This is a genomic window from Negadavirga shengliensis, from assembly GCF_042652345.1.
GTDB classification, from domain to species: domain Bacteria; phylum Bacteroidota; class Bacteroidia; order Cytophagales; family Cyclobacteriaceae; genus Negadavirga; species Negadavirga shengliensis.
In genome coordinates this window covers 1-57,671 of record NZ_JBHSJJ010000001.1, presented here as the reverse complement: position 1 = coordinate 57,671, position 57,671 = coordinate 1, and the positions used below count along the sequence as shown (strand labels likewise).

Annotated in this window: 48 protein-coding genes (1 of these 48 running past the window's edge); 32 read left to right on the top strand and 16 right to left on the bottom strand. The window is 45.4% G+C overall.

The window, feature by feature from the left end; genetic code table 11:
* Positions 1-1,225, top strand: partial view of a dipeptidase gene (locus tag ACFPFU_RS00240; protein ID WP_377060342.1) — the 3' portion only. It extends 32 nt beyond the left edge of the window; the window shows 1,225 of its 1,257 coding nt (coding positions 33-1,257); the start codon falls outside the window, past its left edge; its stop codon occupies positions 1,223-1,225.
* On the opposite strand, the gene ACFPFU_RS00235 is transcribed toward ACFPFU_RS00240, so the two are convergent.
* Entirely contained in the window at positions 1,226-1,729 is a 504-nt protein-coding gene (locus ACFPFU_RS00235) for a GNAT family N-acetyltransferase (protein WP_377060340.1), read from the bottom strand.
* Between the two features lie 285 nt (positions 1,730-2,014).
* On the opposite strand from ACFPFU_RS00235, the gene ACFPFU_RS00230 reads away from it, so the two are divergent.
* The 3 genes from ACFPFU_RS00230 to ACFPFU_RS00220 all read left to right on the top strand — a co-directional run bounded on the left by ACFPFU_RS00230 (position 2,015) and on the right by ACFPFU_RS00220 (position 6,139).
* Positions 2,015-3,463 (top strand): aldehyde dehydrogenase (NADP(+)), encoded by a 1,449-nt coding sequence (locus ACFPFU_RS00230; protein WP_377060338.1) that lies wholly within the window; start codon positions 2,015-2,017, stop codon positions 3,461-3,463.
* A gap of 264 nt (positions 3,464-3,727) precedes the next feature.
* Positions 3,728-5,518: a glycoside hydrolase family 9 protein gene (locus tag ACFPFU_RS00225; protein WP_377060336.1), complete on the top strand. Its 1,791-nt coding sequence runs from the start codon at positions 3,728-3,730 to the stop codon at positions 5,516-5,518.
* 9 nt (positions 5,519-5,527) lie between these two features.
* Positions 5,528-6,139 carry a hypothetical protein gene (locus ACFPFU_RS00220; RefSeq protein WP_377060334.1) on the top strand — a complete coding sequence of 204 codons (612 nt, stop codon included), beginning with the start codon at positions 5,528-5,530 and terminating at the stop codon, positions 6,137-6,139.
* Positions 6,140-6,260: 121 nt separating this feature from the next.
* Here ACFPFU_RS00220 and ACFPFU_RS00215 read toward each other — a convergent pair whose 3' ends face one another.
* Entirely contained in the window at positions 6,261-6,941 is a 681-nt protein-coding gene (locus tag ACFPFU_RS00215) for a hypothetical protein (protein ID WP_377060332.1), read from the bottom strand.
* A 285-nt stretch (positions 6,942-7,226) separates the two neighbouring features.
* Between ACFPFU_RS00215 and ACFPFU_RS00210 the strand changes: the two genes are divergently transcribed.
* The 7 genes from ACFPFU_RS00210 to ACFPFU_RS00180 all read left to right on the top strand — a co-directional run bounded on the left by ACFPFU_RS00210 (position 7,227) and on the right by ACFPFU_RS00180 (position 14,474).
* Positions 7,227-7,904 (top strand): YdcF family protein, encoded by a 678-nt coding sequence (locus ACFPFU_RS00210; protein ID WP_377060330.1) that lies wholly within the window; start codon positions 7,227-7,229, stop codon positions 7,902-7,904.
* A gap of 185 nt (positions 7,905-8,089) precedes the next feature.
* The gene (gene rhaM / locus ACFPFU_RS00205; RefSeq protein WP_377060328.1) at positions 8,090-8,380 is read left to right on the top strand and encodes an L-rhamnose mutarotase; all 291 of its coding nucleotides are present in this window, start codon (positions 8,090-8,092) and stop codon (positions 8,378-8,380) included.
* A 91-nt stretch (positions 8,381-8,471) separates the two neighbouring features.
* Positions 8,472-11,255: a glycosyl hydrolase gene (locus ACFPFU_RS00200; protein ID WP_377060326.1), complete on the top strand. Its 2,784-nt coding sequence runs from the start codon at positions 8,472-8,474 to the stop codon at positions 11,253-11,255.
* Between the two features lie 142 nt (positions 11,256-11,397).
* Entirely contained in the window at positions 11,398-12,447 is a 1,050-nt protein-coding gene (locus ACFPFU_RS00195; protein WP_377060324.1) for a GntR family transcriptional regulator, read from the top strand.
* 142 nt (positions 12,448-12,589) lie between these two features.
* Positions 12,590-13,978 carry a purine-cytosine permease family protein gene (locus ACFPFU_RS00190; RefSeq protein WP_377060322.1) on the top strand — a complete coding sequence of 463 codons (1,389 nt, stop codon included), beginning with the start codon at positions 12,590-12,592 and terminating at the stop codon, positions 13,976-13,978.
* Positions 13,975-14,157 carry a hypothetical protein gene (locus ACFPFU_RS00185; RefSeq protein ID WP_377060320.1) on the top strand — a complete coding sequence of 61 codons (183 nt, stop codon included), beginning with the start codon at positions 13,975-13,977 and terminating at the stop codon, positions 14,155-14,157. Before ACFPFU_RS00190 ends, ACFPFU_RS00185 begins: the two co-directional genes overlap by 4 nt.
* Positions 14,154-14,474 carry a Rieske (2Fe-2S) protein gene (locus tag ACFPFU_RS00180; RefSeq protein ID WP_377060318.1) on the top strand — a complete coding sequence of 107 codons (321 nt, stop codon included), beginning with the start codon at positions 14,154-14,156 and terminating at the stop codon, positions 14,472-14,474. Before ACFPFU_RS00185 ends, ACFPFU_RS00180 begins: the two co-directional genes overlap by 4 nt.
* Positions 14,475-14,564: 90 nt before the next feature.
* On the opposite strand, the gene ACFPFU_RS00175 is transcribed toward ACFPFU_RS00180, so the two are convergent.
* Positions 14,565-14,705: a hypothetical protein gene (locus ACFPFU_RS00175; RefSeq protein ID WP_377060316.1), complete on the bottom strand. Its 141-nt coding sequence runs from the start codon at positions 14,703-14,705 to the stop codon at positions 14,565-14,567.
* Positions 14,706-14,738: 33 nt separating this feature from the next.
* On the opposite strand from ACFPFU_RS00175, the gene ACFPFU_RS00170 reads away from it, so the two are divergent.
* From ACFPFU_RS00170 to ACFPFU_RS00145, 6 genes are all read left to right on the top strand, one after another.
* The gene (locus tag ACFPFU_RS00170) at positions 14,739-18,671 is read left to right on the top strand and encodes a hypothetical protein (RefSeq protein WP_377060314.1); all 3,933 of its coding nucleotides are present in this window, start codon (positions 14,739-14,741) and stop codon (positions 18,669-18,671) included.
* Between the two features lie 252 nt (positions 18,672-18,923).
* Positions 18,924-19,526: an RNA polymerase sigma factor gene (locus ACFPFU_RS00165; RefSeq protein ID WP_377060312.1), complete on the top strand. Its 603-nt coding sequence runs from the start codon at positions 18,924-18,926 to the stop codon at positions 19,524-19,526.
* Positions 19,501-19,734: a hypothetical protein gene (locus ACFPFU_RS00160; RefSeq protein WP_377060310.1), complete on the top strand. Its 234-nt coding sequence runs from the start codon at positions 19,501-19,503 to the stop codon at positions 19,732-19,734. Before ACFPFU_RS00165 ends, ACFPFU_RS00160 begins: the two co-directional genes overlap by 26 nt.
* A gap of 338 nt (positions 19,735-20,072) precedes the next feature.
* The gene (gene nth, locus ACFPFU_RS00155; RefSeq protein ID WP_377060308.1) at positions 20,073-20,756 is read left to right on the top strand and encodes an endonuclease III; all 684 of its coding nucleotides are present in this window, start codon (positions 20,073-20,075) and stop codon (positions 20,754-20,756) included.
* A 3-nt stretch (positions 20,757-20,759) separates the two neighbouring features.
* A complete protein-coding gene (asnB, locus tag ACFPFU_RS00150) occupies positions 20,760-22,553 on the top strand; it encodes an asparagine synthase (glutamine-hydrolyzing) (protein WP_377060306.1) in 1,794 nt (597 codons plus the stop codon).
* Positions 22,550-23,719 (top strand): glycosyltransferase family 4 protein, encoded by a 1,170-nt coding sequence (locus tag ACFPFU_RS00145; RefSeq protein ID WP_377060304.1) that lies wholly within the window; start codon positions 22,550-22,552, stop codon positions 23,717-23,719. Before asnB ends, ACFPFU_RS00145 begins: the two co-directional genes overlap by 4 nt.
* A gap of 19 nt (positions 23,720-23,738) precedes the next feature.
* On the opposite strand, the gene gldB is transcribed toward ACFPFU_RS00145, so the two are convergent.
* Positions 23,739-24,737, bottom strand: a complete 999-nt coding sequence (gene gldB / locus ACFPFU_RS00140) for a gliding motility lipoprotein GldB (protein ID WP_377060302.1) — start codon at positions 24,735-24,737, stop codon at positions 23,739-23,741.
* A 314-nt stretch (positions 24,738-25,051) separates the two neighbouring features.
* Between gldB and ACFPFU_RS00135 the strand changes: the two genes are divergently transcribed.
* A complete protein-coding gene (locus ACFPFU_RS00135) occupies positions 25,052-25,930 on the top strand; it encodes an SRPBCC family protein (protein WP_377060300.1) in 879 nt (292 codons plus the stop codon).
* A gap of 58 nt (positions 25,931-25,988) precedes the next feature.
* Here ACFPFU_RS00135 and ACFPFU_RS00130 read toward each other — a convergent pair whose 3' ends face one another.
* From ACFPFU_RS00130 to ACFPFU_RS00095, 8 genes are all read right to left on the bottom strand, one after another.
* A complete protein-coding gene (locus ACFPFU_RS00130; RefSeq protein WP_377060298.1) occupies positions 25,989-26,444 on the bottom strand; it encodes a YgaP-like transmembrane domain in 456 nt (151 codons plus the stop codon).
* Between the two features lie 167 nt (positions 26,445-26,611).
* Positions 26,612-28,261, bottom strand: coding sequence for a bifunctional metallophosphatase/5'-nucleotidase (locus tag ACFPFU_RS00125; RefSeq protein ID WP_377060296.1), 1,650 nt, complete (start codon positions 28,259-28,261; stop codon positions 26,612-26,614).
* An 11-nt stretch (positions 28,262-28,272) separates the two neighbouring features.
* The gene (locus tag ACFPFU_RS00120) at positions 28,273-28,695 is read right to left on the bottom strand and encodes a DsrE family protein (RefSeq protein ID WP_377060294.1); all 423 of its coding nucleotides are present in this window, start codon (positions 28,693-28,695) and stop codon (positions 28,273-28,275) included.
* A gap of 196 nt (positions 28,696-28,891) precedes the next feature.
* Entirely contained in the window at positions 28,892-29,095 is a 204-nt protein-coding gene (locus ACFPFU_RS00115) for a hypothetical protein (RefSeq protein WP_377060293.1), read from the bottom strand.
* 658 nt (positions 29,096-29,753) lie between these two features.
* Entirely contained in the window at positions 29,754-30,068 is a 315-nt protein-coding gene (locus ACFPFU_RS00110) for a hypothetical protein (protein WP_377060292.1), read from the bottom strand.
* Positions 30,069-30,111: 43 nt separating this feature from the next.
* Positions 30,112-32,886 (bottom strand): leucine--tRNA ligase, encoded by a 2,775-nt coding sequence (gene leuS / locus ACFPFU_RS00105; RefSeq protein WP_377060290.1) that lies wholly within the window; start codon positions 32,884-32,886, stop codon positions 30,112-30,114.
* A 123-nt stretch (positions 32,887-33,009) separates the two neighbouring features.
* Positions 33,010-33,954 (bottom strand): hypothetical protein, encoded by a 945-nt coding sequence (locus ACFPFU_RS00100; protein ID WP_377060289.1) that lies wholly within the window; start codon positions 33,952-33,954, stop codon positions 33,010-33,012.
* A gap of 86 nt (positions 33,955-34,040) precedes the next feature.
* Positions 34,041-34,946 (bottom strand): mechanosensitive ion channel family protein, encoded by a 906-nt coding sequence (locus ACFPFU_RS00095; RefSeq protein ID WP_377060287.1) that lies wholly within the window; start codon positions 34,944-34,946, stop codon positions 34,041-34,043.
* A gap of 215 nt (positions 34,947-35,161) precedes the next feature.
* On the opposite strand from ACFPFU_RS00095, the gene ACFPFU_RS00090 reads away from it, so the two are divergent.
* From ACFPFU_RS00090 to ACFPFU_RS00075, 4 genes are all read left to right on the top strand, one after another.
* Positions 35,162-36,703 (top strand): GNAT family N-acetyltransferase, encoded by a 1,542-nt coding sequence (locus ACFPFU_RS00090; RefSeq protein ID WP_377060286.1) that lies wholly within the window; start codon positions 35,162-35,164, stop codon positions 36,701-36,703.
* Positions 36,700-37,248 carry a KdsC family phosphatase gene (locus ACFPFU_RS00085; protein ID WP_377060284.1) on the top strand — a complete coding sequence of 183 codons (549 nt, stop codon included), beginning with the start codon at positions 36,700-36,702 and terminating at the stop codon, positions 37,246-37,248. Before ACFPFU_RS00090 ends, ACFPFU_RS00085 begins: the two co-directional genes overlap by 4 nt.
* A gap of 24 nt (positions 37,249-37,272) precedes the next feature.
* Positions 37,273-38,118, top strand: coding sequence for a 3-deoxy-8-phosphooctulonate synthase (kdsA, locus tag ACFPFU_RS00080; RefSeq protein ID WP_377060282.1), 846 nt, complete (start codon positions 37,273-37,275; stop codon positions 38,116-38,118).
* A 76-nt stretch (positions 38,119-38,194) separates the two neighbouring features.
* Complete coding sequence (locus tag ACFPFU_RS00075) at positions 38,195-39,880, top strand: L,D-transpeptidase family protein (protein WP_417574761.1); 1,686 nt, start codon at positions 38,195-38,197, stop codon at positions 39,878-39,880.
* Here the strand turns inward: ACFPFU_RS00075 and ACFPFU_RS00070 are convergent.
* On the bottom strand, positions 39,854-40,582 hold the full coding sequence (locus ACFPFU_RS00070; RefSeq protein WP_377060278.1) for a murein L,D-transpeptidase catalytic domain family protein: 729 nt from the start codon (positions 40,580-40,582) through the stop codon (positions 39,854-39,856). The genes ACFPFU_RS00075 and ACFPFU_RS00070 overlap by 27 nt on opposite strands.
* Before the next feature lie 243 nt (positions 40,583-40,825).
* Between ACFPFU_RS00070 and ACFPFU_RS00065 the strand changes: the two genes are divergently transcribed.
* On the top strand, positions 40,826-41,236 hold the full coding sequence (locus ACFPFU_RS00065) for a 6-pyruvoyl trahydropterin synthase family protein (RefSeq protein WP_377060276.1): 411 nt from the start codon (positions 40,826-40,828) through the stop codon (positions 41,234-41,236).
* Entirely contained in the window at positions 41,196-41,897 is a 702-nt protein-coding gene (gene folE, locus ACFPFU_RS00060) for a GTP cyclohydrolase I FolE (protein ID WP_377060274.1), read from the top strand. Before ACFPFU_RS00065 ends, folE begins: the two co-directional genes overlap by 41 nt.
* Before the next feature lie 131 nt (positions 41,898-42,028).
* On the opposite strand, the gene ACFPFU_RS00055 is transcribed toward folE, so the two are convergent.
* On the bottom strand, positions 42,029-43,501 hold the full coding sequence (locus tag ACFPFU_RS00055; protein WP_377060272.1) for a trypsin-like peptidase domain-containing protein: 1,473 nt from the start codon (positions 43,499-43,501) through the stop codon (positions 42,029-42,031).
* A 281-nt stretch (positions 43,502-43,782) separates the two neighbouring features.
* Here ACFPFU_RS00055 and ACFPFU_RS00050 point away from each other — a divergent pair, with 281 nt between their 5' ends.
* The 4 genes from ACFPFU_RS00050 (at position 43,783) to hslU (ending at position 50,708) form a co-directional block, all read left to right on the top strand.
* The gene (locus ACFPFU_RS00050) at positions 43,783-44,946 is read left to right on the top strand and encodes a 1-deoxy-D-xylulose-5-phosphate reductoisomerase (protein ID WP_377060270.1); all 1,164 of its coding nucleotides are present in this window, start codon (positions 43,783-43,785) and stop codon (positions 44,944-44,946) included.
* Between the two features lie 3 nt (positions 44,947-44,949).
* Positions 44,950-46,269, top strand: coding sequence for an RIP metalloprotease RseP (gene rseP, locus ACFPFU_RS00045; RefSeq protein WP_377060268.1), 1,320 nt, complete (start codon positions 44,950-44,952; stop codon positions 46,267-46,269).
* A gap of 223 nt (positions 46,270-46,492) precedes the next feature.
* Positions 46,493-48,979, top strand: coding sequence for an endopeptidase La (gene lon / locus ACFPFU_RS00040; protein ID WP_377060266.1), 2,487 nt, complete (start codon positions 46,493-46,495; stop codon positions 48,977-48,979).
* 328 nt (positions 48,980-49,307) lie between these two features.
* The gene (gene hslU, locus ACFPFU_RS00035) at positions 49,308-50,708 is read left to right on the top strand and encodes an ATP-dependent protease ATPase subunit HslU (RefSeq protein ID WP_377060264.1); all 1,401 of its coding nucleotides are present in this window, start codon (positions 49,308-49,310) and stop codon (positions 50,706-50,708) included.
* Positions 50,709-50,776: 68 nt separating this feature from the next.
* Here hslU and ACFPFU_RS00030 read toward each other — a convergent pair whose 3' ends face one another.
* Positions 50,777-52,924, bottom strand: a complete 2,148-nt coding sequence (locus tag ACFPFU_RS00030; RefSeq protein WP_377060262.1) for a xanthine dehydrogenase family protein molybdopterin-binding subunit — start codon at positions 52,922-52,924, stop codon at positions 50,777-50,779.
* A gap of 9 nt (positions 52,925-52,933) precedes the next feature.
* A complete protein-coding gene (locus tag ACFPFU_RS00025) occupies positions 52,934-53,383 on the bottom strand; it encodes a (2Fe-2S)-binding protein (RefSeq protein WP_377060260.1) in 450 nt (149 codons plus the stop codon).
* A gap of 296 nt (positions 53,384-53,679) precedes the next feature.
* Here ACFPFU_RS00025 and ACFPFU_RS00020 point away from each other — a divergent pair, with 296 nt between their 5' ends.
* The 4 genes from ACFPFU_RS00020 to accC all read left to right on the top strand — a co-directional run bounded on the left by ACFPFU_RS00020 (position 53,680) and on the right by accC (position 57,255).
* Positions 53,680-54,678: a beta-ketoacyl-ACP synthase III gene (locus ACFPFU_RS00020; RefSeq protein WP_377060258.1), complete on the top strand. Its 999-nt coding sequence runs from the start codon at positions 53,680-53,682 to the stop codon at positions 54,676-54,678.
* Positions 54,679-54,703: 25 nt separating this feature from the next.
* Positions 54,704-55,267, top strand: a complete 564-nt coding sequence (efp, locus tag ACFPFU_RS00015) for an elongation factor P (protein ID WP_377060256.1) — start codon at positions 54,704-54,706, stop codon at positions 55,265-55,267.
* A 119-nt stretch (positions 55,268-55,386) separates the two neighbouring features.
* Positions 55,387-55,872 carry an acetyl-CoA carboxylase biotin carboxyl carrier protein gene (gene accB, locus ACFPFU_RS00010; protein WP_377060254.1) on the top strand — a complete coding sequence of 162 codons (486 nt, stop codon included), beginning with the start codon at positions 55,387-55,389 and terminating at the stop codon, positions 55,870-55,872.
* 30 nt (positions 55,873-55,902) lie between these two features.
* Positions 55,903-57,255, top strand: coding sequence for an acetyl-CoA carboxylase biotin carboxylase subunit (accC, locus tag ACFPFU_RS00005; protein WP_377060252.1), 1,353 nt, complete (start codon positions 55,903-55,905; stop codon positions 57,253-57,255).
* Positions 57,256-57,671 lie beyond the last annotated feature (416 nt).

Here is a 57,671-nt window from a genome sequence, read left to right as displayed (position 1 = left end):
TATCTTAATGATCGCGTTTTCTTGTACATCAAATATCAATCATCCTGTTGATCCTACAAAGCTTTCTGAGGCGGAACGCCTGGAATTAGCGAAAGAACTGGCACAAAACACGGTAATGGTGGATGGTCATGTGGATTTACCTTATCGGATGAAAGTAGGAGGATTTACCTTACAAAGGGAAATCCTCGATGTTTCTGAGAGGACCGAAGGGGGCAACTTTGATTATCCACGTTCAAAAGAAGGCGGGTTGGATGCACCATTTATGTCCATTTATATCCCCTCCAGCTATCAGGAAACAGGCGGGGCCAAAGTGCTGGCGGATTCTCTTATAAAAATGACAGAAAGGTTAGCCGTTTCATGGCCGGATAAGTTTGCCATGGCATATAGTCCGGATGATATAGAAAAGAACTTTGAGGAGGGAAAAATTTCGCTTCCCATGGGCATGGAAAACGGCGCGGCCATCGAAGACGACTTGGACAACCTGCATTATTTTTATAAAAGAGGTATCCGCTACATTACCCTTACCCATGGCAGGGACAATCTGATAGGGGATTCTTCCTATGATACCACCCGTACGCATGGAGGGCTGAGTGACTTCGGTAAAAAAGTAGTGAAAGAAATGAACAGGCTGGGCATTATGGTAGATGTCAGTCATATTTCCGATGATACTTTCTATGATGTCATGGATATCACAGAAGTACCTGTAATCGCCTCACATTCTTCATCGAGACATTTTACGCCAGGATTTGAGCGGAACATGGATGACGAAATGATACGTAGGCTGGCTGAAAACCAAGGCGTCATCATGATCAATTTTGGAGGGAGTTTTATCGACCAGGAATACCGGGAAAGAAATGAAGAAGTAAGAGAGCATATCGTCAACTGGCTGGCTGAGCGGGGTCACAGCCGGAATGATCCTGAAGCCCGGGAATACATTGAAAAATATGTGGCCGATAATAATCCATTTCCAACGGTAAAGAGGGTGGCGGATCATTTTGACCATGTTGTCACCTTGGTGGGTATTAATCATGTTGGCCTGGGGTCGGATTTTGACGGTGTGGGGGACACACTGCCCACCGGCTTAAAGGACGTTTCCATGTATCCCAACCTGATTGCTGAGCTGCTGGCAAGGGGATACAGTAAGGAGGATATTGAGAAAATCTGCTACAAGAATGTTTTCAGGGTATGGAGAGCTGTTGAGGCATTCGCCGCTGGAAAATCCTGATTACAGGATGAGTTCGTATTTTTGTTCCATCAGGCTTTTTCCGAAAGCGGTTGATGGCTTTTCATCAATCAACCGGAATCCGGCTTTTCTGTACAAAGAAGCTGCGATGGGGAGGTTGTTGGTCGTTTGAAGATACACAGTGGTGTAGCCAAAATGTTTTGCGGCTTCCATGAACCTGGCCATCAGTTCCTTACCGAGTCCTATGCCCTGAAATGAAGGTTCGATCAAAAAATACCGGAGTTGCGCCTGTTCTGGAGACCGATGCACAAGGGCAATACATCCCACAATCTTTTTTTTGTGTTCGGCAATCCATATTTTGTCTAAACCATCTTTAAAATTCCTGGCGAAATCGGAAAAGGTTTCTGCTACATAAATTTCAAAGGACAGTCCAAACCCATAGCCCTGATGGTAAATTCTGCCGTGCATTTCTGTGATGGCACCAATGTCACCAGGAACCAATTCTTGTCGAAAAAAAATATCATTCAAATGGGGAAAGCTGTTCATGTGTTTATAGAAAATCCATCATTGAAATTCCGGTACCATAATGGTTTAGGGTCAAAACCCCTGTCATATCACGTCTACCTTAGGGTAGTGGCCGTTCGACATATGACAAAGGCGCTGGTAAAGTTCAAAAGCTGAAGGATTTTATACAAGGAAGAGTTGATGTTTTTTTGCTTGAACAGAGAATAAGAATTAAATTGAGCTATCATTTGAATAAATTGTGTTTTGGCAGGACAATGTTTTTGTCGCCAATTAATTGAATCTAACCCCAATACTCCGAAATAAATTATGTCACAAATCGATTTGTATTTCCAGCAGGCCCAGGAGGCCTTTTTAGTTTTCAAGACTTTAGAGAATGACAAAAAATCAGCGTTTCTTGAAGAGATGGCTTCCCAAATAGATGCGGTCAGGAATCAATTGGTGCCCACCGCTGCAAGAGAATCCCATTTGCCTGAGGGACGGATTACCGGAGAGTTGGGAAGAACATTGGGGCAGATAAAGCTTTTTGCGAAATTGATAGCAGAAGGCAGTTGGGTGGAGGCAGTGATTGACCATGCCGATCCGGAAAGAAGCCCGCTGCCCAAACCGGATATTCGCAGAATGCTGAGACCTCTCGGACCGGTAGTGGTCTTTGGGGCGAGCAATTTTCCTCTTGCCTTTTCCACCGCGGGAGGAGATACGGTTTCGGCATTGGCGGCAGGATGCCCGGTAATATATAAAGCCCATCCCGCCCATCCTGAGACATCCAGGATGGTAGCGGAAGCCATCAGAACCGCTGTGAGATTGAGCAAGCTCCCGAAGGGAGTTTTTCAGCATGTGGAAGGAGGAGCGGAGACCGGACAGGAACTGGCAGCTCATCCACTGGCGAAGGCAGTGGCCTTTACCGGCTCATTCCGGGGAGGAAAGGCCCTTTTTGATACGGCCAATAGAAGGGAAGTCCCCATTCCTGTCTATGCCGAAATGGGCAGTGTGAACCCTATTTTCGCTTTTGAGAAGAGGCTGGACAACCAAATGGAAGCCTTGGCCGGGGCATATGTTTCTTCGCTTTCCCTTGGTGTGGGTCAGTTTTGTACAAACCCGGGATTGATATTTATTCCGCAATCGGCAGAGGCAAACTTTTCCGCCGCCGTGGCGTCACTTCTTGAAGAAGTGGTATCTGCACCCATGCTGCATGAGGGGATAGCGAAAAGCTATTATACGTCACTGGAAAACCTGAAAAGCAGCAACAAGCTGGAGTGGTTAAAAACCGCCACAGCTTCTGAATTATTGACAGGCAATGCTGCCTTTGCAAAGGTACAGGCAGCAGACTGGTTAGACGATGATGATTTTCAGGAAGAGGTTTTTGGCCCGTTCGGGATCATGGTGGTATATAAAGATGGCGGTGAGTTGGAACAAATTGCTTTGCAGCTAAAAGGCCAGCTTACCTGTACGGTTTGGGCAGAGGAAGCTGAACTTGAAGACAACCAGGGTTTTTTAAATTTATTGGAAGAAAAATGTGGGCGTCTGCTATTCAAAGGTGTACCCACCGGAGTGGAGGTGGGTTATGCCATGCAGCATGGAGGTCCATATCCCTCCACTACAGACAGCCGAAGTACTTCAGTCGGGACCCATGCCATCAAACGCTTTGTCCGTCCGGTGGCCTATCAGGACATGCCCGGGAAGTTTTTACCGGATGCATTGAAAGAAGCCAACCCCTTGGGCATTTGGAGAACGGTGGACGGCAGCTGGATGAAGTAAGCAGGATAAACAACAATGGCCCCTTCCTTTGGTTTTAGGGGAGGGGGCTTTGTACAAAGCCGGGAGAAAACCGTCGGTTGCCATGGTTTTCATTACCGGACTCTTAAACTTTATGCTGGTTGTTTGGGTAAAAATACCTGGATTTGATTTTTCATTTTTGGATGAGTATTCTCAAAATTTTTTAGTAACGCTGGATTTTACATTTTCCGAATTGATTACATTGCTTATAAAAATGATAACTTATAACGTCAAACCTATTTGAGAATGATTAGAACATTTGTTTCGTTGATGCTCCTCCTTTGGGTTACAGCGGCTTTTTGCCAGGAGGAAATGTATTTACGGGTAAACCTCCTGGGTTATCTTCCCGAAGATGTCAAGGTAGCTTTGGCCTTCGGCAAGTCGCCGGTGAGGGAGAGGGTGCAGCTTTTCCGGGTAGCGGAAGATGAGCCGGTGGTGGAACTTCGCCCCGGAAAAGTGAAAACAGCTACCTGGGGTACCTTTGATCATTATTATGAACTGGATTTTTCCGAAATCAACACACCGGGTGAATATTACCTCAAAACAAAAAAAACCGGACAGCAGTCTGCGATTTTCAAGATTGGACGGGATGCATACGGAAACCATCAGGAAACCTTATTGGAATTTATGCGCCAACAGCGGTGTGGGTATAATCCTACTTTGGACATGGTCTGTCATTCCAAGGATGGAAGAAGCCATTATGGCCCGCTGTCCGACAGTACCTACGTGGACCTGACCGGGGGCTGGCATGATGCAGGCGATCAACTTAAATATTTGATTACGGGCAGTTATGCTACCGCACATATGCTGAAAACTTTTGAACTGTACCCTGAAAAGTTTGCCGACAATTACAACGCTTTGGGACAGCCAGGGAGTAACGGTATACCCGATGTACTGGATGAAGCCAAATGGGGCTTGGACTGGATCCATAAATTGCATCCCGCACCTGAGCTGCTGTTTCACCAAATTGCGGATGACAGGGACCACCGGGGATTCAAAATACCCAACCGGGATATCTCGGATTACGGCTGGGGAGAAAACAGCTACAGGGCGGGATATGTGGCTACCGGGGAACCTCAGGGTTTGGGAAAGTATAAAAGTGAGGCCACCGGAGTGGCCAACCTCGCAGGAAGAAGTGCAGCAGCGATGGCCATTGCCGCCAGGATATGGGAGGAGCATCTGAATGACCCCGCTTATGCCATAAAATGCAAGCGGGCTGCCATCTCCCTTTATAAGTTAGGCCGGGAAAACGAAGGCTACCAGCAGGGCAACTCCTATGGGGCGCCCTACCGCTACAATGAAGAAACCTGGACCGATGATATGGAATGGGGCGCGGCCGAATTATACAAGCTGACCGGGGAAACAGAATACCTCGAACAAGCCAAAGCCTACGCCTTGGAAAGCGCCAATGAGGATGCATGGACAGTGAGAGATTCCGCGGCCCATTATCAGCTCTATCCTTTTATCAATATGGGCCACTTCGCCCTGCACGAGCATGTGGATGATGATTTCAAAAAAAACCTGGAAGGTTATTACCGTGAGGGGATAGAATACACACTTCAAAGGGCCAAAAGAAATCCATTTCATATCGGTATTCCATTCATTTGGTGCTCGAATAATTTACTGACAAGCCTTGTCGCCCAGGTGATTCTCTTTGAAAAGATGACGGGAGACAAAAGTTATGCCCCCTTTTTGGCGGCACAGCGGGATTGGCTGTTTGGGCGGAATCCCTGGGGCACATCCATGTTTACCCGGCTGCCTGAGCATGCGGAACACCCCGTTGAAGTGCATACCAGCGTATATGTCATGTTGGGCCTTGAGGTTCCGGGGGGTCTGATTGACGGGCCGATATACAGGACCATCCATGATAACCTTCTTGGATTAACCCTGCATAAACCCGATAAATTTGCCCATTTGCAAAACAATCATGTGGTCTACCATGACGATGTGGGGGACTATAGCACCAATGAACCCACAATGGACGGTACCGCGGGGGCCATATTAATGATGGCACACTTTGGAATGGATGCTGAGTAAATGAATGCATTGGGTAGCTTACAAACCAAGCTGACAAAACTTTCGGAAGGTGAGTTGAAAACAAGGGATCTGGAGACAGGTTTTAAGCAGATAGCCGCCTTATTGATGACCGAAGTGATGATCAGTGGCCCTTCCGGGTCGTTCTGGATAGATGAATTGGAGTTTTATCTTTATGACGGTGGCTATTGCAGGGATAGGTATACCCATTGTCATGAACGTCAGCTGGGATTCGGTACTTGGTATTTTCACCGGTACCGCACTTTTGACAGTTTCATGCGGTTCAGCAGGAATGGCCTGGACCTGACTTTTGGGAGCAAGGAAAACCGGAGATATGGAGGGATCCTGTTGCGGGCTGTCAGGGACGCTGCCAGTTGGAAGCAAATAAAAGGGATCAACAGGACCGTAAAGGCTTTGATTGACGGGTTGGATGCCCGGGCAGTGGAGCGCCTGGCATTTGGACAGGACGGTTTTGTCTTTGATCCGGGCCAGCCGCTACATTTGACCGGTACCTCTTTGAAACGGCCGGGGAAGGTGGTGGAAAGTCCGCGTAAAGGTCTAAATCCTGGCAGGGACCCGGATTTTTTCAATAAAAAATGGAATTATACCTATCAGATTGGTTGAATGGGAAATGGTTGTTGTTTCTGATGTTGTCGCAGGGACAGGAGGTGTAATGAAAGTTTTCCCCTTTTTTGGGAATATAGGGGAAAAACGGAATAATTTCAGAATCCGGGTGTGGAAGGCTTTAATGAGTTTGATTCTTACTTTCGCTTATTTTCCTTATAAAAACCAGTAGGTCATGGATTTCGGACCAGGAAAATGGGAGGATTTGTTGGGAATGCGCCACAGCATCTCTTAGTTTTCCTATTTTTCCGAAACAGGAGTTGTATCGGTCCCTGGTAAGGCAAGGGTCAAATTTTTTGTATCGCCGTTTTTTGGAAAAAATGCTGCCCAAATCAGCCAATTGCAGACACTGCAGCAAATCGATTTCTTCATTTCTTGCGGTTTTAAGAAGCAACAGCTTATGGGCCGCTGTCAACCTTTCTTGCGAAAGATACTGTTGCCAGTCTGGTACTTCTTCCTTTACCAATTGTCTGAGGTTGGTTTCCAGTGCGCTGATCAGGCCGAAAAGCGCGAGCCTCATGGGGATTTTGTCCAGATCACTTTGTGTCACAATATGGTCTACCTGATTTCCGTTTCGGATGAAAAATCTGCGTTTGTTCATCAGAGCCTCAAAGGCTTTCAGCAGTGGGGTATTATTGCTTAGCAGGTCAGCATAAGTAAGCGGGGAGGGACTTATATCGCCCTCATCGTACTTCAACAGCCCCTTGTCCGAAGTAATAACCGCCGATTGAAAATTCCTTTTTCGCATCTCCTCATGGTAATTGTCTTCACGGAAAATCAGGAGTTTTTCCGCGATGCTCATGACAGAGATATGATTTTCAAAGAGTCGGAGAAGATGGTTTTGCACAGACATAAAGAACCAATTTACATTTTACGGGCCATACGATAACTAAATATAAGAAGCTTGGCTGAATAAAAAGGATAACATCCCGGGCATTGATGAAAAGTACCGTCGGTAAAGGTTAATAGCAGTTTTGTTTTTTTGCATGTATATTTGCCCGGCTACCGTGCCGCCAAAAACAGGCAGGGTAGACTGAGCATTTTTGGATGCCTTAAAGAACGCCAATCTGTTAATACAATTTAATATATGAAAATGGTCAAACCTCCTTCCGTTACTCCCGACGTCCTTTTCTTCAGCGGGATTTTATGGGATTATCACCGTCTTTACCACCGGCTGGAAAAAAGCGACTGTATTCTTGTGCTGGGCAGTAATGATCCCCGGGTAGCGGAAAGGGGCGCCGAACTGTGGTTGAAGGGATTTGCTCCTCATCTGGTCTTTTCAGGTGGTTTGGGAAATTTTACCAAAGGCCTTTGGGATGAGCCTGAGGCGGATAAATTTGCCGGTATTGCCTATAAAATGGGCGTGCCGAAAGAGGCGGTACTGGTTGAAAACCAATCCGCCAATACCGGTGAAAACATCCGGTTTACCCAGAAACTGTTGGGATCGCGGGGTTTGAATCCGGGGCGTTTCATTGTGGTACAGAAGCCTTTTATGGAAAGAAGAAGCTATGCTACTTTTAAAAAACATTGGCCCGATAAATCCCTTTGTGTCACGAGTCCACAGATCCCTTTTCATGAATATGCCCATGAAGAGATGCCGATGCACTCGGTGATAGAAGCCATGGTGGGCGATCTGCAACGGATAAAAATATACCCAGAAAAGGGTTTCCAAATCCCGCAGGATATTCCCGAAAAGGTTTGGCATGCTTATGAGTGGCTGGTGAACATGGGCTTTGATGGCCATTGTTTGGCAGATCGACAGTAATTCTGGACACCTCAATAACCACGACAACAATGACAATCATGAAAATGGTATTCTCTTACACGATGACCCCGAAAGTACAGGACAGTATACTTGTGCAATTTTAGTATTTTAACCATCCAAAATTATATCCATTTTAATTTTAAGAAGGCTTTGATGCGAATGAGATGAGACAGGTGGCTTTTACCATGAAACTGATTCCCGGGAATGAGGGAGAATATGAAAAACGGCACCGGGAGATTTGGCCGGAACTTGCCGGTTTGCTAAAGGATGCCGGTATAGTGGAATACTACATTTATTTGGATCAAGCCACGGGGACCCTGTTTGCCTTCCAGAAGCTGAAGAAGGATGCGGACACCGGGCAATTACCCGCCACCGCCCTCATGAAAAAGTGGTGGGCCCATATGGCGGATATCATGGAAGTCAATCCGGACCAATCCCCTGTTGTACATTCCTTAAAAGAAGTCTTTGAATTATAAACCTTCTGCAAGTTCCTGTTTCAAGTCAGGATATTAAGAGGACTATTGGTTGATATTGATGTCTGCTAAAAATAAAATAAGTAAACTTTCTGTGTACGTTTCCATAACACTGCCAGTGTTGCTTTTTTGTCTTGCGAAGTCTCCTGATGCGATAAGTCAGAACGCGGGGATGTGGCCGGAAACGAAAGCAGAACATAAGCCGTGGTCAAGGTGGTGGTGGATGGGAAATGCCGTGGACAGTACTAACCTAAGGGACTTGATGGATGCCTATGAAGCGGCGGGCCTAGGGGGCCTGGAAATCGCGCCAATATATGGAGCCAAAGGATTTGAGGACCGCTACCTTGGGTTTCTTTCGGCGGATTGGCTGAACATGCTTCATTTTACTGCCGGCCTTGCCAGCCAGAAAGGAATGGGGATAGACCTTACGCAGGGGACAGGGTGGCCGTTTGGAGGACCGCAGGTAGCACCTGAAATGGCCGCTGCAAGAATGGTAGTACAGACACACCGTTGGAAAGGCGGAAACGGCCTTGACCGGCCCCTGGTTTTGGAAGACAAAAAAGGGCAGCAGCTGCATCATGACCTGATTGCGCTGATGGGCTATCATGAGGATGGGCGCGTGGAGGAATTGACGGCAAAAGCGAAAGCGGATGGCACCCTTGATTGGGACCAGGAGGGCGTATGGCGTCTGCTGGCGGTGTTTCAGGCTCAAACGGGGCAAATGGTAAAACGTGCGGCCCCCGGAGGAGAGGGGTTCACCCTGGACCATTTCAACAAAGACGCTGTGGCGAATTACCTGCAGTCGTTCGCAAAAGCGTTTGGAGATCATACCCCCGGCATCAGGGCTTTTTATAATGACAGCTTCGAAGTGTATGGCTCCGATTTTACCGGTAGTTTTTTTGATGAGTTTGAAAGAAGGCGGGGTTATGATTTGAAACCCTATCTTTCCCAATTGCTGGACAATTCACCCGCTGAAAAAGGGATCCGCATCAAATCGGATTATAGAGAAACCATCCACGATATGTTGTTGGAGTATTTTACCCGGCAATGGACTGGCTGGGCCCACCGGCGGGGGAAAAAGACCAAGAATCAGGCCCATGGCTCTCCCGGCAACCTGTTGGACCTCTATGCAGCAGTGGATATCCCGGAAGGGGAAACATTTGGCTCCAGCTATTTCCCTATACCCGGAATCAGGAGGGACAGTGCCGATATTAGGAACGTCGACCCGGACCCGCTCATGTTGAAATTCGCTTCTTCCGCCGCTCACCTGACCGGAAAAAACCTGGTATCAAGCGAAACCTTTACCTGGTTAGGAGAACATTTTAAGTCCTCTTTTTCCCAGGCCAAGCCGGAGTTGGAGCAGGCTTTTCTTGCCGGTATCAACCATATGTTTTACCACGGAATTACTTATTCGCCCTTGGACGTGAATTTTCCCGGTTGGCTGTTTTACGCCTCTATCAACCTGAATACCCATAATAGCCTCTGGCCCCATTTTCAGGGCTTCAACGCCTATATTCGCAGAAGTCAGTCTGTTCTTCAGGCAGGAAGGGCAGATAACGAAATATGGATGTATTGGCCGGTATATGATGCATGGGCTGATCCCAAAGGGATCTCCAAAATGTTGACCGTACATGATATTGATGAATGGCTCCATCCCACGCCTTTTTACCAGAACTCCAAACAGCTTATGGAAAAGGGCTTTTCACTTGATTTCATATCCGATGCGTTGCTTGAAGGGACAGAAGTGGACAAAAAGGGCCTGATGAGAACAAAGGACGGAAAGTCTCCGGGGCAGGTGTTGATCATCCCGAAGCTGCATTATCTTCCAGTGGAAACCCTGCAAAAGATAATGGAGGTGGCTGCCGGGGGAGCAAACGTGGTTTTTCAGGAAATGCCCAAAAATGTTCCCGGTTTCTATAACTGGGAAGCCAGAAAGGAGCAGCTTGATGAATTGTGGAAGCAATTGCGGTTTGAGGATGAGGTGAGTGGTTCTTTGAAACGGGCCAAATGGGGTCAGGGGCAGGTGTTGTGGTCACCGGATCTCCTTGTGGCCCTGAATCACCTCGGTGTGCAACGGGAAAGCCTGGTGGACAGCGGTCTCCAATTTATCAGACGGGACCTGGATGGTGATAAATACTATTATCTCGTCAATCATACTGCCGGACAGATAGATAGGGATTTGCTGCTTAATTATGAGGGGAAATCTGCTGTCCTGATGGATCCCCAGCAAGGAATTACCGGACAGGCATCCGTCCGGAAAAAGGAGGGGAAGCTGCTTGTCCGTGTACAGATGGATGCCGGCGAGGCATTGATCATCCACGCGCTTAAAGATGAAATGCCGGGAGTACCGGATTGGAATTATGCCACCGGAAATCCTGAAGAAATGGTGTTGAAGGGAAGGTGGAAGCTGACCTTTGTAGGGGGTGGGCCGGATTTGCCGGCTGGCAGAGAGCTGGATAAACCTGTGTTATGGACCGATTTGACGGATGATCAGGCAGATGTGTTCTCCGGACAGGCTTCCTATGAAACCACATTTGAAATCGATTTTCAGGAAGGAGCTAAGTATATCTTGGATCTGGGGGAAGTTAGGGAGAGCGCCCATGTATGGATAAACGGCCATGAGGCTGGCTATGCATTTGGGGTTCCATTTAAGTTGGATGTGACCCAACATCTCAGAAACGGGGAAAATACGCTGAAAATAGAGGTGGCCAATTTGATGGCCAACAGGATAAGGGACTTGGACCGAAAAGGGATTGAATGGAGAAACTACCATGAGATCAATTTTGTCAACATCGACTATAAACCTTTTGATGCTTCGGGATGGGAAATTATGCCATCCGGATTGCAAGCTCCGGTTACCATAAAAATGTACCGTTAATAAAATATATTCTTGAAATATAAGTTACAGGCAATTAATTAGATACGAGGTTAAAATTTATAAATATAATATTTATTTTGTTAAATTTATGGTCTTCATTTGGTCCCATATTGGATTAAACCCTTCAAAAATAACCTGACCCATGATAGAAGTAAAAACCCTCATTCGATTAGATGAAAACTCCCGTATTCCCAAATATCAACAGATAGTCAATTCTATTATCGAAGACATAGAAAACCGGCATTTAATGGTCGGGGATAAGATCCCATCCATTAATGAAATCAGTGAGGAATATTACCTTTCCAGAGATACCGTCGAGAAGGCCTACAACCAGTTGAAGGAGAAAAAAATCATTCTTTCCGTAAAGGGTAAAGGGTATTATGTGGCTAAAAACGTGTCCACTTCACAAGCGTCTGTTCTTTTTCTCCTCAATAAACTCAGCAATTACAAGTTGAAAATATATAACTCTTTCATAGACAGTATGGGAGCAGATGCTCAGGTGGATCTGAACATCTATCATTGTGACCCTAAGCTACTGTTGAATATTCTCGATGAGAATATGGGCGCCTACGACTACTACGTGATCATGCCCCATTTTAAAGATGAGAAACAAAGGCATTATAACCATGATTTGAATGTCATGGATTGTTTAAAAAAAATACCTGCTGAGAGGTTGATCATCATGGACAATCAGGTACCTGAGCTGGAGGAAAAAGTGTCTTCCATTTACCAGGACTTTAAAAATGACATCTACAACGCGTTGTGTGAGGGAATTTTTCAGCTGCAGCATTATGAAAAATTGCTGTTGGTATATCCCAGCAGCACGGTATATCCCTATCCTCTGGAAATTATGAAAGGGTTTCAGAAGTTCTGTCTGGACTTTGATTTCGACTATGAAATTCTGGAAACAGTCTATCCTGAGATGGAACTTCGGTCCAAAGACACCTTCGTCGTCATTGAGGAAAATGATCTGGTCAACCTGGTAAAACAAGTTAGGGAACAAGGCTATACTTTGGGGAAAGATATCGGGATCATTTCCTATAATGACACTCCTTTAAAAGAACTTCTCGGGATCACCGTCATATCCACAGACTTCAAATTGATGGGGGAAACGGCTGCTTATATGATCAAAAAGAACAAAAGAGAGGCCGTCAAAAATATTTTCAAGTTTATAAACCGGGGTTCTGTTTAGCCGAATGGACATATATAAAACGGTTAACTGTGTACTCCGCCTTCTGATTTTGGTTATATTCGGATTCTTTTTAAAGGCACCGGTGCATTTTATCTTTGATACTGAAAAAAACCGGTGCTTGGATAATTTACGATTTTAATTGATGTTCAAAAAAAGCAGTTTAGTTCAGAAGCTGGACGCCGTCAAGGAATACGAGCGGGAACCCATACCGGCAGGCAAATTCAAAGGATGGAAGAGTTTTTTAGGCACCTACGCAGGGGAACATACCGCCGGAACGGAGTTTGTGATAGGGCCTTTGTTTGTGGCTCACGGGGCAAGTGCGGTCGATCTTGTTACCGGGTTGATATTAGGGAATATTCTAGCGGTGTTGAGTTGGGCTTTTTTGACCGCGAAAATCGCTGTTAAAACCCGGATTACCTTATATTACCTTTTGGAGAAAATAGCCGGAAACAAGTTTACCGTCCTGTACAATCTTGTGAATGCAGGGCTTTTTTGTTTTTTGGCGGGAGCCATGATCGCTGTTTCTGCCACGGCGGTGGGGATACCCTTTGATATGGCCATGCCTCAGCTGACCGACATTTATCCCAATAATGTAGGATGGGTGGTTACGGTGTTCGTGGTGGGGGCCATCACCACTTTTGTGGCCATGTTCGGTTTTGATCAGGTATCCAAATTTGCGATGGTAGCGGCTCCTTGGATGATCATGGTATTTATTGCTGCCGCGGTGGCTGTTTTGCCCAGACTCGGCGTGACAGAGATGGGGCAGTTTTGGTCTGTTGCCGAGAGCACCATTTGGACGGGGGTCCCTCTCGAAGGACAAAGTAAATTCGGATTTTGGCACATCCTGTTTTTTGCCTGGTTCTGTAATATGGCCATGCACATTGGGATGGCAGACTTATCCTTATTGAGGTATGCCAGGAAATGGCAATATGGGTTTTCTTCTGCGACAGGGGTTTTTTTAGGCCATTTTATTGCGTGGATTGCCTCAGGGATTTTGTATTCCCTGTTTCTATTGGAATCCGACAATAGCCTGACATTTGCACCGGGTCCGATAGCCTACAGCGCTGTGGGTTTGGCAGGGGCCTTGTGTGTGGTCATCGCCGGATGGACCACCGCCAATCCCACTTTGTACAGGGCGGGGCTGGCCATTCAATCCATCAATCCCAAATGGAAAACCTGGAAAGTTACTTTGTTTGTGGGATTGTTTACCACCATCACCGCTTGCTTTCCCGCATTGGTAATGATGCTGCTGGAATTCGTGGCGTTATATGGACTGATTTTGATGCCCTTGGGTGCTGTTATTTTCATCGATGTATACCTGATGGAAAAGATCGGGCTTAAGCCTTATTATGCCATGGCCACCGGGGTTCAGTTAAACTGGTCGGTCGCGCTCACTTGGGGTGTGACGCTGGCATTTTGTTTGCTGCTTAACCTGATGCTGGGGGTGGAAATTTTCTTTCTTGGACTACCCGGATGGTTTGTGGCGGTACTTGTGTATATTGTAGCAAGTAAGATCAATCAGAAAAGATGAGACAATTACTGAAATGGTTTTCCTATATCGGGCTTGCTTTAACCCTTTTCCCTTCTTTCATGCTCTTTATGGGATTGATCGAGGCCTATACCTGTAAGCAACTGATGGCTTTAGGTACCGTAATCTGGTTTGTCACTGCACCCTCCTGGATGAACAAAGGCAAGGAAAGCAAGGAATGAGAAAGTTTGTTCTTGGATCGAGTCCCGAGCAAGTGAGGGCTCTATTGCCTAACAGAAAGATCATGCCGGTAAGTCTTGGCGGTGTGAAAATCGCCGTAGTAAGGATCAACGATGATTTTTTTGCCTTCGAAAGACTTTGCCCACACCAAAAAACTTCCTTGGAAGAAGGCAATATCAATGCTTATCAGGAAGTGATCTGTCCTCTTCATCATTACCGCTTTGACCTACATACCGGGGAAGTGAGGTCAGGGGATTGCCGGGATTTGCAGATTTACAAGGCTAATTTAAGAGACAACGGCTTGGAAATAACGTTCTAGCTATGGCCGTCCTCCTAAAGCAGGATTTATGCTGATTGGGTTTTATTTCGAATAGGTGCTTTCTTTCGAGGTTTTATTTTTTTAAATTTATCAAATACCAATACATATGGGTTGTTCATTGTTTTGGATGTAAGTTTTGTGGCTGTTGTTACCTGTGGCTTTGATAGCCAGGGAAAATACGGTATCGGGTGCCATTAAAACCTGAAAAATGGGTTTCTTCAGGTCCTTCATGACTATGTGTTTTCATACCTATGGCAATTTCAGATGAAATTCAAGGATATTAGATTGTGGCTGTTCGTTTTCGGATTTGTTTTTCTGATTGCGGCCTATTTGTACCAACATTCACGCACCAACCAGCAACAGCTCGAAGACCAGGCCGTCAAGGCGGTGTCGCTGGCTAAAGGGAGTTTTCTGGATGCTTTTTATAGCTATCACGATCAGCTGGATAGTTATCTGAAAAGAAATTTTTATAAATGGAATTCAACGGATGATCCCCTTAGCCCGGCAGCAGCGCTGGTGGCATTGCTGGATAAGGAAAAGAGGTTCGAGGTCAACAGGATGCGAATGGTCCCCGAGGATAGGGAAAAACGGCTTCCGTTTGAAAATGTCAAAATTAATCTGATCAGGAGAGACAGTGCGTTCTATCTCCATGTAGAAGATTATCGGTTTGTTTTTGAGGAGAGAACAGCGGAGGGAAGTTACCCTACTCCTGATATATCGATGCTGTACCGGAACTTATCCGACAGGATGCAAGTGGGGATTGAAGGGGCGGGCCGGGATTCAAGGACCTTCGAAGTGAGCCATTCCGTGTCCCTGTCCACCCTGATGAAGCATAACCTTCAAAGCCTTTTTTTTGATGAACTTTACCTATTGGATGACGAGGGAACGATACTTTACCCTTCTAAGTCAGCAGGATTGAACCTGCTCAAACCGGACCAATTGGACTCCATAGAAGCAAAAACTACGGGAAATCCGGTTTTTGGCGAGAGAAAGCTGAAACTATACCTGTCAGGGGAAGAATACGAGGGCTTTATCTCTCCGTTTTTTTTGGGGGACAAAAAATTGATGCTTGTGGGGGTCAAGGAAAGCCTTCAATTTCAGAAGGTGGCTTATAGGATAAATTTCAACCTCCTTAATCTTTTTCTCACAGGTTTGCTTCTGATCTTTGTTTCCATTCCCATCATCAGCATTTTTAATTTGAGTGAAGGGGATATTCTTACAAAAAAGCGGGTATTTGGATTAGGCCTATCTCTTATTGTTCTGATGGTGGTGCTGGGTTTTTTCTCATTTTCCCTGATCCGGCATTATCCTTTGGTCACGGCGGATAATGAAGAAATGAATGATTTGACGGCAGCGTTTTCGGCAGAAACTTCAGCCCATATCAAGCGCTTGCAGGCGTACGATGTTCACGGAAAAGGTACTTTGGGGGATTCAGGAACTTCATACGAGCATGTGAATGAACTGTTGACCTTTGATGCCGAAGGCAGAATATTGTCTATGGTCATACCCAATTCAGAAAGGAAAACCTCCCCCGTCAGGTTTGAAGAAAATCCCTTTATATCCATCGCCAGCAGGGATTATGTGAAGCAACTTCCGGATTCTGAGAACGAATATTTTATCAGCGCCCATTATTCGAGAGCGACGGGTGAACTGGAAGGGGTGATCAGTGGGCGTTTTGGTGATATGGGAAGGGCCATTACCTTTAGGCTTGACCGGATTGCGTCCCAACTCAGCGGGAAATACCGTTATTTTATTTTCAGGGCCGATGGCAAAGTATTGTTGAAAAGTGAAAAGGTGAACATCCCGGTCAATTATCTTCAGGAGGGTATAGGGGAGGACAAGTGGCAGGAAATCCTGACGCTGATTAAGAATAATTATAATGCCCGGGCGGATGCCTCTTGGAGAACGCCTTTATATTTTAATGGCTATGAATATGAGGCGTTGTTAAAACGGTTGGATTCAGATCGGTTGGGCGGAGACAACTGGTTGTTGTTTCTTGAAGATAAAAATCTTCAGCATACCTTACACACCTTGGCATCTTTGGAAGCATTAACCGTTTTTATCCCCTATTTACTGGTGTTGATATTGTTGTCATTGTTCACCATGATGGCCAAAAAATCCAGTATTTATTTGGCTTTTGCACAGTTTTCTTTCTATTGGTACAGTCCCTCACCACAAAAAAGGGGGAGGTATTTATGGTTGAACTACATACTGGCTGCGGATATTTTGATATACATACTGATGTATTTATTCATGCCTTTATGTATTTTCAAAATTTATCTGTGGGCGGGAGTATTTGCCATACAGGCGGGTACCTGCAATTTCATTTTGTTACATTATAAGGGCGCTGGACAGTTTAAAGGCAGCAAAATCAATTTTGTGATACCGGCAGTAGCTTTATGGACAGCTTTTGCTGTGGCCTTGTTGTACCTTTCCTATGTGAGTTTGTCCCTTGGATATTTCTTATGGACGGTCGTCATTCTTGTCGTGATAGCAGGTCTGCTGGCATTATGTTTTGGCCTGGCCCGAAAAAACCGGATGCCCAGCTTGCTGCCTACAGATTTTGACAAAACCGGCTTCTTGAAAAGATGGCATGCCAAACTTACCAGATGGTGGAATCTCGTTACGCTAGTGCAGGTGGACAAGCGCATTTACGCCCTTAATTTTTTATTATGGTTGGTCATCATTGGCTTTTTACCCGGATATTTCATCCATCGCCAGATATTCGAACAGGAAAGGTTTATTTGGGAGAATGTGGAGTCCTATACAGCAGAGAAACCGCAAGCTCCCGAAGGGGGGTATGGTGAATTGATCAAAGCCTATGAAAAACTGAGAAGAATAAACTTTGCCAAAATAGCCACCCGGGAAGATAGGCAGATCAGCAAATTTATAGCCCCATCCGAACATCTTTTGCAAGCTTCCTTTTACCTGCCCTCCAATATGGACAGGAAAAGCAAATCTGGTGGCACAGAACAAAAAGGGAATAAAATGGCGTGGCTGATATTGATTCTCCTGATGGTTTTGCTTTTCATCATGATCATGCGATTGGGCAACAAAATCTACCTGATCGATTATCTTTTCACTGTTCACGAGCCCGAATTGCCGGCCAGCGCAAAGGGACAGTTGTACAATTTCATCATCGGTTTGGATTCTAGAAAATCCAGGGAATGGGTGATGCAGCAATTTGGATATGGCCCGAATGAGGTATTGCTGATCGATGTAGGGGGAAAAGACAGAGGACTGCCACGAAGGTTGCCGGTTCACAAAGCGGTGATTTTGGAGAATATTCATTGTATACTGGATACAGCAGAATTTGCCGCTTTTTTGAAGAATTTTAGGAAACAGTATTTTAATAAAGGATTGGGAGTATTTGTAATATCAGGTAAGCCTTTTCAGGAACTTATGCCCCCCAGTCTAACTGCTGGAGAAAGAATGGTATTGTCGGAAATGTTTTCCGGTTTTCTTTTTCATTTTGTGCCTTTGCATTATGCCAATCCTTTGATTGCCCTTCCCTATCCGGATAAAAACTGGGAAAATATGGACAGGTTGGATAGGGAGAGGTATACAAGAAGAATCCAAAGCACCCTCTTTAACGATGAGAAAGTACATGAGCTTTGTGAGGAAATTGCGCATGGGCCCAACGGGGCATCTTTGGCCGCCCTCATCACTGTTGAGTTAATGCAGGATTCTGAAGAGAACCCTCTTTCCCAAGAACGGTTTGAAAAATGCATCCTGTCCATTCAACGGTACAATAAGGCCTACTACATGAATATTTGGGGAGAGCTCAACATGAAGGAGAAGAAGATGGTATACAATTTTGCCAAGGAAGGTTTCATCAATTTTGCCAATAAGGAAACCATGACGGCATTGCTGCAGAAAGGGGTTTTTGTGCTGAACAGCCACCGGGACGGGCTGGTTTTATTCTCCAGGAGTTTCAGAAACTATGCTTATATGAATGCCACCCCAGAGGAACTGAGCAGGTTTAAACAGGACGAACGGAAAACCGGCAATGCGAAGATGATACAGATGGCTGCCTTTAGTTTCGTTTTCATTTCGATTGCGGTGATCAGCTACTATGATCCCAATATTCTCAATCAGACCTCAGCCTATGTCAGCGCGGTAATTGGCGTGGCGGGTACGGTGTACAGTTTCTTTGCTAAAGGTTTTGGAAAAAATATCGACCATGCCAACCACTAAGCCTTGTTGGTATCATTTTTGGTTTATTTTAAGATTCCCCATAATCCAACAATATTTTTTATGGCGATTTTTTTCACATTAAAGATATAATTCTGCGCTTTAATCTGTATTGTACCATAAAATATAAAAAAATACAAAAATTGATTGCGTTGTTTTCAGCTATTATATACATTTGAATGCTGAGTAAAATATTTATTGGCCAAAAAAATCACAATATGGGATAAAACTCTACGTTATCTAAACATCAGTTTTATGAGCAAAAGGGTAGGACCTAAAGACAGCGAACTTATTTCACAATATAGGAACGGAAGTGAGATTGCTTTTGAGAAGTTGGTGGACAAATACAAGTCCCGGGTTTACACTACTATTTTGATGATAGTAAAGGAACAAGGAGTAGCAGAGGATCTGCTGCAGGACGTTTTTGTAAAAGTAGTTCAGACGCTTAACTCAGACCGTTATAACGAAGAGGGAAAATTCCAGCCATGGCTAATGAGAATCGCTCATAATCTGGCGATCGATCACTTCAGAAAGATGAAGCGGTACCCGGCGGTGGTCATGGAGGATGGCTCCAACATTTTCAATACGCTGCATTTCGCGGAAGAAAACGTTGAAGACATGAAAGTCAAGGACGAAACTTACGATTTGGTCAGGCAGTTGATCGACGAGCTTCCTGAAAACCAGAAGCAGGTATTGATGATGCGCCATTATATGGATTTGAGTTTTCAGGAAATTGCAGAGCAGACGGGAGTGAGTATCAATACGGCCTTAGGAAGGATGCGCTACGCTTTGATCAATTTGAGAAAGAAACTTAAACAAATAAATATCGCCTATGACCAAATCTTCTACCCAAAATGACCTGATAAGGTACATTTATCAGGAAATGACGGAGTACGAGAATGAACAATTTGTGCATGCCATGCAGAAAAACCCTGTGCTGATGCAGGAGTATATTGATATGTTAGGCACGATAGATCATTTGGACCGTCTCATTCTCAACCCCTCGGAGAAAATTGTTAGAGCCATAAAAAGAAAGGCCCAATCCAAAGGACTGGAAAAAGTTTAAACACCAACAACACCCTTAAAAAAGATGTTTTTCCTGCCGTATCATGATGCGGCAGGTTTTTTTATGGCTGTCAGAAATTAACCCTCCCGAAGATGGATCAAACAACAATTCTGACGATTCGGGTTAAAGTGTCCAGGAATGTCCAAACAAGCCCGGGACAGGTTTTCACAGCCTGCCCCGTCCCGGATTGCCCGGATCCGAATTCGGGGATTGACACGATGGGTTTAATTGAACAATGTGTACCGCCTCAGACCTTAAATATAGTCCTAAAAAAACAGTTTTTTTTTTGTCATCAATATTTGCTAAATAAAGGATATTAAAAGTAAGTTTACCCTACTATGTTAAAAAAAGACAGATACGCGGCGTTCGTTGACCATTTTTCAAGTAAAATGCCCCTTCCCGAAACGGAACTGCATTATGAAAACCCGTACCAACTGTTGATAGCGGTGATTCTCAGTGCCCAGTGTACGGATAAACGTATCAATATGGTCACCCCGGCCGTATTTAGGGATTTCCCCACTCCCCTTCATCTGGCCAACAGTAACTTTGATGAGCTGTTTCCCTATATTAAATCCGTTTCTTACCCCAATAATAAGACCAAGCATTTGCTGGGAATGGCCAAAATGCTGGTGGAGGAATTCAACGGAGAAATACCGTCAACCGTCAAGGACTTGATCAAATTGCCCGGCGTGGGACGCAAAACGGCAAATGTAATCACCAGCGTGGTTTGGAACCAGCCGAACATGGCGGTGGATACCCACGTTTTCAGGGTGTCCAAGCGGATAGGCCTGGTGCCTCAAAACGTGAAAAGCCCGCTTGGGGTGGAGAAAAATTTGTTGCGCCACCTTCCCAAGGACGTGGTTCACAAAGCCCATCACTGGCTTATTTTACATGGCAGGTATGTATGTGTGGCGAGAAGACCCAAGTGTGATATCTGCGATATAACCCATTTTTGCAGGTATTATGAAAAGAACAGAGCCCAAATTGAGTTGGAGAATGTACTTTCTGATAAATCCAAATAATGAATGTGCGGGATAAACCTTGTCTTGAACGCCCGGAAGGGGGATATAGCCATTCACCGAATGATGGAAGCCACCAAACACCGGGGGCCGGATCATTCGTCATGGGTCGGGATCAACGAAAAGGTGTTTATTGCGGGAAATAGGCTGAAAATATTGGATCTCCGGGATGTGGCCAACCAGCCCCTCCTGTCGGATGATGGAAAGCTGGCTTTGGTATGGAACGGTGCCTTATATAATTATCAGGAACTGCGTAACCGGCTGCTTGAAAGGGGGGAAGCGTTCAGAAGCCATTCTGACGGAGAAGTGTTGCTTAAATGGCTTGGTGCTTTTGGGAGCGAAGGCATTAAACAGCTACGGGGAATGTTTGCCATTGTTTTTGTGGACAGCAACAAAAAACAAGTGCTTTTGGCCAGAGATCCCGTAGGAATGAAACCCCTTTATTATTATCACAGAGACCATGTTTTGCTTTGTTCGTCTGAGTCGAAAAGCATCCTCCTCTCGGGCTTGGTTTCTGCTACGGTAGACAGGAAACAATATGCCCCTTACTTTTATTGCCGTCACGGTATGCCCGATGCGTCATTTTTTGAGGACCTTCTTCAGGTACTGCCGGGTGAGGTAAAGTTATATGGATTTGAGGGGCAACATATTGCTTCCCATCAGCTGGAGATGGAACAACATGCTGAGCAAACCCCCACAAAGGAGGTTTTCAAGGAACTCCTGACGGATGCGGTACTTCGGCAGTTTCATGCAGATGTACCTGTAGGCGTACTCTTGAGCGGCGGAGCCGACAGCAGCCTGCTCTATCAGCTGTGGTACAAAGAAACAGGCATTCCCCTTCATACTTATACCGTGGGATTTGGGAAGGCGTACCGGGATCAATACGATGATGCGTCTTTTGCGGCAGAAGTGGCTGGAAAATATCCGGGCGCCCATCATGAAATCCAGGTCGACCCTCAGACCGTATTGGAGGTTTGGCCGGAATATGTCAAAACCCTGGATCAGCCTGTGGGTGACAGCGCCAGTATATTGACTTGGATACTTGCCCGCGAAGCCAACAAACAGGTGAAGGTATTGGCCAGCGGTGCGGGAGCAGATGAGTTGTTCGGTGGGTATAACCGACATAAGGCTTTCAGCCACTATCTTGCACGTCCCGTTTTCTGGAATTTTCTGTCCCGGCTAAATTTGGAAAAAATCCCGCTTGGCCGGGAAAAGCGGAAATTTCTGGCATCGATCCATGCCAGTCCCGAAAGGACGTTTATGAATTTCTCAGCGCTAGGGAATTTGCCGGATTCTTTGGCCACCCAGTTGCGGCCCTATTATCCCCGACAGCTTTCGGATTATAAGGCTGCCCTGGAGTGGGACAGGACCTTTTATCTGGTCAATGATGTGCTTAAAATCCACGACAATGCCTGCATGGCCCACGGAATTGAGGGCAGAGCGCCTTATTTGGACTGGTCTTTGGTGTCTCTCAGCCGGGGGATGACCGAAGCCGAACATTTGAGACGGAGGAACAAGATATGGATCAGGGAACTGCTTCGCGAGGAAGGGTTAGGCCGGGTGGCTGACCGCAGGAAACTGGGATTCGGCTTGCCGATAAGAGAATGGATCCGTGACAATAAAAATTTCAGGGAAACTGTTTTTTCGGAGATTGGTGCGTTTGAAAAAAAACACGGGAATGCTTTTCCTCCGGTGATGCGCAAAATAGCTCAAAATCCGGTGTCCTATTACAAGGAAGGATTTCTATTTGTTTGGAACCTGTTCGTATTGTCTTCCTGGATCAGGGAAAACGGCTTATGAGAATCATTTATATTCACCAATATTACCTTACACCTCGGGAGGGAGGGGCTATACGCTCCTACCACCTTTCGAAAGGCATGGCAGCAGCAGGGGTTGAGGTGGAAGTGATCACCGCGCACAATGCCCCCGATTACAAATGTGTAGCATTTGATGGGGTAAAGGTACATTATCTTCCGGTGCCTTATGACAACGCTTTTGGCGTGTTAAAAAGAATGGGGGCATTTTATGCATTTGTGAGGAAGGCAAAAGCTCTTATCTTTCAAATGGTCAAACCCGATCTGTTTTTTATCACCTCCACACCCCTGACTACCGGGATCATCGGCTTATGGGCAAAAAGAAAGTGGGGGATCCCTTATGTGTTTGAGGTAAGGGACCTTTGGCCCGAGGCACCGGTTCAACTTGGCGTAATCCGTAACCTGTTTTTGAAGAAATACCTCTATGGACTTGAAGAGAAGATTTATGGCAATGCCCAAAAAATTGTCGCCTTGTCGCCCGGCATAGAAAAATACATCCACAAAAAATGTCGGGAGGCAAGTATCGCGGTAATCCCGAATTTTGCTGACATGGATTTTTTTCAGAGCGAACTGGCCAATCCCGACGTACTGGAGTTACAGCCGGAAAAACTCACCATCGCCTATACTGGGGCCGTAGGGAAGGTCAACGGCCTTGAAAGTTACCTGCAGCTCGCTGCAGAGGCACAAAAACTCGGTAAACCATGGCAGTTTGTGCTTATGGGGAAGGGGGCCGAGCTGTCCAGTTTAAAAAAACGCAGCAAGCAGTTGGGGCTTTTGAATTTCCATTTCCTCTCCTATGGTGACAAAAACGCTGTCCGGGATTTACTGGCTTTTTCAGATTTGGTTTACATTTCTTTCCAAGACCTGCCAGTATTAAGGACCAGCAGCCCCAACAAGTTTTTTGATGCCCTGGCGATGGGCAAGCCCGTCATAGTGAATTTCAAAGGCTGGCTATTGGATATGATCAAGCAAAACGATATGGGCAATTATCATGATCAAGAGGATAGCAGCAAGATATTGTCTTATATCCAATCCCTGGAAGAGGATCCCGCGATGCTGGAAAGGGCCGGGAAAAATGCCGAAAGGTTGGCCGAATCCAGGTTTTCAAAAAAAGAAGCGGTCTCGCGATTGCTTGATTTTTTGGATAGCTGAACCATGCTTTTCAAATGGTTTATCTGGGCTTGTATCCTGAGCGTTTGAAAATTTCCCTGGCGTTTTGCTGATCCATGACCTCTTGCAGGCTGAGGTCGTTGTTGAGCCGGTAATCATCCACGATGTTCCATCCCAGCCATCTGCCTATCCTGCCCGGGGCATCGGGACTGATTTCATCCGTAAACGGCGCCTCTCCCGTATATTTTCTTATTTCAAAGGGGTTGGTCTCGAAAAGCAGTTCATTTTCTATAAAATGGGCCCAGATCATTTGCTCGTTGGCATAGCTGCCGACAATTTCCTTTGTCTCATAACCTATAATGTACTCATCAGGCGTACAGGGCAAAATGGTTTTGGTGAAATGGTAAGCCTTCCCGTAAAAGATCATTTCAGCCAGTAAGGTGTTGTCCCTCAGATCTGTTTTGTTGAAACGGGAAGAAATGGCGGTCACCAATGTGGGAACCAGATAGTCCCTTTCGTACCTTTTTGCGATGTATTCAGGGAGGTCCAAAGGCTGAAAACGGTGATCAGCCGGGAGGTAATAATCCAGACCAATGATGATAAGGTCTTCTGTGACTACCAGGTCCGATCCAAATCCACTCACAAAGGTATATACTTTGGGGGGATCAAATTGTGGGTAGTAATACTTAATCGCCTTGAACGCCAGAATAAGCTCTTGCTCTATGTCTTTCATATCGGGAAAATGGGCCATTACTTCCTGATACAGTTCCTGCATACCCGGATCAGTATGGATTTGATAAAGTCCAGCGGCCAGTTCTTCCTTATTTTCATATTCCATCGGTTCAAAGTACATCTTGGAAAATTCGGAAAAGGCCTCTAGATTGTATCGTATGTTTTCCTCAGTGATGTCTTCAAAAAAGTTTTTCTCCATCCTCTGGATTTCTATAGAAAGGGGGATTTCCAGAATTTCATCGGGAAGACGACAGTCGGCCGGTTTTTTTTTACAGGCAAAGACCCCCAAAAAAAACAATACGACCGGTAGATACTTTATTTTTTTCATAGTTGACTCCAAAAATAGTGGATTCTTTTGTCTAAAACAGTTTAAAATGGCTTAGAGTTGTTTTCGTAAAGCGTTTTTTATAAAAGAATGTTTTCGTTTCAAAAGGAAGGGATGGCTTTCGGCAATAAATTTCTTCCATCACTTTCTTCCGGCTTCAAACCGTCACGGATGTCTTTTTGGCTCCACAGTAATTTTCTCCACTCAAAATCACCCTCCATAATGTCGTTTTTGACCCTTTTCAATGTAATGGGAAGCCTATAAATTGCATGATATTATCTAATTCAATATTGATTTAACCCTAAACCAAATTCGTCATGGAAACAGCAGATAAAACGAAAATCAATGTTCAGGCCACAATCAATGCGCCTGTGGAAAAAGTATGGCAGTTTTGGACTGACCCTGAACATATCATCCATTGGAACCAGGCCTCTGATGACTGGCATACTCCCCGTGCGGAAAATGATCTCCGCGAAGGCGGCCGCTTTCTTTCCCGGATGGAAGCCAAGGATGGAAGCCAGGGCTTTGATTTTGGAGGGACGTATGATGAAATCATACTACATAAACGTATAGCCTATACCATGGATGATGAAAGAAAAGTGGTAGTGGATTTTGATGGGAATGGTTCGGAAACCCATGTCAGCACAGTTTTTGAAGCAGAAAATACCTTTTCCGTGGAAATGCAGCGGACTGGCTGGCAGGCCATTTTGGACAATTTCAAATCCTATGTGGAATCAATGGCCGAATTTGTGCCGCTGGAGTTTGAAATAACCATTGCTGCGCCCGTAGGTAAGGTATACGATACGATGTTAGGAGGCAAAAGCTATGAAGAATGGACATCGGTTTTTATGCCGGGATCCCACTTTAAAGGCTCGTGGGATAAAGGTTCCAAGATTTTATTTTTGGCACCCGGCGAAAATGGGGAAATGGGCGGAATGGTCAGCCGCATCAAGGAAAACATTCCGAACCAATTTGTGTCCATAGAACACCTCGGTGTTGTCGATAATGGCAAGGAAATCACCGAAGGCCCAGAAGTGGAATCTTGGGCAGGTGGTCTGGAAAATTATACCTTCCGGGAAGAAAATGGTCAGACAGTGGTGACCGTCAACATGGATTCCACCAGGGAATTCAAAGATTATTTTCAGGAAACCTGGCCCAAGGCCCTTGAGAAACTGAAGGAAATTTGTGAACAGTAGATGATGAATGCCGGAAGTACCGGTATGTTTTTCGGTACCTCCGGCAATTTTTTGGCCTTTAACTTCTCAGGGTTTCCAAAATCAGCTCTGGCGGTGAATTGGTGGTTATTTTGTCAAAGTCACCTCTTATTACTTTTAACGCATAGACTTCTTCATCTATTTCCCTCCGGGTTCTTACACCCAGCGCCCTGAGTAGGGGAAGCGGCGGGCACCACCCTTGCAAGCCGTGTTGCAATAAGAATCCTGCCACAATGCCTGAAAGCGCAAACCATTTGTTATTAACGAATTTCCCCATCAGCACACCGGCGAGCATCAGTGAAGACGCATTCACTTCCAATACCCTTTCTATATCCCATTCTTCTTTGAGATCAAGCAGACGGCCTGAAATCTGGCTTGCCGTCATGTTTCTATACCTTTGGATGTAGTCAAGGATTCTCCTGTCGAATTCCTTATTCGCTTCTTCGGAAGTGGTTTTTCTTACCCTTCCTTCAATATTATTGGTTTGTAGGTCCATAACAGTTGGTTTTTTGAGTTAATTGAAATGAAGTGTAATTGTCCTCAAAAAACATGCAAGGAATGTTTTCTTGATAAATACCATCTAATTTATGGATGTAACTGTAAACGAATCAAGTAAAAACATGCCTTTTGGACTAATTATTCCAAAAGCGTTCGTTGTTTGGATTATTTGAATTCATATTCTGTCCCGGGTACATTAGAAAAAGAATAGGCCTCCAAATCTAAACTTAGGGCCCGGCCATCCAAAACGGGAGAGACGGGACTGTGCTCCTGCAAATAATCCTCAACCACATCATGAATAGTATAATCCATGACTTCGACATCTTTGGTGTTCGGAAGCCTGCACAACATGTGGTGTGGATCCCCTGGTCTTTCACAGGCGGAGACCGTATAAACTTCGTCGTTTTGCATGGGTTGACCACTCACTTCTATGGAGACGATGCGCTCTCCGTCTGGTTTTTGGCTGTTGAAGGTGACGGTCATACCGGAAAACCGGACCAGCCACCCTCCAAACCGCTCCGATGGATCTTGGGCAAATACATTGTTCATTTCTTTTTCCAGCCAATCCCTAATTTGTTTGCCGGTAGCTTTCCCCATTTTCACTTTTTCGTTGACAGGGAGCAAGTTCCATAAATTGGCGCGGGTGATAGGGGCGGGTCCTCCATTCTCAGGGACAATTGGATTTCCAAACCGGAAACCATTGGAAATTGAAATGTCTGCACCTGTTTTCCATCGGGCAGCATCGGTGATCATATTATCCATTGGGTTTTCTACTGTGAGGTACCGGAAAAGTGGCGTTTCGGTATAGCCAATCACTGTTTCCAGATGATCTTTGTATGGAGCTTTCGCTTCCTCCACCAGACGATGGATTTCCGGATCGGCGGGATATTTTTCGGGGTCCACCTCCAGCAATTCATATTCTTCCCCTACAATTTTACCATCTACAAGGTGTAAAATGAGTTTTCCGACGAAGGAGCCAAAAGCCCCCGGCTCAGTGACTTTGGCAAATTTACCTTCTATAGGTCGCCGCACCCTCTCATGGGTGTCATTTCCCAGGATATAATCCACGTCTTTGGCCATTTCACTGTTGGCCAATTCCACCTGTTTGAAAATACCGATATGGGTTACCATAAAAAGGACATCCACCTTTTTATGGTGTTTCACCTCTTTGATTAGCTTTTCCACATTTTTGTCCAAGCCGGTAAAATCCATTCCTTTGCTAAAGGAAGGGTTCTGACGTTCTGGGACATCGGGATCGTTGATGCCGATAAAGCCGATTTTAACCCCTTCAATTTCCTTTATCCAGTATGCGGGAAAAAGTGCATCCCCATCTTTTTCGCTAAACATGTTTTGTGCGATTACTGGGGTTCCATAGGCATTCAAAACATTCATCATTGATTCTTTCCCGTACACTACCTCCCAGTTGCCGGGGATAAGCAAATCATATCCCATGTTGCGGATGATTCCAGGGAAGATGCTGCCTTGTGAAAGAGCGGCATAGCCGCTTCCTTGTATCAAATCTCCTCCATCTACAATAAGGGTTCTGCCTGGATTTTTTTGTCGTTCTTTGTCGAAGAGTGTCTTGATGTGTGCCAACCCCCCTCTGGTTTTAAATATAATGCTGTCGTTTTCCCAGAATAGCTCCGGATGTGGGTCTAATTGGCCGTGGATATCCGCGGTTTGTAATATGGTAACACTTACCGTGTCTTTGGCCATATGCTCTGATTGGATTTCCGCTTTGATCTGAAGACTCGTGAATACACCCCATCCCCATAGGATCAACAACAGTATTATCTTATTTTTACTTGATTTCATTTTTCGTTTCTTTACAATTCAATGCTTAGGTAACCTTTTTTCTGAAGCTGAAAACTGTATAAAATTCCGTTTTCCACAATTTCCAATCCCTCAGGCAGTTCATCCCGATCCACTTCAAATTTTTCCAGGGAAAATCCGCAGATCACTAATTGTATGTTTGACTGCTCAGCTTTATCGGTGAATTTTTTCATCATAGGCTTATCAGTCAACTCATTGACGGTTTGGCCACAGATAACAACTTGAAAATCCCCAAATCCCGGACCATCTTCTGTCGCTAAGGCCTCTGCGGTTAAAATGATAGGTTGTAACTGCTGAATTTGTTTGGTAAGGACCAGATAGTTATAGTGTTCATATTGCTCCTGTGTTTGTGCTTTGCCCGAATGATTGAGAACGAACAGGAAGAGGGCCATACTGATTACAAATAAGTTTTTCATGGTTTAGTTTTATTGGAGTTTTCAAAATCGTTTATAATGAAGAATAATAAGCCTCCCATAATGGCTATATTCTTGAACAGGGGACCCATTGTCGACACCGATCCTACTTGAATTGTAAGTGTGATAGGAATGAGGATTAAGGCCCGGACCGCTGCAGCCCATTTGGTTTTAAAGTCAATCATTAAACTGAGACCTGCTACCAACATACCTGTTCCGGATGCGATGACCAGAAATTGGTGTCACCAAAGAGGTGGGCAATACCTTTGAATTTGGCCTTATCTATTCTGTGGACTGTTTTTTCCACATTGAACAGGTGGCTAGAACCTGCCACCAAAAATATGCAGCTTAACATTATCCGGAGTATGCTTATCGATAAGAGGCTGATTGAGGTGTGCTTCATGTGTTTATAATTGTTTTTTAACGTCCACATAGCCTGTCCCAGCCTGCCCCGAACTGTTTTCGGGGAACCTGATTCGGGAGAACCTCGCATGTTTTCCCAATAGGTATCGGGGCATGCCAGCGTGTGACGTTTTCACCATGCTCTGCATAAGAATGTGATTTTATATACCACTTGTTCCCCTTAACCTGAATGGATCTTTGGCTGCAAGCCTGACCAGAAGGGCAAGCGGAATAATTGATAAAGTTGAAAAAATTAAAGTTGGGGAGGTGGGGGGTTGTATTCTATAATTGCAGCAATGGTTGCGCATTGATACTGGTGGTAAGAATTGCTGAATTCAGTGGGAGTCGGTTTTTCCTTCTTAATCTCTGGGGAAAATAAGGGAGTACAAAAACTTTTAACCTCAATTGAGACAGTGTCGGGTGTCTCATTGAAATTTTCTGTTTCGTGGGACACAATCTTCTTTTTACAAAAAGGCTTTACTATGGAAATGGCCTCATTGCCATAAATCCCGCTTAGGAGATGGGTATCTAAGGCCAAAAGTTTTCCCAGAAACAATACTGCAAATATAAGCGATATGTGGGTTTTTGAATTCACTTGAAATGCAATGTTAACAAATATGGGCAAAACAAACTGTGACTTATGTCACGTAAGGTTTCGATTAACCTGCTCCCACCATTACCCTGACCCAAATGGCCAGCATGGCTGCTACAAAACAAAAAAATACGGCGTGCCAGTATTTTAGCCAAGAAAATAGGATGGCCAGCAGGCCGATAATTAAAAACAGAAATCCAAATACGAAGGCAGCTGTTTCTGTAATGACACCGGTTGTGGAAAGGATATGGATATTTTCGGGGATTTCAGCATTATCCGGATCCAGGCCGTTCCTTATTTTCCACCCTTCCTTCAGATGGGCATAGGCCAACACCAGCGAACTCAATATACTGGCCAAACTGATGATAAGCCTGTTGATCATAGAGAGAGGAAATAAGCCCCGGCATACCGCCGGGGTGATTGTGTTATAAAACGATGTTGACGATTTTTCCAGGTACTACAATTACCTTTTTCGGGGTTTTTCCGTCAATCCATTTTTGCAAAGCTTCATGTTCCAATGCACGCTTTTCTATTTCCTCTCTGGACAAGTCAAGGGGTAAGCTTACTTTTGCCCGCATTTTGCCGTTGATGGAAACAGGGTACTCATGAGACTCTTCGGTAAGGTATTTTTCGTCCGCCCGTGGGTAGGTTGCCTGAATGATGGAAGTCGTGTGTCCCAGTTTTTCCCATAACTCTTCTGCTATATGTGGCGCATAGGGGGAGAGAATGATCAGAAAAGGTTCGAGTATTTCCCTTTTGTTACATTTTAACGCGGAAAGCTCGTTCACGCAGATCATAAAAGTGGAGACAGAGGTGTTAAAGGAATGCCTTTCAATGTCCTCTTCCACTTTTTTTATGGCTTTGTGTAGTGACTTAAGCTCCTCTTTGCCGGCTTTTGCATCGGATATATTCCAATTACCCCGGTTATCATAAAACAACCGCCACAGTTTTTTCAGGAATTTAAAAACGCCGTCAATACCGTTGGTGTTCCAGGGTTTGAACTGCTCCAAGGGTCCCAAAAACATTTCGTATAACCTGAGCGTGTCCGCGCCATACCGGTCGATCACATCATCCGGATTTACTACATTGTATTTGGACTTCGACATCTTTTCAACTTCCGACCCGCAGATATACTTCCCGTCTTCCAGGATAAATGCTGCATCAGCCAGGTCCGGACGCCACTGTTTAAAAGCCGCGAGGTCCAACTGGTCGTGATGTACGAGGTTAACATCCACGTGCATGGCAGAAGTATCGTACTGGTCGGCAAGGTTATAAGAGACAAAAGTATTGCTTCCTTTGACCCTGTACACAAAATTGGATCGGCCCTGTATCATGCCCTGGTTGATCATTTTGCGAAAAGGCTCATTGATAGGGACGAAGCCCCGGTCATAAAGGAATTTGGTCCAAAAACGGGAATAAAGCAGGTGTCCGGTAGCATGTTCGGCCCCGCCTATGTACAGGTCCACCGCGCCCCAATACCCGGCGGCTTCCTTGCTGACAAATGTATTTTGGTTTTTGGGATCCATATACCTGAAAAAGTACCAGCTTGATCCTGCCCAGCCCGGCATGGTACTTAATTCCAAGGGGAATTCACCCTCTTCGCTTTTATACATCCAGTTTTTGGCCCTTCCCAAAGGCGGTTCACCGTCTTCCGTGGGCAGGTATTTATCTATGTCCGGAAGCCTCAAAGGCAGATCCTCTTCCTTCATCAAATAAGGCAGGCCGTCTTTAAAATAGACAGGCAGCGGCTCGCCCCAGTACCGTTGCCGCGTAAAGATGGCATCCCGCATTTTGTATTGGATTTTGCCTTTGCCTATTTTCTTTTCTTCCAGAAAATCGATGGCTTTATCCATTGCTGCCTGCATCTCCAAACCATTCAGGAAATCCGAGTTCATGATGGTACCTCCTTTTCCAGGGAAGGCCCCTTCTTCCATGCTGCCTTCTATGACCTGTCGGATCTCCAGGCCAAAATATTTGGCGAAATTATAATCCCGTTCATCATGGGCGGGAACGGCCATGACAGCCCCCGTGCCATAGCCGGCAAGCACATAATCGGCAATCCATATGGGTATCCTTTCCCCGTTAAATGGGTTGATGGCATAGCTGCCCGTAAAGGTGCCTGAAATGGTTTTGACATCGCTCATCCGGTCTCTTTCGGACCTGTTTTTGGCCTGGGAAACGTATTCCTGAACAGCCTCCCTTTGCGCTGCTGTGGTGAGTTCCTCCACCAGTTCGTGCTCCGGTGCAAGTACCAAAAAAGTGACGCCATAAATGGTGTCTATACGCGTGGTGAAGACCTTGATTTGGCGGGGGTGGTCCTCTATGGCAAATACCATTTCAGCACCCACGGATCTTCCTATCCAATTGCGTTGCATCTCTTTCACAGGCTCTGGCCAGTCGAGAGGGTCCAAATCCTGCAACAGTCTTTCGGCATAGGCAGTGATGCGCATGTTCCATTGCATCATTTTCTTCCGTTCGACGGGGTGGCCACCTCTTTCGGAAAACCCGTCTTTCACCTCATCATTGGAAAGCACCGTCCCCAGAGCAGGGCACCAGTTGACGGTGGTTTCGGCCAGAAAAGTCAGGCGGTACTGCAACAGTACCTGCTGTTTGGTTTTTTCATCATAAGCATGCCATTCATCGGCCGTGAAATCCGATGTTTCCTCATCACATACCGCATCCACTTGGACGTTGCCGTGTTGTTCAAACTCAGCTACGAGATCGTGGATAGGGCGGGCCTTATTGGCCTTGTTGTCATAGTAACTTTCAAACAACTGCATAAAGATCCACTGGGTCCACCGGTAATAATCGGGATCAGAGGTCCTTACCTCTTTTTCCCAATCAAAGGCAAAACCTATGTTTTTTAGCTGTTCTGTATATCTTTTGATGTTTTCTTCGGTGGTGATCGCGGGGTGTTGCCCTGTCTGTATAGCATATTGTTCCGCGGGCAATCCGAATGAATCATACCCCATAGGATGGAGTACGTTGTATCCTTTCAGCCGCTTGAATCTGGTAACAATATCAGAGGCAATGTATCCCAGGGGGTGGCCCACATGAAGCCCGGCCCCTGAAGGGTAAGGGAACATATCCAGGGAATAGAACTTTGGTTTTTGAGGATCCACCTGGGCATTGAACAACCGGGAGGATTCCCAGTGCTTCTGCCATTTTACTTCTATTTCTCTAAAATTGTATTCAGACATCTTGCTTTGGATAAATACTTGATGAAAATGGTCTCAAAATTAAAAAAAATAATCCGTAATCATTTCCATAGCCGAAACCGAGAACACTATAATTTGGGAAATGGTAAAAAAACAGTGTGTTTTTTACCAAAATCTAAACCCTCTGCCCCGGTTTCTGAAAATCCAGTTGTCCCAGATATCCTGGGAAAAGTAAATTTCCACTCCGAAATTCAGTGAAAAATAACCGTCATATTTGGCTCCGGGTTCATTGAGTCGGGGATCCCCACTGCCCCTTCTGGGCTTGCCTTCGCTGGATCGTATCAAGTCCACATTGGGTTCCCCGTTTTCTAGCAGGTACCGGGGCTGTCTCACCGAAAGTCTTAGTCTGTCAGGGTTATTGCCGCTGACATAATCCTCGATCAGCTCTTCATAAAACCCTGACATATTAAATGAACTGATATCGTCAAGATAGTCCGTCATGGTAAAACGGTAGTTTCCCTCTATAAAAAAATCCATATAAACATTGACCTTGTATTTCAAACCCAGCCCCATAGGGAATACCATGACAATTCCCGGATAGGCTTCCCCTTCTGTTTTATAAGGTCTCAGGGGTATCCATTCCCCCCGGTAATTCGTGTAGGGATTATTCGTGGTGGCGCCTATTCCCAAAAACACATAGGGGTTCAGGAATTCCCGGGTGATATTGTAGAGCTTCACCGGTTTGTAGTAATATTCAAGCAGAAAAGCGGCTTCCCAGTTTCTGGCCCTGAAATTAAGGTGTCGGGGAAAACGATGGCTTCGCGGGTCCGCTTTTTCGTCTCTGCCTGCAATCTGGTAGTAGGTGACATCAGTTCTGGCCTTCATCCGGGTGCCAAAAGTATAACGGGCACTGAAAGCGGCATTGTAATCCGGCTGTACGCCCTCATAATATCTCCATAAAGAATAAAGGTCACCGAAATATTGGGTTGGGCCCATTTGAAGAGAAAAAGACCATGGTTCCTCAAACCTGAACCTGTATATACTTTGTGCCTCCAAACCAGATATCCCCACAGCACAAAAAATAGCTAAAAACAGGATGAATTTGTTCATATAAAATAAACCATGTAAATCACTCTTCTCTTTAATCGATTGGTTTTAAACGGCCTAATATAAAGCAAAAGCCCTCTAAAAAAAAATCAGGAAGTTTTAAAGTTCTCCAATCCGGAGCGTATATGAAGGTCTCTTTGGGGATAGGGAATCTCCACATTTTCCTCGCGGAACCTTCTGAAAATTTCATAGTAAAGCTGGCTCTTTAATACCTTCGGCTTATTCGTGTATTCAGATGTCCAAATTCTTAATATAAAATCGATGCTGCTGTCATTGTATGCCTCAAACAATACATCCGGTGCAGGATGGGAAAGTACACCTTTGTTTTCCCTGGCAACCTCTAATAAAATTTTTTTTATTTTTTGCGGATCCTCTTTATACGCTACACCTACAGGGATATTGAACCGGATATTTCGGTCGTTATGGGACCAGTTGACCACGGTACTGTCGATGAACTGGCTGTTGGGCACGATGATGGAGATGTTGTCATTGGTAAGGATCATCGTGGACCGTGCGGATATCTTGATCACATCACCGTACACATCATTCACCTCAATACGGTCTCCGATTTTAATGGGCCTTTCAAAGAGGATAATGAGGCCGCTGATGAAATTATTGGTGATGTTTTGCAAACCAAAACCTATACCCACACCGATGGCACCAGCCAGAATGCCCAGGGCGCTCAGGTCCACGTTACTGTTTTGGAGGATGGTCCCCAAGCCAATAATGATCAGGATGTATTTGATAATGGTGGCAATGGACTGTCTGATGCCCACCTCCAATTTGTACCGCGTCAAAATACGATTGGCCAGGAATCTGCGGATAAATTCCGCGGCGATGAACAGAATAGAAATGGAGACGGCAAGGCCGAGAAGCAACCCGATTGTCAGTTTCGTTTCGCCCACCATGATGATTTTCAGGTTCAGAAAATCATTGAAGTGTTCTAGGAATGTGCTAAAACCACCTTCTCGAATATCCTGTAGGCGTTGTTTCATTGCAAAGATTTCAGTGTTCTTCCCGTTCTTTGTACTACATTTGCTTAAAATTAACTTTTTTGCACATTTTTTGATTTAATATTGGGAAACTTTTTAAGTATTCAGGTATGGAACAGGTGTTTTTTGTTGGATTTGGCCCGGTTCACGTGAAGAATAATAAAGGTTTGGGGTATGTTTTAGGCCAATGGGCGGAAATTGTTGTTTAATTTTGCAGTATGAGTAAGCAAAAGGAAGAATTAGAACACAGATTAAAGCTGAGGAACATCAAGCACTCCGATTACGAGGATATCCGGGGGATCATGGTGACCATTTATAAAAACCAGGGGATGGCCTGGTCAAAGGAAGAGTTTAAAAACCAACTCAATGCTTTTCCGGCGGGCCAGATATGCATAGAGGACAACGGCAAGGTCGTGGCAGTGGCCCTGAGTCTGATTGTGGATTATTCCAAATTCGGGGACAGCCATACCTATGACGAGATTACAGGTTACGGCAAATTTAATACCCACGATGACGATGGGGATACCTTGTATGGTACCGATGTTTTTGTTGTCAAGGAATACAGAGGGCTGAGATTGGGGAGAAGGTTATATGATGCCAGAAAGGAACTTTGCGAAAACCTGAATTTAAGGTCCATTATAGCCGGAGGAAGGATTCCGGGATACAACAAGTATGCGGATCAAATGACCCCGAGGAAATATATTGAATTGGTAAAAAACAAAGAGATCTTTGATCCTGTTTTGTCCTTTCAATTGGCCAACGGTTTTCACGTCAGAAAGGTGATCACTAAGTACCTTCCTGAGGATACTGATTCGCGTGCTTATGCGACCTTACTGGAGTGGATCAACATCTATTATGAGAAGGAAGAAAAGCTTATCGGCAATCAGAAAACCATCGTCAGGCTCGGGCTTGTCCAATGGAAAATGAGAAGGTTCAATGACGTGGATGACCTCATGCAGCAAGTGGAGTTCTTTGTGGATACCGTCTCGGATTATAAATCGGATTTCTGTCTTTTTCCGGAGTTTTTCAATGCCCCACTCCTGGCCGAATTCAACAAGATGGATGCCTCGGAAGCTATCCGTAACCTCGCGGACTATACCGAAGAAATCATTAACCGCGTGCGTGAACTTGCACTTTCCTATAATGTCAACATCATTGCAGGGAGCATGCCCGAATACGACGGGAAAAAGTTGCGGAATGTGAGTTATTTATGCAGGAGAGACGGTACCATGGACAAGCAATACAAGCTGCACATTACCCCGGATGAGCAGGCCTATTGGGGGCTCCAAGGAGGGAATGGGATAAAAGTATTCGATACGGATGCCGGAAGGATAGGGATTTTAATATGTTACGACGTTGAATTCCCGGAGTTGGGAAGGATATTGGCTGAAAAAGAAATGGACATCCTTTTTGTGCCTTTTTGGACAGATACCAAGAACGCCTATCTGCGGGTGAGTACCTGTGCCAAATCCCGGGCGATAGAGAACGAATGTTATGTGGCCATCACAGGGTCAGTAGGGAACCTGCCGCGGGTAGAAAACATGGATATCCAGCATTCTCAGGCTGCCATCTATTCGCCTTGCGATTTTTCATTTCCTCATGATGCCATTATCGCCGAAGCCTCCCTGAATACAGAAACCACCATTGTGGCAGACGTAGATCTTGACCTGTTGACAAAATTGAGAAAAACCGGCAGTGTAAGAAACCTGGCACAACGGAGACTGGATCTTTATTCTATACATTGGAAGAAAAAAAGATGACGGAATACCTGAAAGCAATCGACCATGAAATCGTCCGGAAAGCACAGCGGATAAAAATCCTTGTTTCTGATCTGGACGGTGTAATGACCGACGGGGGGATCATCATGGACGACCGGGGGGTGGAATACAAGAGGTTTCAGGTAAAGGACGGTCAGATCGTGGCGTATTTAAAGCAACATGGTATCCGGGTCGGCATCATATCAGGTAGGAACGTGCCTGTGGCGGCAAAGAGGTGTGAACAGATGGGAGTGGATTTCCACCATCATGGCGTCCGGGATAAACTTGCAATGGTCCGGGAGTTGGTGAAGGCTTATGGCTATGGGTTTGAACAATGTGCCTATATTGGTGATGATTTGATTGATATTGCTTTATTGGCCAAGGTGGGATTGTCTGCAGCTCCCGCGGATGCCATGCCTTATGTACGCGAGAGAGTCGATTTTATCACTTCTAAGAAGGGAGGGGAAGGCGCATTCCGGGAAGTGGCTGACTTGATTCTTTTAGCCCAGGGCAAAATGGAATCCGTTATCCGTTCCTGTATTCAATAAATAAAACTGTTTGATGTATATACAATGAAGAGAAACGAATATACAATGCCGATTACCGGCAATATGGTGCTGGGGGCAGATAAACCGGTGCTGTTTGCAGGACCATGCGTGGTAGAAAGTATGGATATCTGTATCGAGATAGGAAGCAGGGCGAAAACTTTGGCGAAACAAATCGGGTTTGAGTATGTTTTTAAAGCGTCTTTTGACAAAGCCAACCGCACCTCTTCAGGATCGTTTAGGAGTATAGGTATGGATAAGGCTTTGGGGGTTCTGGAAGAGGTAGGGAAGGCGCTGGATGTACCTTTGTTGACTGACGTTCATGAGAGCAGTCAAATAAAGGAAGTGGCTAAAGTAGTGGATGTTTTACAGATTCCCGCCTTTCTTTGCAGGCAAACAGACCTGTTATTGGCCGCCGGAGAAAGCGGAAAGGCCGTGAAAATAAAGCGGGGGCAATTTATGGCACCGGAAGATATGCGTTTTGCGGTGGACAAGATCAGGTCGACTGGAAATGATAAGGTCTGTCTCACGGAACGGGGTTTTAGCCTGGGATACCATAATTTAGTGGTAGACATGCGGGCATTGCCTATTATGAGGCAATTTGCCCCTGTGGTATTTGACGTCACCCACAGCGTGCAACAGCCGGGTGGACTTGGGGGAAGCAGCGGCGGCCAACGCGAAATGGCTCCCTATCTGGCCCGGGCTGCGGGGGCTGCCGGCGTGGACGGCTTCTTTATAGAGACCCACCCCGATCCTTCTAAGGCGCTGAGCGACGGCCCTAATATGGTACCCTTGGCGGAGATGGAGGCATTTTTGTCCATGATCAAAGAGGCCTGGCTTCTAGGTGAAAAGTACAAGGGTTTTAAAATATGATAAAAAAAAGATCACGATTTTTGGAATTAAAATTGTAGGGTAACAGATATTATTTGCAACAATTAAATCAAAAATGATGGGTTTGTTGAAAAAGTATTTTTTTGTGTGGGGAATGTTTGCGCTTACGGCACCGGGACTTGCTCAGACAAGCCATACGGACGAAAGGATTTCTCTTGAGATAAGGAAAGTTTTTGAAGCGTCGGAGGATCAGAATTTCAGACTTTTTGAAAATACCTACATCCATTCTCCCGATTTGGTTTTGGAATTTTATTCCCAAAGGGATTTCAGAGAAGCCTGGATAGAAGATGGCAAACTGACACGTCATGCCTATGAGTTCCGTTATCTGGTGAGACGAGCCAAGTATGACGGATTGGTGCCGGAAGATTATCATTTACCCCAGATTGATGACTTTTTTGAAGCAAGGGAAAAAAATGAAAGATATGGTTCTGCGATGGAACTGGCGGCTGCGGATATCGTGCTCACGGATGCATTCATTTTATACGCAGGACATCTATACAGTGGCAAAGTGGATCCGGAACATGCCGTGTCAGGATGGAATATAGAGAAAAAATCCACAGACCCAAAGATTCTGAAGGGACTGGAAGATGCATTGGCGGAAGGGGAGATCAGGGAACATCTTGAGGCGTTTAGACCTAAATTTCCTGTCTATCAGCGGATGCAACGTTCTCTTGTACGGTACTATGAGAAGGAAAAAGAAATAACAGGTACTTGGAATCCCATCAGCATCAGGACCGCCATTAAGCCTAATGAAAGACATGCAGCCATCCCGGTCATCAGGGAAAGGCTGTTGTTTTGGAATGAACTGGAGGTATACGAATGGACGGATAAGGATTTGTATGATTCCCTGATGCTATCCGGCGTTCAGGCGTTTCAGCAGAAAAACGGCTTGAACCCCGATGGTGTTATCGGTAGTGCCACTGTCAGGGCATTGAATAAGAATCCCCGGGACCTGATCCGGCAGACGGCTGTCAATTTGGAAAGACTGAGGTGGCTGCCCGACACCATTTTGCAGGAGTTTATCCTGGTAAACATCGCCAACTATTCCATGGACTATATCAAAAACAGAGACACCCTTTTGCATTCCAATGCCATAGTGGGGCGGGCCTACCGCAGAACGCCGGTTTTCAATGCCCCGATGACTTACTTGGTTTTCAGTCCAACATGGACGGTTCCTCCGGGCATTCTTAGAAATGATGTCATTCCCGCTGTCAAAAAAGACCCCCGTTATCTTGCCAGCAAAAACATGCGTTTGTTGACGCATTCAGGTAATGAAGTGGATCCTTATACCTTGGACTGGAGCAGCATTTCGGCTTCGAATTTTCCATACATGGTCAGACAGGATCCAGGTCCGGATAATTCACTCGGCCTGGTGAAGTTTATGTTTCCCAACCGGTACAATGTCTATATCCATGACACGCCGGCACGGGAATTGTTTGCCAGGGACGATCGGGCCTTGAGTTCAGGCTGCATCCGTATCCAAAAGCCTTTTGAACTGGCGTACTTGCTTTTGGCAGATCAACCTTTATGGACGGGTGAGCGCATACTCATGGCTATGAATTCCGGCAGGGAGCAAAAAGTCAGTTTGAGGCGGCAGATACCGGTCATTATATTGTACCTGACTTTTTGGACCGCCGGGGACGGCACACCGATGGTGAGACATGATGTTTATGAGAGGGATCAGGACCTGTATAAGCTTTTGACCCGGAAAATAGCTTCAGATGGCTTGCTGCAGAAACTCTGAACGGTTTTTATACGCAGGGTCATCTGCATAGATAAACAGGCAGCTTTTGTCCTTGATAAGCTCAATGATATCCTCATAATTTTCAGTAGGCAAAGCCGGACAACCCAGGCTTCTCCCTAATCTGCCGGTACTTTTGATAAAACTTTCCTCAGCATAATCGGCCGAATGGATCACAATGGCCCGCGGTCTGGCCAAATCATTGAAGCCCGGCTCCAGACCATCAAGCTTCAGGGAATGGCCGTGTTTGCCTTTGTAGGTTTCACCGGTCAGGTAAAAGCCCAGGCTGCTCATATAACTGGAAGGTTTATTTGAAAATTTCTTGGCCATGAGATCGCCGGAATTCCGCCCATGTGCCACCAATGAATGATGCTTCAAAATCTTATTCTTCATGTCTATGATCCAAAGCCGCTTTTCGGTGGACGGCTTGTCGAAATCAATGATACTCAATGGCCTGCCATTTCTGATCCGACCCTCTTCTACAAGACGGAAATATCCCGCCACAGCCATTTGAAGTATTTCTTTACGGGGGGATTCACCTTCTTTGGAAAGGTTATGGGTCAGGTTGGTGACCACCGATTCTACTATCGAGGCCTTTGTAGCCGTGATTTCTCCGTGATTGGCCGGTGAAGTGTCCTTATAAAAGGCGCTGGATAGGAAGGCGGGTGAAAAAAGAAGCAATAAAATAATGATAATGCGACTCATAGATAAATGGGATACCGAGGGAATGTTTTTTTTGCACAAATTAATAATTTTTTATTTTTGAACTGATTAAGCTGCGATCTTTGTTACGTTTTTTGACAATTATACTAACGTTCAACAAGTAAAAGGATTGCTGTTTTTTTAATTAACATCATTGAATAAAGCATTAACGGAGTTTAATCGTTCAATTTTTGTTAATATTTATCATTAATTAAACAAAAAAACAGGAGTCCTGTTAATGAATTTATGAAAATCGCCGTACACCGGAAGGAACATTTTAATGCTGCACATAGGTTACATAATCCTGCATGGACAGACGAGAAAAACCGCGAAATCTTTGGAAAGTGCAACAACCCTAATTTTCATGGCCATAACTATGAACTGGTAGTTAAATTGCAGGGGTCTATTGATGAGGAAACTGGCTATGTTTATGATATGAAACAGCTGAAAGACCTGATAAATGAATATGTTATTAGAAAATTTGATCATAAAAACTTAAACCTGGACACCGATGAATTCAAAAACCTTAACCCAACTGCAGAAAACATTGCTGTGGTTATTTGGAATATTCTGAGAAAGCAAATTGAAGAGAAATACGATTTAACAGTTCGATTATATGAAACGGAAAGAAACTTTGTTGAATACAGCGGAAATTGATCTCAATCAGGTCATAGATGAAATAGGGGATGAACATGTAGGCACTTCGCATGACACACCATTAAGAGACGATGCATTTGAAATGGATGATGATCTCAAAATGGCACTCATTGAAAAACATTTTAAGGAAATCATGTATATTTTAGGGCTGGACCTTTCTGATGACAGCCTTAAAGGTACGCCACGCAGAGTGGCCAAAATGTTTGTGAAGGAAGTTTTTAGCGGCCTTGATCCCAAAAATAAGCCTGATGTCAAACTTTTTAAAAACAAATACAAGTACAATGAAATGTTGGTGGAAAAGGATATAACTTTTTATTCCCACTGTGAACATCATTTTGTGCCCATATATGGTAAAGCCCACGTGGCCTATATTTCTGACGGACATGTAATCGGACTCTCCAAAATCAACCGTATTGTGCAGCATTTTGCCAAGCGGCCGCAGGTTCAGGAGCGGCTTACCATACAGATCGGCAATGAGCTGAAGTCAGCCTTGGGTACCGAAGATGTCGCCGTGGTTTTGGATGCCTACCACATGTGTGTTTCCTCAAGGGGCGTAAAAGACACATCCAGCAGCACAGTGACATCTTTTTATAGCGGCCGGTTTGAAAGAGAGGATCAGCTTCGGAATGAATTTTTGAAATACCTTGAACTGAGAAAATAACAGCTTCCACATAGGACCGAATATAATAAAAACCAGGAAAGGCCTGGTTTTTATTATTTATATACCCTGGATAATATCCCCCGGGGCAAGAAAACGCATGCGCATCAACTTAATATATTGATAGTCTACAGTTATCTTACATTATAGGATTGCATAAAAGGCTGACCATTGGCCGTGACACCCTCTATTCTTAACCTTCCGCTGAATCCTTCCAGGAATTCCCCTACCATCTTTGGGTCTTTGGCCGGTTGCCCGTTTAAGGAGGTGATTACAAACCCATTGCCCAGCCCCAGATCCCTTAAATAACCTCTGGTCATACCGGAAATCTTGATGCCATGGGAGATATTAAGCCGGTCCTTTTCTATGGCATTGACTGTTTCGAGTTTTGCGCCCAGTAAAGGAGAGGTGAAAAATTCACGTTTGATAACCCCCGTGCCCCCAAGTAGGTTTTGTAATGTCACCTGTACCTTTTGAGACCGGTTTTCACGAAGAAACTCCACGGTGATTTTGTGACCGGGATAGTAATAAGACAAGGCCTCTTCAAAGCTGCCTTTGCCGGTTATCACAATGTCTTCTATTTTTTTGACCACATCATTCCTTTTAAGTCCCGCTTTTTCCGCGGCGCCGTTGCGGATTACATGGGACACGATGACGCCATCCAGTGAATTCAGGTTCATTTCTTCTGCCAGTTCCGGCGTGATTTCAACCACATCCATACCGGGAACGGCTTTTTGAACCTCACCATATTTGATCAGATCGTTGGCGATTTTGGTAGCGATGTCGACAGGCACCGCAAAACCATACCCGGTATAAGAGCCTGTACGGCTAAGAATGGCGGTATTGATGCCCACCAGTTCACCGTTGATGTTGACCAGAGCGCCGCCGGAATTTCCCGGGTTAATGGGAGCATCTGTCTGGATAAAGGATTCCAGGGGAAAGTCTCCTCCCATGATATTGATCTGTCTTTCTTTTGCGGACACGATGCCGGCTGTGACCGTGGAGGTGAGGTTAAAAGGATTTCCCACGGCTATGACCCATTCCCCGATTTTCAAATCCCGGCTGCTCCCTACGGTGATGGCGGGGAGGTTTTCAGCTTCAATTTTTAACACAGCAATATCTGTATTGGCATCTGCCCCAATGAGGCTGGCCTGGTAAGTTCTTTTTTGATGGACTACTTCCAGTGTTTCAGCCCGGTCAATCACGTGGTTATTGGTAATGATATAGCCATCTTCCGAAAGGATTACTCCCGAACCGGTACTCACCCGTTGAGGAGGTACGCCCTGACCGAAGAAGTAGTCGAATATACTGTACCGCCTGGTGTCGGTGCCGGAGAAGTTTTTGATGAACACCACAGAGTTGGTACTTTTCAATGATGCATCAACAAACGAAAACGGTACATTTGGGACGTCGGCTGATGCTGGAGATCCGGGTGGATTTCTCTGCTCTTCCCAAACTTCCGTTGAGGCGGTACGGATGTTGAGCCAATCGGTTTCCAGTATCGGGCGATCGGAGACGGCTTTCAGTTGATGAAAATGGTTAAAAAACCAAGCTCCTAAAAGACCGCCAATAAATGAAATCAATAGAATCTGTACGTTCTTTTTCATCTTTGTGAAATTTACTGTTTTTTACGGCCTTGCTCTGTGAAGAGATAAACCGTTTAACAAATATTACGAAAAACACGCCTTGACGCATGGATATGGGCTTTATTTTGTAGCCAAATCAGCTACCCAAACTTATGCCAGGGCATAAAGACTGAAAAAGAGCTAAAAAAAACAAGAAAAACTCTTTTTACCTTGTAAATTTGTCAGCTAACGAATTAAAACCCTATCTGAATAAGGTATTGTCAGTCGGATTTTTTTAAAATGAAGGAAGCTAAAACAGACAGATGTCAACAAGAAAAAGAGTAGCCATTCTGGGATCTACCGGGAGTATTGGTACGCAGGCGTTGGATGTAATGCAGCAGCATCAAGACAGGTTTCAAGTGGAAGTGCTTACGGCTCAGAACAACGCGGACTTATTGATCCGGCAGGCCATGGCTTTTGAACCCAACGTAGTGGTGATTGGAAACGAGGGAAATTATGAAAAAGTAAAGCAGGCCTTGTCTTCATACCCGATAAAGGTTTATGCCGGAGAAGAGGCCATTGCCCAAGTAGTGGAAATGGAAACGGTGGATATAGTGCTTACCGCATTGGTGGGGTACGCAGGACTCATGCCTACCATAAAAGCCATTGAAGCGGGAAAACCGATCGCGCTGGCCAATAAAGAAACCTTGGTGGTGGCCGGCGAATTGGTGACTTCTCTGGCCAAAAAGAAAGGGGTCAATATTTTCCCTGTGGATTCGGAACATTCCGCTATCTTTCAGTGTTTGGTGGGGGAGTTTCATAACCCCATCGAAAAGATCATCCTTACTGCATCCGGAGGGCCTTTTCGGGGAAAGGATACCGGGTTTCTCAGGAAGGTGAAGAAGGAGCAAGCGTTGAAACACCCCAATTGGGACATGGGGGATAAGATTACCATTGATTCCGCTTCCCTGATGAACAAGGGATTAGAGGTGATAGAAGCCAAGTGGCTTTTTGGCCTGAATGCTTCCCAGATTGAAGTAGTGGTACACCCCCAATCCATCATTCATTCCCTGGTCCAGTTCGAAGACGGTTCTATAAAAGCACAACTCGGATTGCCGGATATGCGTATTCCCATACAATTTGCATTGTCTTATCCGGAGAGGCTTGCCTCGCAGTTTCCCAGGTTTGACTTCAGACAGTACCCAAGCCTGGAATTTGAACAACCGGATACGGAAACCTTCAGAAATCTGGGCTTGGCTTACGAAGCATTGGAAAGGGGGGGCAATTCAGCCTGTGTATTAAATGCCGCCAATGAAATTGCTGTGGCAGCATTTTTGAAGGACGAAATCGGTTTTTTGCAGATGTCGGACGTCATAGAACTAAGCATGCAAAAAATAAGTTTTATAGGTTCTCCGACATTGGAGGACCTGGTTCAAACAGATCGGACAACAAGAAAATTAACAAAAGAAATCATCAATAGTTTATAAATAATGGATACTTTAATAATGGTAGCGCAGTTGCTGCTGGGCTTGTCGATTTTGGTGGGCCTGCATGAATTAGGCCATTTGCTGGCAGCAAAAATGTTTGGGATGAAGGTGGAAAAGTTTTCCATTGGCTTTCCTCCTAAAATAGTGGGATTTAAATGGGGAGAGACCGAATATTCTATTGGAGCCATTCCGCTGGGCGGTTTTGTGAAAATCGCCGGAATGGTGGATGAATCCTTGGATACCGAGCAGATGTCTTCCGAACCACAACCTTGGGAGTTCAGGTCCAAACCCGCCTGGCAGCGTCTGATTGTTATGTTGGGCGGCATTATTGTCAATGTAGTGACAGGTATCATTATTTTTATCTTTTTGGTATATAGCAGAGGAGAAACCTATTTTTCCAGAGACCAGATCATAGAGCATGGTATTGTTGCCTATGAAATTGGCCAGCAAATCGGGTTGCAGGATGGGGATAAGGTGCTGGATGTAAATGGCCAAATATACGAATCGCTCAATGACCTCAGCGGTGGCGATGCCCTTTTGAGCTCGGATGGCTACTACACTGTGGAGAGGGATGGCGAAAGGATTAAAGTTCCGATCCCCCGTGGATTTATCAATTCCTTTTCCAATGAGGAGAGCATGATGAGATTTATCAGCATTCGTTCTCCTTTTGAAATTAACAATGTTGATCCCCAGAGCAGCGCCGCAAATGCGGGATTAAAGCCCGGAGACAGAATTTTGGAGGTAGACGGCATTGATACCTATTACATGAATGAATTCAGAAAAGTGATGGAAAGCCGGGCTGGGAATGAAGTTGAAATGCTGGTGGAAAGAGACGGGGAGACCCTTTATACAAGGGCGCAGATAAGTGATGACGGTACTATCGGTATGATCATAAGTAGCGTATTGGAGCCGGTCAGGAAGCATTATACCTTTGCGCAATCCATTCCGCTGGGGGCAGAAAGGGCTTTCAGCGTGGTGATCGTCAACGCCCGTGCCATGGGTAAGATGTTTACGGGGGAAGTTTCTACCAAAAATGTGAGCGGTCCCATTGGGATGGCTAAAATTTATGGAAGCAGCTGGGATTGGACAAAATTCTGGTCCATTACAGGATTGATATCCATGATCCTGGCCTTTATGAATTTTCTGCCCATACCTGCTTTGGACGGCGGGCATGTGATGTTCCTGCTGTACGAAATGGTCTCCGGCCGTACACCATCAGACAGGTTCCTTGAAAATGCACAAAAAATAGGCATGGTGCTGCTTCTGGCCATTATGGTATTTGCCATCGGCAATGATATTCTGAAAATTTTTACAGGAAGTTAAAGCAAAAAAAAACCCGGGCAAGGCCCGGATGTCCGGGTTTTTTCAATATAATCATTTATTTTTATCCTGTGATTTTTAAAATATATTTTAAAATCCGGCCTGACAATTTGTAAAATCTCTCATATTGGCATAGGCCTTGAATAAACTTTATGGGTCTTTATCGGCCTAAAGTCTTTTCTTATTTAAACAACTAATGTGACATTTATACTGTCATTCTGTCTGTATGAGTAATAGCGACAATCAATTATACCAATCATTAATGTTAGGGGATTATTCGGGGGAAGGAGATCTGATCCAACTGATAACGGATGATGAGTCTGACGGGTCATTAAAGGAAGAGAATTTTTCGAATGAAATCCCTATCCTTTCAGTGAGAAACACGGTATTGTTTCCCGGTGTGGTAATTCCCATTACAGTAGGCAGACAACGTTCGATCCGTCTGGTAAAAAAGGCCCAGAAAGGGGATAAACTGATCGGCGTCTGCGCCCAGAAGAACCCCAATATGGAAGATCCTTCCTGGGAGGATATTTTCCACGTGGGCACTTTGGCGAAGATCATCAAAATGATTGTCCTGCCTGATGGAAATACCACGATCATTATCCAAGGGAAAAAAAGATTTGAAATAAAGGAGGAGTTATCGGAAGACCCCTATTTCTATGCAAAAGTGGCTTACTTGGAGGAAACTTTTCCCCCGGGCAATGAAAAGATCAAGGCGCTTGAGCAATCTTTAAAGGAAGCTGCCTTTAAAATTCTACAGTTAAATCCTGAAATTCCCCGTGAAGCACAGGTAGCATTGGACAATATAGACAGCACTTCTTTTCTCACTCATTTTTTGTCTTCCAACATCAATGCGCCGGTGGAGGCCAAACAAAAGTTGCTGGAAATCAACGACGGCATAGAGAGGGCCACGTTGCTGTTGGAATTTATGATGAAGGACATACAGATGCTGGAGCTAAAAAGCGAGATCCAGAAAAAGGTGCATACCGATATAGACCAGCAGCAAAGGGATTATTTTTTGAGACAGCAGATGAAAGTGCTTCAGACAGAGCTCGGCGAGGAAGGCCCCGAAAAAGAAGTGGATGAGCTGAGGGCAAAAGGCAAGCGGAAGAAATGGTCGGCTGAAATTGCCCGTCATTTCGAGAAAGAGCTTGACAAGATTCTGAGAATGAACCCCTCCGCGGCGGAATATCCCATTGCCTTGAATTATGCGGAAGTGATGGTGGATCTTCCCTGGAATGAATTTACCCCGGACAATTTTGACCTAAAAAGGGCCAAACATATTTTGGATAAGGATCATGCCGGACTGGACAAGGTGAAGGACAGAATCATCGAATACCTGGCTGTACTGAAGCTTAAACAGGATTTGAAGGGACCCATACTTTGTCTGTACGGCCCTCCGGGCGTCGGGAAGACTTCGCTGGGAAAATCCATTGCCAAGGCCTTGGGCAGAAAATATGTAAGAATGTCCCTGGGCGGACTCCATGATGAGGCAGAGATCCGCGGCCACCGCAAAACCTATGTGGGGGCGCTGCCGGGAAAAATCATTCAAAATATGAAGAAGGCCAAGTCTTCTAATCCGGTGTTTGTCCTGGATGAAATTGATAAATTGAGTTCTGATTTCAGAGGAGATCCCTCCTCCGCATTTTTGGAGGTGCTGGATCCGGAGCAAAATTCCACCTTTTCCGATAATTACCTGGAAGTGGATTACGACCTTTCCAAAGTGCTGTTCATCGCCACAGCCAACACATTGGAGACCTTACAACCGGCCCTGAGGGACAGAATGGAAATCATTGAGGTGACAGGCTACACCCTGGAGGAAAAAGTGGAAATCGCCAAAAAACACCTAATTCCCAAACAACGAAGGGAACATGGTCTGAAAGCGAAAGACATCGTGTTCAGCAAGGAAGCTTTGGTTAAAATCATCGAGGACTACACCAAGGAATCCGGTGTCAGAAGTCTGGAAAGGCAGATCGGAAAGGTGATGAGGAACATCGCCAAATCCATTGCCCTTGAGGAGGATTATCAGAAAAAAATTACTGCCCAAGTGGTGCGTAAAGTTTTGGGAGGCGAGGTCTTTGACAAGGAAATGTATCAGGACAATAGCCTTGCGGGGGTAGTAACAGGCTTGGCATGGACTTCTGTGGGCGGAGAAATTCTGTTCATTGAGGCCTCTTTAAGTAAAGGGAAGGGCAAACTCACCCTTTCCGGCCAACTGGGGGATGTAATGAAAGAGTCGGCCATGACTGCCATTTCCTATTTGAGATCCAAGGCGGAAACCCTGAATATCGATCATAGGGTATTTGATCAATATGATCTCCATATCCACGTGCCCGCTGGCGCTGTGCCCAAGGACGGCCCTTCTGCGGGGATCACCATGTTGACAGCCATAGCCTCCATCTATACCCAACGCAAAGTCCGGTCTAAGCTGGCCATGACGGGTGAAATTACGTTGCGTGGGAAAGTGATGCCGGTAGGAGGAATCAAAGAAAAAATATTGGCCGCCAAAAGAGCAGGGATCGAAGATGTCATCCTCTGCAAAAGAAACCAAAAAGACATTGAGGAAATCGACGATCTCTATTTGAAAGGCCTCAAATTTCATTTTGTGGACCATGTGAGTGAAGTACTGAAAATTGCACTGTTGGAGAACAGGGTGAAAGATCCCATGGAATTTATGTTCGACCCTGAGCCAAAGAAAGTCGTTGAAAACTGACGAGGCATATTGTTGGTGCTTTCCGGGATGTCAACTGGTATGCCAGCAGGTGTCATATGCACAAAGAATCCCGTGTCCTTTGTATTTGTAGAAAACCCGGGATATACCCGACTTGCGGCTATAGGTTAAAAGAAGCTATCCTTTTGTACCTGTTCCCGGCCGGCTGCGGCAGGCGCCCATGTATTCTCTCTCTATCTGCATCATCTCCATTAGCCAGGTAGAAAATGGAATTTTCTTATTCCAGAATGCATTTTCATGTAGCGGGGGAAACCCATTTAATAGGCATTACAAAGAATTTAAAAACTTTAAGGCAATTCTAACCTTAAATATGAAAGGAAATAAAATGAATCATTTGACACCAAAGCAGATTGTTGCTGAACTGGATAAATATATTATTGGCCAGCAGGATGCGAAAAGAAACGTGGCCATTGCACTTAGAAACCGGATCCGAAGGTTGATGGTGAAATCAGAGCTCCAAAAGGACATTGTTCCCAACAATATTTTAATGATTGGTTCTACCGGCGTAGGGAAAACCGAGATAGCCCGGCGACTGGCCAAAATTGCCAATGCCCCATTTACAAAGGTAGAAGCTTCAAAATTTACGGAAGTAGGCTATGTGGGAAGGGACGTGGAGTCCATGGCAAGGGATTTGGTCGAGCAGTCGGTCAACCTGGTGAAGGAGGCCAAAAACGAGGAAGTGAAAGAAAAGGCGGCCGTGATAGTTGAAGATATGCTGCTGGATATCCTCATTCCTCCGGTCAAACGCCAGGGGTTCGGCAGTCCGGTGAGCAGTCCGGAGCAATTTAACCCGGACAACGCCACCGAGGAGGAGCTCAATGAGAAAACAAGGGAACGTTTCAGGGAAAAGCTGAAAAACGGTGAACTGGAGGACCGTAAAATCGAAATAAGTGTAAAACAATCGATGCCCTCAGGAATAGGTATGATCGGCAACGGCATGATGGATGAAGCCAGTATGGCGGGACTACAGGACATGTTGAGCAACATGATGCCCAAACGGACTAAGAAAAGGAAAGTCACCATCAGTGAAGCCAGAAAAATATTGATGGAAGAAGAAGCGTCCAAACTCATCGATTTTGACGAGGTAAAAGAAGAGGCCATCCGCTTGGCGGAAAACAATGGCATCATCTTTATCGATGAAATCGACAAGATCGCTTCCGGATCCAGTAAAGGCGGTGGGCCGGATGTAAGCCGTGAGGGAGTGCAAAGGGATCTGCTTCCTATAGTGGAGGGCAGTGCGGTAAACACCAAATATGGCCTGGTACACACGGACCATGTTCTTTTTATTGCCGCAGGCGCTTTTCATGTCAGTAAACCTTCTGATCTGATTCCTGAGTTACAGGGGCGTTTCCCGATCCGGGTTGAATTGAGCAGCCTGACACAGGAAGATTTTAACCGGATCCTGAGAGAACCCAAAAACGCACTTACCAAGCAGTATCAGGCATTGTTTGAAGCGGAGGAGGTTTCACTGGAATTCACGGATGATGCCATACAGGAAATTGCTGCTTTGGCATTCAGGATCAACGAAGAGGTGGAAAATATTGGTGCAAGGAGATTGCACACGGTCATGAGTCACCTGTTGAATGATTTTCTCTTTGAAGTACCTGACACGATTCAGGCCAATAGCAAAATCATGATTACCAAAGAAATGGTGCAGGAGCGGCTGAGTACGCTTGTGAAAAACAGGGACCTTTCTCAATATATACTTTGATCAAATAAAAACCCCCGGGGTTTATCCGGGGGCACTACTGCTTTTGCCAGGCAGCGGGGGTGGCGGTTTTATGCCATTCCAGGTACCACTCCACTCGGTAAAAGGGGCAACTGGTTGATTTTTATTCCAGTGGCATCAAATATCGCATTTCGGATGGCTGGGGCAATACCCACGATAGGTGCCTCTCCAGCTCCTGATGAGGCCAGGTCTTTCCTGTCCAAAAGGACGATTTCCATTTCAGGGGTATCCTTAAACCTGGGCACCCGGTACGCGGAGAGGGACGGGTTCAAAATATCCCCATCTCTAAAATCCACTGCTTCAAACAAAGCGCCTCCCAGACCTTGAAGCACACATCCAAGTACCTGGCTCCTGAGATGCCTGGGGTTGATGATGGCGCCACACTCAAAAGCGGTCACTGTTCTGAGAATTTTTACCTCATGGGAGGAGGGATGAACGTGTACTTCGGCACATGTGGCTACGAAGCCTCCCTTTACCGCTCCGCAGGCAATCCCGTATCCATGATCAGTGGGTTTCTTTTTCCCCCAATCAAATGCTTTGGCCGCTTCCTTTACGACTGCAGTCAAACGGTCGTCTTTTAAATGTCTCAGCCTGAATTCCAATGGATCAGTATTGTTCAGCACCGCCATGTCATGCATTTGGGATTCTATGGCAAAAATATTAGCAGTGGACGCCAATGCCCTGTAAGACCCTTGCCTTAGGGGAGAGTCGGAGGAGTGGAATTTATGATGTTTTTCCATGGCTTCGTAGGGAGTCTGAAGACCGGCAGAGCCTGAATTGTAATTGTGGAATTCCCATGCTGCCAGCGCACCATTCCGTGTGGCGCTTTTTACCGTTATCACCCCCGCGGGTCTAAAGTAGGCCCATTTGAACTCTTCCTCTCTGGTCCAGTTGACCTTAACAGGTTTACCCACAGCTTTAGAAAGCCTAGCGGCTTCGATACCCGCTTCTCCCGTATGCTTCCCGCCATAGCCTGAGCCGGTGTCCGGCATGAGTACCCTGATGTTGTCTTTCGGAATGTTGAAGGTTTTCTGTAGCTCCTCCTGCACCCCAAAAGGACGTTGGGTGCCTGTCCAGACGGTCAATTGATCCCCTTCCCATTTGGCGATCCCTGCCCGGGGTTCGAGCGGGACATGGGCAATATAGTGGATCAGAAATTCCTGTTCCAGCTTGTCTTCCGCGGAAGAATAGGCCTGAAGCAGTGCTTCCCGTTCACTTTCGTCTTTTTCCCCTTTTTCTTTAAGATGGGAAAACAGGACGTTTCTGGAGGGCTGGGGCATTTCTTTCCATTCCGTCTCAATCATCGCCAACGCCATGGATGCTGTACGGGAATCCGGGGCAGTAACGCCTACAAAATCCTTTTCCCTTACGACTTTCACGCCGGGTACTTGTTCAGCTTTTGCTGTATTGATGTTTTCCAAAGTAGCCCCGTAAGTCGGAGGTCTTAAGATTTTTCCATACACCATTCCCGGGAGGGACATGTCGGATACATATTGATGACGGCCTGTAATGATGTCCCTGCCGTTTACTTTGGGGACAGATGTACCGGCGATTTTCCACTCTTTAGGCGGTACGGTTTTCGCGTCGTTGTTGATTTTATGAAACAGCTTTTCGCCATTGGCCAGTTGGGCATAGCTCAGTTTGGCCCCATTGGAAGGATGATGGATATATCCTTTTTCCATGTGGAGGGAGGTTTCCTTGCCCAGATTCCATTCCTTTGAGGCCAGTTCCACCATCATTTCTCTGATTGAGGCCGCTGCCTTTCTCAATATGGGAGCCATCTGTGGTGTGGTAAGGCTTCCGAAGGTGCCTCTGTCGTAAGGTACCGAGTCGGTGTCCCCCATGATCAGCGTGATGTCCTTTACCGGAACCGAAAGTTCCTCTGCCACGGTTTGGGCGAGGGAGGTCCTGATGTTTTGTCCGACTTCCACTTTTCCTGTATAAACGGTTATGCTTTCGTCAGCACCAATATGTATCCAGGAGGCTATGGTATCTTCTGCCAGGGCTTTTTCTTTTGGGGAAAGGTGCTTAAAGGCTTGGGCTGACAGAACATCCGATACCACCACAAAGGCTGCCATTCCTGCCCCCATCCTTTTGAAAAAGCTTCTTCGGCTGATCGGGCCGCGAAGCTGTCCCCTTTCAAACAATTCGTACTGTTCAGGGTAAATGACCGGGATTTCTTTTTCTGACTTTTCCATGACGGTTTCTTATTGTTCCGCCGCCTTGGCAATGGCTTTGGTGATGTCAGGATAAGTACAACACCGACAGATATTGCCTTGCATGGCATCTTGGATTTCCTGTTTGGTTAAATTGGGGTTGTTTTCGATCAATGCGGTAGCGGTAATGATCATACCAGAAGCACAGTATCCACATTGGAAAACATCTTCTTCCAGAAAGACTTCCTGCACAGGGTGTAGTTTGCCCTCATTTTCCAATCCTTCGATGGTGACTATCTTTTTACCTTGCACACTCACGGTCGGAGTGATGCAGGAGGGTGTGGGAATGCCATTTATCAAAACCTTGCAGGCTCCGCAGGCCCCTTCGCCACAACCGTATTTGCTGCCGGTAAGATCCAGTTGTTCTCTCAGGACATCAAGTAAGCTCGGGTTGCCCGATAAATCTACAGCATGTTCTTTGTTGTTGACATTTATTCTCATTTTAGCAGAAAAATGTTTGGACACGTTAAGGTAGTAAATTCACCGGATGAATGCAAAAAAACGCTTTTTGGGTTTGCCGGGGGACTGAAAGAGAATTTTATTTTATACTACTCCCCAAAAACTTTGGTGAACAAGCACATTTTAAATAATTTTGGCATTCTTAAAACAAAGAGTCTTTGGGCCAATCATTAAAAAACAAGGAAACACAACCCCAATACTTGTTCATTAAAAGTATACTGTCCTGGATTATCTGGAGACAGCCCCATCGGGTTCCTTATGACACAAGAAAAAATTAGATGAAGAAAAAGAGAGCGGTAATTACAGGAGTACATGCCTGGGTTCCTGACTATGTGCTTACCAACCAAGAACTGGAAACCATGGTGGAGACCAACGACGAATGGATCACCACCAGGACGGGAATCAAGGAAAGGAGAATATTGAAAGGCGAAGGGCAGGGAACTTCTGTCATCGGTACGGAAGCGGTAAAAGGTCTTCTGGAAAAAACGAATACCGATCCCGAAGAGATTGATTTGATTATCTGTGCCACGGTGACGCCTGATATGCTGTTTCCTGCCACCGCCAACATCATAGCGGATAAAGTGGGGGCGAAAAACAGCTATAGCTTCGATATATCCGCGGCCTGCTCTGGTTTTTTGTACGCCTTGTCCATTGGGAGTCAGTTTATCGAAAACGGTGTCCATAAAAAAGTGATCGTTATAGGGGCAGATAAAATGTCCTCTATTGTCAATTACGAAGACAGGACGACATGTATTATTTTTGGTGACGGAGGGGGTGCGGTGTTGCTTGAGCCTACTGAGGAGGATTATGGTATAATGGATGCTCTTCTGCATACAGACGGTTCAGGAGCGGATTATCTGCATATGAGGGCAGGAGGAAGCCGAAAGCCGGCTACATTGGAAACCGTCCGGAACAGAGAACATTATGTGTTCCAGGAAGGATCTACGGTATTTAAGTTTGCGGTAACCAATATGGCCGAGGTAAGTGCAAGAATTATGGCCAAAAATAACCTCACGGGTGACGACATCGCCTGGCTGGTGCCCCATCAGGCCAATAAGCGGATCATCGATGCCACAGCCAATAGAATGGGGATAGGGCCCGAAAAGGTGATGCTGAACATTGAAAAGTACGGGAATACCACAGCAGGCACCCTGCCACTATGTCTATGGGATTATGAATCACAATTGAAAAAGGGGGACAACCTGGTCCTTGCTGCCTTTGGGGGAGGATTCACCTGGGGAGCGGTTTACCTGAAGTGGGGTTACGATCCGAAATAAACAAGTAGAAAATCAAAGTATAAATATGGCTAGTACGGCAGATTTTAAAAATGGACTTTGTTTGGAATTTAATAACGACATCATGTCCATAGTGGAATTTCAGCATGTAAAACCAGGGAAAGGCCCTGCTTTTGTGAGGACAAAATTGAAGAGTCTGACTTCGGGAAAGGTGCTGGATAAAACTTTCAGCGCCGGGGAGAAAGTGGTCACTGCCAGGGTCGAAAAAAGACCTCATCAGTTTATATATAGTGACGACCTGGGCTACCATTTCATGGATACTGAAACTTTTGAGCAGATCCCCATTGAGGAAAAACTAATAGAAAGGCCCGGACTTCTGAAGGAAGGCCAGCAGGTGGATATATTGATTCATGCCGAAACTGAAAGGCCTTTGGGAGTGGAGCTGCCCCCTTTTGTGGAACTAATGGTAACCTACACTGAACCTGGGATAAAAGGAGACACGGCTACCAATACCTTAAAGCCCGCAACCTTGGAAACCGGCGCAGTCGTTATGGTTCCGCTGTTTGTAGATCAGGATACCCTGATTAAGGTGGATACCCGGGACGGATCTTATTCCGAAAGGGTGAAATAATTCCAATTTGTATGTGATTTATTGTTAAATTACATAGTTTTATCACGTAATACGAATATTTCTGATCTGTTGGGCCCTGTATAAAAGTTTAGCGAAGGCCTGTTCAAATAGGAAAATTTATGAAAGCCAAAGAAATTCAAGAGTTAATAGATTTTATTTCCAATTCCGGATTGGCGGAGGTAAAAATCGAAACGGATGAGTTTAAACTCTCCATTAAGAAAAATTCAGAGCCAGTTGCAGCGAGACCAGTGGAAGCAACATCCAGTCCGGTAAACCCCATCCCGGCGGCTCCCGCTCCCCAAACACAGCCTGCCGTGGAACCGGCGCCACCGGCTTCTTCCGTAGAAGAAGAGAATAAAAAATATTTGGAAATAAAATCACCCATGATCGGTACTTTTTACAGGTCGCCCAATCCTGATACAGATGTATTTGTCAATGTGGGCGATGCCATCCAGGCAGGACAGACCGTGTGTATCATCGAAGCCATGAAATTGTTTAACGAGATTGAATCGGAAATTTCCGGCAAAATTGTTAAGGTTCTCGTTGAAAATGCCTCACCGGTCGAATATGACCAGCCCTTGTTTTTAGTCGAACCCACTCATTAAAATTTCTTTAAACCACATCCCTTTTGTATTGTGTTCAATAAAATTTTAATAGCCAACAGAGGAGAAATAGCTTTAAGGATCATTCGGACCTGTAAAGAGATGGGAATCAAAACCGTCGCTGTATATTCCACTGTTGATAAAGATAGTCTGCATGTCCGTTTTGCAGACGAAGCGGTCTGCATCGGAGCTGCTCCCAGCAAGGATTCCTATCTGAATATCCCCCGGATTATTGCTGCGGCAGAAATCACGAATGCGGATGCCATACATCCAGGGTATGGATTTTTGTCTGAGAACGCGGAATTCTCCAGAATTTGTGAAGAGTACAACATCAAATTCATAGGAGCCAGTCCTGAAATGATAGCAAAAATGGGAGACAAAGCCACCGCTAAAGCCACCATGGCCGAAGCAGGCGTCCCCACTATCCCGGGATCTGAAGGTTTGCTGAAAGATCTGAAACAGGGTTTGTCCCTTGCAGATGAAATGGGCTATCCTGTTATTCTTAAAGCCACAGCAGGCGGCGGTGGACGCGGGATGAGGATTGTCCGAAAACCTGAAGAATTTAAAAAGGCCTGGGATGATGCCAGGCAGGAATCCGCTGCCGCTTTTGGCAATGACGGACTCTACCTGGAAAAATATGTGGAGGAACCCAGACACATTGAAATACAGGTGATCGGGGACAACAGAGGCAGGGCCTGTCATCTGTCAGAAAGAGATTGTTCTATACAGAGAAGACACCAAAAGTTGGTTGAAGAAACCCCATCTCCCTTTATCACAGATGAATTAAGGGAAAAAATGGGGGCGGCAGCCATAAAAGGTGCGGAAGCCATCGGGTATGAAGGAGCCGGAACGATAGAATTTCTGGTAGATAAAAACCGGAATTTCTATTTCATGGAGATGAATACCCGTATCCAGGTAGAACACCCCATCACTGAAGAAGTTACAGATTTCGATCTTATCAAAGAGCAGATTAAAGTCGCTGCCGGAGAACCCATCAGCGGGAAAAATTACTTCCCCAAGTTATACGCAATGGAATGCCGGATCAATGCCGAGGATTCTGCCAACGGCTTTAGACCGAGCCCTGGAAGGATAGTCAACCTGCATCTTCCCGGAGGTAGGGGAGTAAGGATTGACAGCCATGTATACGCCGGATATGTCATCCCCCCCAACTATGATTCCATGATTGCCAAGTTGATCGTCAGTGGTCAGTCCCGGGAAGAAGTGATCGTGCGTATGAAGCGGGCTCTTGAAGAGTTTGTGATAGATGGCATCAAAACCACCATTCCCTTTCACTTGGCCTTGTTGGAGGATCCTGATTTTATAGCGGGGAATTTCACCACCAAGTTTCTGGAAACTTTCGACTTTTCAAAAGTCAGTAAATTTTAAAAATAACAAGGGTTGTGAAAACAGCCCTTTTTGTTTTGAAGCAGCCCTGACCCGGGCTGTTTTTCTTTGAATAAGGATGGAAAATGACAAAAAAATCTTTTTTAATTTAAGTTAGGTACCCGATCATTGTCTTATATTTCCATTAGAGTATCGTTCCATATACATTTGTATGAATTATTTGTAATTCTCTGTTTATTTTACCAAATTGGGGGTTGAGAGTCACTTAAAATGAGCCCAATTTATGCTTAGGCATTCGCTATATATCTTGCTTCTATTAGTCTTCACCTGGAGTTCTTGTGGATCTGGCGATGATAATCAGGATTTTTCATTATCATCCTCTGACCAGATCAGCTATAACTTCCATGTGCGTCCGATCCTGTCGGACAACTGCTTTGCCTGTCACGGGCCGGACGCCA

What these genes read in the sequence shown, in the direction of transcription:
- ACFPFU_RS00235 (WP_377060340.1), bottom strand. Translation starts at nt 1,729, where the DNA reads ATGAACAGCTTTCCCCATTTGAATGATATTTTTTTTCGACAAGAATTG.
- ACFPFU_RS00230 (WP_377060338.1), top strand. Translation starts at nt 2,015, where the DNA reads ATGTCACAAATCGATTTGTATTTCCAGCAGGCCCAGGAGGCCTTTTTA.
- ACFPFU_RS00225 (WP_377060336.1), top strand. Translation starts at nt 3,728, where the DNA reads ATGATTAGAACATTTGTTTCGTTGATGCTCCTCCTTTGGGTTACAGCG.
- ACFPFU_RS00215 (WP_377060332.1), bottom strand. Translation starts at nt 6,941, where the DNA reads ATGAGCATCGCGGAAAAACTCCTGATTTTCCGTGAAGACAATTACCAT.
- ACFPFU_RS00210 (WP_377060330.1), top strand. Translation starts at nt 7,227, where the DNA reads ATGAAAATGGTCAAACCTCCTTCCGTTACTCCCGACGTCCTTTTCTTC.
- rhaM (WP_377060328.1), top strand. Translation starts at nt 8,090, where the DNA reads ATGAAACTGATTCCCGGGAATGAGGGAGAATATGAAAAACGGCACCGG.
- ACFPFU_RS00195 (WP_377060324.1), top strand. Translation starts at nt 11,398, where the DNA reads ATGATAGAAGTAAAAACCCTCATTCGATTAGATGAAAACTCCCGTATT.
- ACFPFU_RS00190 (WP_377060322.1), top strand. Translation starts at nt 12,590, where the DNA reads ATGTTCAAAAAAAGCAGTTTAGTTCAGAAGCTGGACGCCGTCAAGGAA.
- ACFPFU_RS00185 (WP_377060320.1), top strand. Translation starts at nt 13,975, where the DNA reads ATGAGACAATTACTGAAATGGTTTTCCTATATCGGGCTTGCTTTAACC.
- ACFPFU_RS00180 (WP_377060318.1), top strand. Translation starts at nt 14,154, where the DNA reads ATGAGAAAGTTTGTTCTTGGATCGAGTCCCGAGCAAGTGAGGGCTCTA.
- ACFPFU_RS00175 (WP_377060316.1), bottom strand. Translation starts at nt 14,705, where the DNA reads ATGAAGGACCTGAAGAAACCCATTTTTCAGGTTTTAATGGCACCCGAT.
- ACFPFU_RS00170 (WP_377060314.1), top strand. Translation starts at nt 14,739, where the DNA reads ATGAAATTCAAGGATATTAGATTGTGGCTGTTCGTTTTCGGATTTGTT.
- ACFPFU_RS00165 (WP_377060312.1), top strand. Translation starts at nt 18,924, where the DNA reads ATGAGCAAAAGGGTAGGACCTAAAGACAGCGAACTTATTTCACAATAT.
- ACFPFU_RS00160 (WP_377060310.1), top strand. Translation starts at nt 19,501, where the DNA reads ATGACCAAATCTTCTACCCAAAATGACCTGATAAGGTACATTTATCAG.
- nth (WP_377060308.1), top strand. Translation starts at nt 20,073, where the DNA reads ATGTTAAAAAAAGACAGATACGCGGCGTTCGTTGACCATTTTTCAAGT.
- asnB (WP_377060306.1), top strand. Translation starts at nt 20,760, where the DNA reads ATGTGCGGGATAAACCTTGTCTTGAACGCCCGGAAGGGGGATATAGCC.
- ACFPFU_RS00145 (WP_377060304.1), top strand. Translation starts at nt 22,550, where the DNA reads ATGAGAATCATTTATATTCACCAATATTACCTTACACCTCGGGAGGGA.
- gldB (WP_377060302.1), bottom strand. Translation starts at nt 24,737, where the DNA reads ATGAAAAAAATAAAGTATCTACCGGTCGTATTGTTTTTTTTGGGGGTC.
- ACFPFU_RS00135 (WP_377060300.1), top strand. Translation starts at nt 25,052, where the DNA reads ATGGAAACAGCAGATAAAACGAAAATCAATGTTCAGGCCACAATCAAT.
- ACFPFU_RS00130 (WP_377060298.1), bottom strand. Translation starts at nt 26,444, where the DNA reads ATGGACCTACAAACCAATAATATTGAAGGAAGGGTAAGAAAAACCACT.
- ACFPFU_RS00125 (WP_377060296.1), bottom strand. Translation starts at nt 28,261, where the DNA reads ATGAAATCAAGTAAAAATAAGATAATACTGTTGTTGATCCTATGGGGA.
- ACFPFU_RS00120 (WP_377060294.1), bottom strand. Translation starts at nt 28,695, where the DNA reads ATGAAAAACTTATTTGTAATCAGTATGGCCCTCTTCCTGTTCGTTCTC.
- ACFPFU_RS00115 (WP_377060293.1), bottom strand. Translation starts at nt 29,095, where the DNA reads ATGAAGCACACCTCAATCAGCCTCTTATCGATAAGCATACTCCGGATA.
- ACFPFU_RS00110 (WP_377060292.1), bottom strand. Translation starts at nt 30,068, where the DNA reads ATGATCAACAGGCTTATCATCAGTTTGGCCAGTATATTGAGTTCGCTG.
- leuS (WP_377060290.1), bottom strand. Translation starts at nt 32,886, where the DNA reads ATGTCTGAATACAATTTTAGAGAAATAGAAGTAAAATGGCAGAAGCAC.
- ACFPFU_RS00100 (WP_377060289.1), bottom strand. Translation starts at nt 33,954, where the DNA reads ATGAACAAATTCATCCTGTTTTTAGCTATTTTTTGTGCTGTGGGGATA.
- ACFPFU_RS00095 (WP_377060287.1), bottom strand. Translation starts at nt 34,946, where the DNA reads ATGAAACAACGCCTACAGGATATTCGAGAAGGTGGTTTTAGCACATTC.
- ACFPFU_RS00090 (WP_377060286.1), top strand. Translation starts at nt 35,162, where the DNA reads ATGAGTAAGCAAAAGGAAGAATTAGAACACAGATTAAAGCTGAGGAAC.
- ACFPFU_RS00085 (WP_377060284.1), top strand. Translation starts at nt 36,700, where the DNA reads ATGACGGAATACCTGAAAGCAATCGACCATGAAATCGTCCGGAAAGCA.
- kdsA (WP_377060282.1), top strand. Translation starts at nt 37,273, where the DNA reads ATGAAGAGAAACGAATATACAATGCCGATTACCGGCAATATGGTGCTG.
- ACFPFU_RS00075 (WP_417574761.1), top strand. Translation starts at nt 38,195, where the DNA reads ATGGGTTTGTTGAAAAAGTATTTTTTTGTGTGGGGAATGTTTGCGCTT.
- ACFPFU_RS00070 (WP_377060278.1), bottom strand. Translation starts at nt 40,582, where the DNA reads ATGAGTCGCATTATCATTATTTTATTGCTTCTTTTTTCACCCGCCTTC.
- ACFPFU_RS00065 (WP_377060276.1), top strand. Translation starts at nt 40,826, where the DNA reads ATGAAAATCGCCGTACACCGGAAGGAACATTTTAATGCTGCACATAGG.
- folE (WP_377060274.1), top strand. Translation starts at nt 41,196, where the DNA reads ATGAAACGGAAAGAAACTTTGTTGAATACAGCGGAAATTGATCTCAAT.
- ACFPFU_RS00055 (WP_377060272.1), bottom strand. Translation starts at nt 43,501, where the DNA reads ATGAAAAAGAACGTACAGATTCTATTGATTTCATTTATTGGCGGTCTT.
- ACFPFU_RS00050 (WP_377060270.1), top strand. Translation starts at nt 43,783, where the DNA reads ATGTCAACAAGAAAAAGAGTAGCCATTCTGGGATCTACCGGGAGTATT.
- rseP (WP_377060268.1), top strand. Translation starts at nt 44,950, where the DNA reads ATGGATACTTTAATAATGGTAGCGCAGTTGCTGCTGGGCTTGTCGATT.
- lon (WP_377060266.1), top strand. Translation starts at nt 46,493, where the DNA reads ATGAGTAATAGCGACAATCAATTATACCAATCATTAATGTTAGGGGAT.
- hslU (WP_377060264.1), top strand. Translation starts at nt 49,308, where the DNA reads ATGAAAGGAAATAAAATGAATCATTTGACACCAAAGCAGATTGTTGCT.
- ACFPFU_RS00030 (WP_377060262.1), bottom strand. Translation starts at nt 52,924, where the DNA reads ATGGAAAAGTCAGAAAAAGAAATCCCGGTCATTTACCCTGAACAGTAC.
- ACFPFU_RS00025 (WP_377060260.1), bottom strand. Translation starts at nt 53,383, where the DNA reads ATGAGAATAAATGTCAACAACAAAGAACATGCTGTAGATTTATCGGGC.
- ACFPFU_RS00020 (WP_377060258.1), top strand. Translation starts at nt 53,680, where the DNA reads ATGAAGAAAAAGAGAGCGGTAATTACAGGAGTACATGCCTGGGTTCCT.
- efp (WP_377060256.1), top strand. Translation starts at nt 54,704, where the DNA reads ATGGCTAGTACGGCAGATTTTAAAAATGGACTTTGTTTGGAATTTAAT.
- accB (WP_377060254.1), top strand. Translation starts at nt 55,387, where the DNA reads ATGAAAGCCAAAGAAATTCAAGAGTTAATAGATTTTATTTCCAATTCC.